Below are 57671 nucleotides of genomic sequence, written 5' to 3'. Positions count from 1 at the left end.
AAATACAAAAATGACAAAGAAAAAGACAAGTACAAACACAAATAATTTTAGTAAATATATCAAATGGTTTTGGAGCATTCTATTAGGTGGCTTTTGTATTATTTGCCTATTGTTTTTATTAGCTTCTTGGGGAATATTTGGAGAATTACCTTCCTTTGAAGAATTAGAAAATCCTAAAAGTGATTTAGCAACAGAAGTGATTTCGTCAGATGGAAAAACACTAGGTAAATACTATGTAAAAGCTAATAGAACACCAATTAAGTACAACGACTTACCAAAAAATTTAATAAAAGCATTAGTAGCTACCGAAGACGAACGTTTTTATGAACATTCAGGTATCGATTTTAGAGGTTTAGCTAGGGCTCTTTCTAAATTAGGAACAGAAGGAGGAGCAAGTACAATAACACAACAGTTAGCAAAAAATCTTTTTAATAAAGGAGGTTCAAGCAATAAAATTAAAAGACTTACCCAAAAACTAAAAGAATGGGTAGTTGCAGTTAAATTAGAGCGTCAATATACTAAAGAAGAAATAGCAACGATGTATTTAAATACACAAGGTTTTCTTTTTAATGCAACTGGTATTCGTTCTGCCGCACGTATCTATTTTGGTAAAGAACCTAAAGAATTAGATATGCAAGAATCGGCTATTTTAGTAGCAATGTTAAAAAACCCGAGACAATACAACCCATATAGAGAACGATCTAAAAAAAAATCATTACAGCGTAGAAATGTGGTATTTGCTCAAATGGCAAAAAACGATATTATAACACAAAAAGAAAAAGATTCGTTACAAAAACTACCTTTAAAAATTAGCTTTACACCAGAGAGTCACAGTGATGGATTAGCAACATATTTTAGAGAAAATTTAAAACAACGGTTAAAAAAATGGGCAAAAGAAAACCCAAAGGATAACGGAGAATTTTATAATATTTATAAAGATGGATTAAAAATTCATGTTACTATTGATTCTCGTATGCAAAGGTATGCTGAAGAAGCAAGTAGAGAACATATGGCAAATCTTCAATCTTTTTTCTTTAAAGAACAAAAGAGAAATAAGAATGCTCCTTTTTATGATATAGATAAAAGATCAATTACGGGAATTATGAAACGAGGAAAACGAAACTCAGATCGTTATAAACGTTTAAAATCGGCAGGGAAAAGTGAAGCAGAAATTGAAAAATCGTTTAATACAGATGTAGACATGCGTGTTTTTTCTTGGAAAGGAGAAATAGATACCGTTATGACACCTTACGATTCTATACGTTATTATAAACATTTTTTACGATCAGGTTTAGTTTCTATAGAGCCGCAAACAGGTCATATTAAAGCATGGGTGGGAGGTATTAGTCATAAATATTTTAAATATGATGCGGTAGAACAGCAAAAACGTCAAGTAGGTTCTACTTTTAAGCCTTTTGTATACGCAACAGCAATTAATCAGTTAAAAATGTCACCTTGTGATAAGTTGCCGAATGTTTTATATACAATTCCGAAAGAAAAATATGGAATGCCAAAAGATTGGACCCCTAAAAATGCAGATAATAAATACGGTAAAGAATTAACCTTAAAAGCAGCATTAGCAAATTCGGTAAATGTTATAACTGCACAATTAATAGATAAAGTATCGCCAATAAATGTAGCACGTTTAGCTAGATCTGCAGGGATCAAATCAACAATTGAAGCAAATCCTTCTATTGCTTTAGGTGCGGTAGATTTATCGTTAATAGAAATGGCAAGTGCTTATTCAACTTTTGCAAACAAAGGGTTACGTGTTAGTCCGATGATGATTACTCGAATAGAAGATAAAAACGGAACTGTTTTAGAAGAATTTGTACCTGAGACAAAAGAAGTGGTAAGTGAAGAGTCGGCTTATGTAGTATTAGATTTATTAAAAGGAGTAACAACTGGTGGTTCTGGAGTACGTTTACGTACACAATGGAAAAAAGCTGATTATATTACTGGGCATCCTTATAAATTTACGAACCCTATTGCAGGAAAAACAGGAACAACACAAAATCAATCAGACGGTTGGTTTATGGGAATTGTACCTAATTTAGCAACAGGAGTTTGGACAGGAGGTGAAGATAGAGCAACGCATTTTGCAGGAATAGGAAAAGGGCAAGGAGCATCAATGTCATTACCAACATGGGCATTGTTTATGCAAAAATGTTATGCAGATGAAAGCTTAAATATAAGTAAGAAAGACTTTGAAAAACCTTCAGGGAAACTTTCTATAAAAATTAACTGTAACGAAGTTGAAAAAACTGAAGATGGTGGAGAAGGAGATACAGATTTTTAAGTAATTTTTTTAAACAAACAACTACAATGATAAATAAAAAAGTAAATAACGTACAAGAAGCAGTTGCTGGTGTAAAAGACGGCATGACATTGATGTTAGGTGGTTTCGGTTTGTGTGGAATACCAGAGAATGCTATTGCTGAATTAGTAAAAATAGAGGTAAAGGAAGTTACTTGTATCTCTAATAACGCAGGAGTAGATGATTTTGGCTTAGGTTTATTATTACAAAATCGTCAAATTAAAAAAATGATTTCTTCTTACGTCGGGGAAAACGATGAATTTGAGCGTCAAATGCTTTCTGGAGAATTAGAGGTAGAATTAACTCCACAAGGTACTTTAGCTGAAAAGTGTAGAGCAGCACAAGCAGGTTTTCCTGCATTTTATACACCAGCTGGTTACGGAACAGAAGTTGCAGAAGGTAAAGAAACACGTGAGTTTGATGGGAAAATGTATGTGTTAGAACCAGCTTTTAAAGCAGATTATTCATTTGTAAAAGCATGGAAAGGAGATACGGCAGGAAACTTAATATTTAAAGGAACTGCACGTAATTTTAATCCAAATATGTGTGGAGCGGCAACCATTACAGTAGCAGAAGTTGAAGAATTAGTCCCAGCAGGAACATTAGATCCAAATCAAATACACATTCCAGGTATTTTTGTTCAACGTATTTTTCAAGGAGACAAATATGAGAAAAGAATTGAGCAACGAACTGTAACACCTAAATTGTAATAAAATGGCATTAACAAAACAACAAATAGCACAAAGAATAGCTAAAGAATTACAAGATAAATGGTATGTTAATTTAGGAATTGGAATACCAACTTTAGTAGCAAATTACATTCCTGAAGGAATTGAAGTAGAATTTCAATCAGAAAACGGGTTATTAGGTATGGGACCATTTCCTGTAGAAGGAACTGAAGATGCAGATTTAATAAATGCAGGAAAACAAACAGTTACTGTTTTAGATGGAGGATCTATTTTTGATTCTGCGACAAGTTTTTCTATGATACGCGGTAAACACGTTCAATTAACAGTTTTAGGAGCAATGGAAGTTGCACAAAACGGTGATATTGCTAACTGGAAAATTCCAGGAAAAATGGTAAAAGGAATGGGAGGAGCGATGGATTTAGTAGCATCTGCCGATAATATTATTGTTGCAATGATGCATACTAATAAACGTGGTGAATCTAAAATACTAAAAGAATGTTCTTTGCCATTAACAGGTGTTGGTTGTGTAACTAAAGTAGTTACTAATTTAGCCGTGTTAGAAGTAAAAGATAGTGCTTTTCATTTATTAGAAAGAGCTCCAGGTGTTTCTGTTGAAGAAATTCAAGCAGCAACCGAAGGTACTTTAATTGTAAATGGAGAAATTCCTGAAATGAACATTTAAGATAGATTTTTTTAGATTAAATGATACAATTAATAAAAAAGATACATAGAATTATTTATCCTATTTTAACAGTGTTTTTCTTGTTAATTCTAGATCGAGTATTCCATGTAGAACCAGATTGGGTTCGAATAGCAGTAGCAATTGCTTTAGGATATTTTTTATCACCAAGAAAAAAAATAATTCAAACAGAATTAGGAGAAAAGAAACAATTAACGTGGATTTTTCTTAAAAAACCAATATTTCTAGATTAATGAAAATAATCTCATATAACGTAAACGGAATTAGAGCCGCTTTAAAAAAAGGATTTATAGATTGGTTAAAATCTGCTAATCCAGATGTGATTTGTATTCAAGAAACCAAAGCACATAAAGAACAGTTAGATGTAACGGAGTTTGAAGATGCAGGTTATCCTTACCATTATTGGTTTTCAGCACAAAAAAAGGGGTACTCATCAGTAGCTGTTTTTTGTAAAGAAGAACCAAAACATATTGAATATGGAACAAGTATTGAATCGATGGATTTTGAAGGTAGAAACCTTCGTGTAGATTTTGATGAAGTCTCTGTAATGAGTATGTACTTACCATCAGGTACAAACGCTGCTAGGTTAGATTATAAGTTCAATTATATGGATGAGATCTTGGCATATGCAACTGAGTTAAAAAAAACGATTCCGAATTTAGTTATTTGTGGAGATTATAATATTTGTCATGAAGCGATAGATATTCATAACCCAAAAATGAAAGGAGTATCTGGTTTTTTACCAGAAGAACGAGAATGGCTTACTAAGTTTATTGACAGCGGATTTACAGATAGTTTTCGATTTTTAAACCCAGAAAGACAAGAATATTCTTGGTGGAGTTATCGTGCAAACTCTAGAGCAAATAATAAAGGGTGGCGTTTAGATTACGCAATGGTTTCTGAGCCATTACAACGTAAAATTGCGAGAGCATATATTTTAACCGAAGCAAAACATTCAGATCATTGCCCGATTGTTGTTGAATTAGATTTATAAAAAAAACATGAGATACTTACTATTACTACTTTTTACTACTTCTTTTTTCGCTCAGCAAACAACAGATAGTACTTCTGTAAAGAAAGAAAATACAACAATAGTTATCGACTCGATTTTGGTCGTAAAAGATTCTATTAAACCAAAACAAACCGTTGGGTTATTTTCTGATACTGATTTAAAAATTATTGATAGTTTATTAATTGAAGAGAAATTTAATTCATCATTATTTGATAGTATTCAATATGTAATTAATGATAAAGATATTATTGGTAATACAACAACAATACTTTCTACAGATTTATTAAAAAAACGATTAAATGAGTTAAACTTAAAAACACCGTTTCATTTAGCGTACAACCCAGCATTAGAAAAAGTAATAAATAGTTATCTTAAGTACCGTAAAAAATATTACCCTGCTTTAATGGCAAGAGCACAGTATTATTTTCCGATGTTTGAACAGTATTTAGATCAATTTGATGTTCCGTTAGAAATGAAATATTTAGCGATTGTAGAGTCTGCTTTACGACCAGCAGCTAAATCGAGAGTAGGAGCAACTGGACTATGGCAATTTATGTATGGTACAGGAATTCAATTTGATTTAAAAGTCAATTCGTATGTTGATGAAAGACAAAACCCTGTAAAAGCAACAATAGCCGCTTGTAAATATTTGAGTAGACTATATAAGATTTTTGGAGATTGGGATTTAGCTTTGGCAGCCTATAATTCAGGACCAGGAAATGTTTCAAAAGCAATAAAACGATCAGGAGGTTACCGAAATTACTGGAATATTAGACCATATTTACCTCGTGAAACAGCAGGATATGTACCAGCATTTTATGCAACAATGTATATTTTTGAGCATGCAGAAGAACATGGAATTTACCCTAAATCACCAGATATTTTCCATTTTGAAACTGATACTGTTCAAATAAAGAGAACAATTAGTTTCGATCAAATATCAGAAAAAACGAAAATTGACGCTGAATTAATTTCATTCTTAAATCCATCGTATAAGCTAGATGTCATTCCGTATGTAAAAGATAAAAATTACGCAGTTAGATTGCCTCGAAGAAGCATGATAGATTTTCTTGATAAAGAGAAGGATATCTATTTATTAGCTAATGAAGATGATAACAAAAGAGAGAAACCATTACCAAAGTATTTTGAGATGGATAGGCGTACACGCTACAAAGTACGTAGTGGTGATTATTTAGGTAAGATAGCTAATAAATTTGGAGTAAGAGTTAGCGATATAAAACGTTGGAACGGTATGAGAAGTCACCGTTTAAAAATAGGACAACGTTTAAGTATTTATCCTAAAAGAATGGTTAAGACAAAGAAAGCGCTTAAAAAGAAATACAAACTTCCAACAGGAAAGCATGAGGTTTATGTTGTGCAAAATGGAGATTCGTTATGGACAATATCTAAGAAATACCCGTCAGTTTCTATAGAGCAAATAAAAAAATGGAACAATATTTGGAGTGTAAAAAGTCTAAAGCCAGGAATGAAGCTTAAAATTTTTAAAGGTTAAAAATACTACTAAACATTATAAAAAATAAAAATCATGAGGAAAATAGCAACCATACTTGTTTTGGTATTCTTTGTAATATCATGTAAAACAGGTGATGGAAAAGATAGTTATACTTTACCTACGTCTAATGGTAATACCAATAGAATAATGGTGGTAACCAAAGGAGCAGATTGGGATGGTAAAATAGGAGATGCAATACGTACTGTATTTGGTGAGCACCAAGTTGGTTTGCCGCAACCAGAAACTTTATTATCCGTAAGCCAGGTAGATCCGGTTGGTTTTAGTAGTTTTATGCGACATGGAAAAGCTGTTTTAATTCTTAAAAGAGGCGCTAATGAAGGGATTACTGTAGAGAAAAACAGGTATGCAATACCTCAAATTATTGTGCATGCTACAGCTAAAGATGGAGTTGGGTTGTTAAATATTTTAAACAAAAGAGGAAAAGAAATTATTAAATTATTTAAAGATGAGGATATTAGATTTACACAACGTCTCTTTAAAAAAGATCGTATAGACGAAACTAAATTTAAAACAATTAAAAGGATAGGATTAACATTAGATATTCCAAAAAGATATAAATTAGTTGAAGATACAGGTGATTTTATTTGGTTTCGTCAGCATTTAAAAAGCGGTATTGCTAGAGGAGATGGTACTAATAATATTTTAATATATAGTATGCCTTTAGAAGATGAAAATAAAATTGCTGATAACATTACAGCTGTACGTGATACGATTGGTAAAAAACACATACCTGGTAGTAAAGAAGGAATGTATATGATTACAGAACAGGCATATACACCATTTACTTTTGATGCAGAAATTGATGGTAAAAAGGCTTATGAAACAAGAGGTAAATGGGAAGTTAAAAACGATTTTATGGCAGGTCCTTTTATCAATTATACTATAATCGATAAAAAGAATAATCGACTAGTAATTTTTGAAGGATTTACATACGCACCATCTGTAAATAAACGTGACTTTCTTTTTGAATTAGAAGCCATTGCAAAATCAATGAAAATAAATTAATTGTAACCTTAATTATCGGTTTACTTATAAGCATCAACTCTTTAGTTGATGCTTTTTCGTTATATTTGAGTAGATTAACTATAAACTTTTTATAATGGAAACAAACTATTTAGCACTTTTAGGTGCAGCTTTTATTCCTATGATTATGGGATTTCTTTGGTATGGCCCTATGTTATTTCAAGATAGGTGGATGAAAGAAATGAATTTTACTAAAAAAGATTTAGAAGGAGGTAATATGTTATTAATCTTTGGACTTAGTTTTGTGTTTAGTTTATTAATTGCTTTTTTTATGCAGTTTTTAGTGATACATCAATTTGGAGTTTATCAAACCTTAGCAGGTGAGCCAGAATTTATGAACGGATCTGGAAAAGGATTTACATATTTTCAAGAGTTTATGAGTAATTTTGGTGACCGTTTTAGAACTTTTAAACACGGAGCATTACATGGTGTTATAACAGGTTTGTTTTTTGTATTACCAATTATAGGAACAAAATCTTTATTTGAAAGAAAAAGCTTTAAATATGTTGCAATCAATGTAGGATATTGGGTTGTAACGCTAGCTTTAATGGGAGGAATTATTTGTCAATGGGTGTAAGTAATTAATGAATATATAATATGTAAAAGCATCAATTTTAAAAATTGATGCTTTTTTTATGTAACAAATAGTTAATGAAATGTACTTATAAACAATCAATTAATAACTAACCAAATGATTACACACTTTTTTAATTTAGAATGGAAACAATATTTCCGATCTTCTTATTGGCAAAAAAGCATTGGAATTAAAATTATTTTAGGTTTTTTTGGATTAATTATGTTAGCATACATGTTACTTATCGGATTCTTTTTATTTAAAGGAGTTCAGAAGATATTTCCAGATCAAGACCCTTTTTTAATAGTAAATAGTTTTTTATTCTTTTGGATTTTAGGAGATTTAATAATGCGTTTTTTTCTTCAAAAATTACCAATTATAACAGTAAAACCACTATTGACATTACCTATTAAAAGAAGTAAAATTGTAAATTATGTTTTAGGTAAATCAGCAATATCTTTTTTTAATTTTTTACCGCTTTTTGCTATTATCCCTTTTGGTGTCACTTTAGTATCAGAAAGCTATGATATTACAGAAACAGTTGTTTGGGTAATTTCATTAATAATAATTGTATTAATAGTAAATTTTTTAAACTTTATTATTGAAAATTTGACAGCAAAAACTGATTTGTCGTTTTTACCCTTAATAGCTATTTCAGGAAGTATTTTTGCATTAGATTATTTTCAACTGGTTTCTTTTTCAGAGTTAGTATCTAATGGAATTTTAGCAATTACTAAAAACCCAGTATTAATACTTGTACTAATAGCAATTCTAATAATTCTATATTATTACAATTATATTATTTTAAAAAGTAAATTATATGTTGATAGTGCTGTAGATACAAAAATAGAAGAAGCAAAGCCTACAGATTTGGCTTGGACAAATAGGTTTGGTGATATTGCACCATTTATGCAGTTAGATTTAAAGTTATTAATGAGAAATAAACGATCAAAATCAACCTTGCCAATTTTAGTGATAGGTCTTCTATATGGTTTATTCTTTTATCCTCAGCCAGAATATGCAGATAAAGAATTCTTTTTTGCGTTTATAGGTATATTTTCAACAGGTGCATTCTTAATTAATTTCGGTCAATTTATTCCAGCTTGGGATAGTGGTTATTACAAAATGCTAATGAGTCAGAATTTTAAATATGAACGTTATTTAAAATCTAAGTTTACATTAATGGCAATTAGTGTTGTAATCTTGTTTGTTTTAGGAATACCTTACGTGTATTTCGGATGGAAAATTTTAGTAGCACATTTTGCAGCAGCAATTTACAATGTTGGTGTAAACTCACATGTAATTATGTATGGAGGTTCGTTTAATCGAAAAAAAATAAATTTAGATCAAAAAGCAGCTTTTAATTATCAAGGAACAGGAGCAGTTCAGTGGTTAATAGGTATTCCACTAATGGTACTTCCTATGGCATTATTTGCATTGGTAAATTGGTTGGTAAATTTTGAAGTAGCAATTACAGTTTTAATCATTTTAGGATTAACAGGTATTGTACTTCATAAAAAACTAATGAAAGCAATTACAAAAACTTATGTAGCAAAAAAATATGCTATGATTCACGCATTTGATCAAGAAAATTAATAAAAGAAATTATGATACAAACAATAAATCTTACAAAAAAATACGGAGCGTCTCAAGTTTTAAACATTGAAAGTTTAGAAATTCCAAAAGGACAAAGCTTTGGTTTAGTAGGGAATAATGGAGCAGGTAAAACAACATATTTTAATATTTTATTAGACTTAATTCGTCCAACTACTGGTGAAATAGTAAATAATAAAATTGTAGTAAATAAAAGTGAAGATTGGAAAACTTTTACAGGCTCTTTTATTGATGAATCTTTTTTAATAGGGTATTTAACACCTCAAGAATATTTTGAATTTATTGGTGATTTACGTGGGATGAATAAAGCCGATGTAAAAGCATTTGTAAGTCAGTTTAAAGAGTTTTTTAATGATGAGATTTTAGGAAAGAAAAAGTATTTACGAGATTTAAGTAAAGGGAATCAAAAAAAAGCAGGAATTGTAGCTGCAATGATGGGAAACCCACAAGTAATAATTTTAGATGAACCTTTTGCTAATTTAGATCCAACAACTCAAATTAGATTAAAAAAAATGTTGAAATCTTTAACCAATAATAAAGAAGTTACAATATTAATCTCTAGTCACGATTTAAGTCACGTAACTGATGTTTGTGAACGAATAGTTGTATTAGATAAAGGTAATTTGGTAAAAGATATTAATACCTCACCAGAAACTTTAAAAGAATTAGAAAGTTATTTTTCTGTTTAAATCAAATAAATTATGCGAGCTAAAAAAAATTAAAGGGAAGGATAAAAGTGTTTTTTAATAGCTTAGACGTATTTTAAATCTTACAAGGTGCCTAAAAATTATCTTTTTATTGCTATTTTTACGCTTTTACGTACAATAAACTTATTAATATTACTGTTGTACAGTAAAAGCATAACTATATGAAAAAACTATCTAAATTCTTAGTTTTCAACCTCCTCTTGGCTATTGTGTATTCATGTAGCGTAAAAAAAGATGCTTTTTTAAATCGAAATTTTCATGCACTAACTACAAAGTATAACATACTTTTTAATGGAGAGCAAGCATATTTAAAGGGTTTAGAAGAAGTTGAAAACAAACATAAAGATAACTTTTGGAAGCGTTTACAATTAGAACCAATTACTTTTGATGAAAAAGAGATCGTATTATCTGCAATACAGCCAGGTACTGGTTTTAATAATGAAGAGGAAGAAGAAGTTGAAGTTTTAACGTCGTTTGATAAAGCGGAAGAAAAGGCGGTAAAAGCAATTCAAAAACATTCAATGAATGTGAATGGATATGAAAAAAATCGCCAAATTGACGATGCTTATTTGTTATTAGGGAAATCGAGATATTATACACAGCGTTTCATTCCTGCAATAGAATCTTTTAACTATATCATAGCAAATTATCCGAATGCAAGTTTAATAAATGAAACAAAAATTTGGAGAGCAAAAACAAATATTCGTTTAGATAATGAAAAACTAGCAATAGAATCTTTGAAGTTTTTGTTAGAGGTTGAAGAAAACGAAGAAGAATTACCTGACGTAATAAGAGAACAAGCACACACTGCAATGGCAATGGCGTATCAAAAAACAGATACGATTCAAAAAGTAATAGAACATTTAACAGCAGCGTCAAAAATATTTAAGAATAAAGAACAATCTGCACGTAATATGTTTGTCTTAGGGCAAATTTATAGTGAGTTAAATTACAGAGATTCTGCAAGAATAGTATTTAATAAATTAGCAAGTACTAAAAAAGCGCCATATAAATATCGTATTCGAGCAAATATTGAAATGGCTAAAAATACTGAAAACGATTCAGCATCTATAGTCGTATTAGCTAAGTTAAAAAAACTAATTAGAAATTCGGATAATCGTAAGTTTTTAAACGCTTTATATTATCAAGCAGGAGTTTTAGAAGTAGGAAGAAACAATACAGATAAAGCTATTGGGTATTTTAAGAAATCATTACAAGCGAAAAATAATAATAATTATCAAAAAACATATGCTTATGAACGCTTAGGTAATATTGCATTTGATAAAGAAGCGTACTTATTAGCAGGTTCATATTACGATAGTGTTTTACAAGCTACTTCAAAAGAGTTTGATCAAGAGAAAAGAATTAGAAGAGTTAGAAGAAAAAACAGAGGGTTAACTACTTTAAGAAAGTATGAAGACCTTGTTAAGAATAATGATAGCATTCTTAAATTAGTTGCTATGAGTGTTGATGAACGAACATTGTTTTTTGAAAACTACATAGAGAAAATTAAGAAAGAAGACGAAGAGAAACAACAATTGCTCTTAAATACACAAAACTTTGGAAGTTCTTTTGGAGGTGGAGCATCAGTGGGTAATAAAAGCAATAAAGGTAAATGGTATTTTTATAATACTCAAGCTTTAGGTTTTGGTAAAGCAGCCTTTCAAAAAACATGGGGTACGCGTCCATTAGAAGATAATTGGAGATTGTCAGACAAATCTACAAATGTAAGCAACGATATTGTTGAAGAATCTACAGAGCCTGTTGTAAATAAAAGATATGAGTTAAGTACGTATTTAGATGAGATACCAACAGATAAAAATGTAATAACTGAATTAACTAAAACTCGTAATGACGCTTTGTATCAATTAGGTTTAATTTATAAAGAACAATTTAAAAATACGAGCCTTGCAATTAAAAATTTAGAGCGTTTTCAAAAAGAACAACTAAATACAGATTTAGAATTGTCAATAAGCTATCATTTATATCAAATATATACTGATGTGAATGATGTTGAGAAGTCAAAAAAATATAAGGATGTTATTTTAAATAAGTATCCGAAAACTACTTTTGCTCAAGTAATAATAAATCCTACAAAAAAATTAACAACAGCAAAAAAAGAAGATGTTGTTTTAGATAAATATAAAGAAGTTTATTATTTATATAAAAAAAATAAGTTTGAAGAAGCTGTACGTGAGATAGACAGTTTTTCAATCGCTTCAAGTAATTCGAAATTAATCCCTAAATTTGCACTTTTAAAGGCTTTGTCTATAGGGAAGTACAAGAGTAGAGATCTCTATAAAAAAGCATTAGAATTCGTTGCAATTGGTTATGCAAATAAAGAAGAAGGCGTAAAGGCGAAAGAAATATTAGCACAGTTAAAAAAATAAAAACCCAAATTCCCCTAAATATGTTTAGTAAAGAAAGTAAGAAAACAAATGAAAATAAAGTTTCAGAAAGAAATATAGTAGGTAAAAACACACAGATTTCTGGAGAGATTATTTCAGAAGGTGATTTTAGAATTGACGGAACTTTAGAAGGAACCATTAAAACAAATGGTAGAGTTATTATTGGAGAATCAGGTTTTATTAAAGGTAAGGTAGAGTGTACAAATGCCGATATTGAAGGTAAGTTTTCTGGTGAATTAGTAGTTTCAAATACATTAACTGTAAAAACTTCAGCAAATATTAATGGAGACGTTATTATAGGTAAACTTTCAGTAGAGCCAGGCGCTTCATTTAATGCAACTTGTTCAATGAAAGGAGCTTTAAAAGAAATGAAAAATAATGAGCAAAAAGGCAAAGAAAAAACCGCTTAATAAATACTTTCGGTTTACTAGTATTGCTCTTCAAATGGGTTTAACCATTTATCTTGGTAATTTACTAGGTGAATGGTTAGATGTTAAGTTTCCAAATGATGTAGAGTTGTATTCTAAAATATGTACACTTGCAGCAGTTTTTTTAGCAATGTTTTCTGTAATTCGTCAAGTTTCAAAAATATCCAAGTAATAATGATTAAACGCATTTTGTATTTTATCACAGCTGTAGTTATATTATTCGCAGTGAGTTATACTTCACATAATTTTTTTTTAAGTACAAGAAACATTGTACTACCTTTCTCTTTATTTTATATATACTTATTTCATGTAATAGCAACCAGTTTAATATATATATTACTTGAGTTTCTTGCTAGTAAAATGCCAAATGAAGCAGGTTATGGTTACTTAGCTTTAATGCTTTTAAAAATAGGTTTTTTTGTCTTAATTTTTCAAGACTCTGTATTTGCAGGTGATGAACTTGCAAAATCTCAAAGAGTATCTTTGGTTATTCCATTATTTATTTTTTTAATAACAGAAGCAATCGCTGTTTCAAAGTTGTTGAATAGCAAGTAGTTCACTTTTTTTATTGACTATTTTAGCTTGATGATAAATTATCAAAAAACTAAGGTCAAAAACGGTTTGTAGTTTTAATTACAATATGTACCTTTGCACGGAAATTTACAGACCTTAATCGTATATTCAAATTAAAGATATGATGATAGCAAAAAAATCTATCAAGTTTTTAACATTACTTACAATAGTTTTTACTTCTTTTTCAGTTTTTGCTGATGGGGGAGATCCGATTTCACAAGATGGAGGTCGTATAAACACAAAAGAAGAAATAGATGCTTATAAAAAGCATCACTTAGCAGATTCGCATGATTTCTCTTTGTTTTCATATACAAATGATGCAAACGAGAGAAAACATATCGGTTTTCCTTTGCCAGTGATTGTTTGGACAAGTAAAGGGTTAAAAACTTTTATGTCTTCAGCATTTCATCATAATGATGATGGGCATGTTGTTGTAGATGCTGGAGGTGTTAAGTTAGCTAAAGTACATAGTAAAATTTACGAATTAGAAGAAGGAGCTACTTCAGTTTCTTTTGATGAAGAGCATCACCCTATAAAAGCACATAAGTTATTAGATTTTTCTATAACAAAAAGTGCGTTTGGTATGTTGTTAGTCGGTTTGTTAATGATTCTAGGATTTAGATCATTAGCTAAAGGGTATAAGAAAGGTGCAATTCCAACAGGTTTTGCAAGAGTATTGGAGCCTTTGGTTTTGTATGTTAGAGATGAGATTGCAAGACCAAATATAGGAGAGAAGCATTATCGTAAATTCATGAGTTTTTTACTTACTGTTTTCTTTTTTATCTGGGTGTCAAACTTATTAGGGTTAACTCCATTAGGGTTTAATATTACAGGACAGTTAGCCGTAACAGTGTGTTTAGCATTGTTTACTTTTATAATAGTTCAGTTTTCGGCTAATAAAGATTATTGGAAACATATCTTTTGGATGCCAGGTGTACCAGTACCGATGAAGATTATTTTAGCACCTATTGAAGTATTAGGTTTGCTAACAAAACCATTTTCGTTATTTGTTCGTTTGTTTGCAAACATTACAGCAGGACATGCAGTAGTTATGGGTATTGCAGCTTTAATGTTACTGTTAAAAGAAAAGTTTGGAACAGCAGGTGCAACAGGTATCTCTTTGTTTTTAACATTGTTTTTAACATTGATTGAAGTTTTAGTAGCGTTCTTACAAGCTTATATATTTACAATGTTATCTTCATTGTTTATTGGTATGGCTGTTGAAGAGCACGAACATCATTAGAAAGTAGAATAAAATTTTGTTTAATTTAATATAAATCAAGTAGTATGTACAATTTAATAGGAGCAGGTTTAATCGTAATCGGAGGTGGATTAGGTTTAGGAAAAATTGGTGGTAGCGCAATGGATGCTATTGCTCGTCAACCTGAAGCAGCTGGAAAAATCCAAACTGCAATGATTATTATCGGGGCATTATTAGAAGGTTTAGCATTTGGTGCTTTACTTTTAGGAAAATAATCCGAAAAATTAAAAGAAACACTTTCTGCAACGGTTGGTTGCAGAAGTGTTTTATTAAACAATAAAAAATACAAAATTAAGTAGTATGGAAATTTTTAATGATTTTTCAATAGGGTTGTTTGTAATGCAAGCAGTTATCTTGTTGATTTTGATTTTTTTAATGATGAAATTTGCTTGGAAGCCTATTTTATCATCATTAAACGATAGAGAAGAAGGAATTCAAAATGCATTAGATCAAGCTGAAAATGCTCGTAAAGAAATGCAAAATTTACAAGCTGATAACGATAGATTGTTAAAAGAAGCTCGTGAAGAGAGAGATGCAATGATGAAGGATGCTCGCGATATTAAAGAAAATATTCTTGCTGAAGCAAAAGAAGAAGCACAAGAGCAAACTACTCTTATGATTGAAAATGCTAAAGCAACAATAAAGCAAGAGCAACAAGCAGCAATTGCTGAGTTAAAGAAAAACGTAGCAGATTTATCAATAGATATAGCACAACAATTAGTAAGAAAAGAATTAGCATCTAGTGATGAGCAATTAAAGCTTGTTGAAGGAATGTTAAAAGAAGTTACTTTAAACTAATTAAGTAGATGAAAGGAGCAAGACCAGCATTACGTTACGCAAAAGCAATATTAAACCTAGCTAAAGAAACTAAAACTGATTCTTTAGTAAACGATAACATGAAGTTTATTGCAGGTACTATTGCAGGAAGTAGTGATTTAAAAAGAATGCTTAAAAGTCCTGTAGTTAAAGCAGCAGATAAACGTAAAGTTTTAACTGCTCTTTTTGGAGAAAAAGTAGATGCTATCACAAAAGGTTTATTTAACTTGTTAGAAGAAAATAAACGTATGATGATGTTAGAAGTTATTGCTAAGCAATACGCTATAATCTATGATTACGATAAAAATATACAGGTGGCTAAAGTTACTACAGCAGTAGCTTTAACGAAAGAACTAGAAGATAAAATACAAGCTAAGATTGTAGAAATTACAGGAAATAGCGCAGGTATAGAAAATATAGTAAATCCAACTATTTTAGGAGGATTTATTTTACGTGTTGGAGATGTGCAATATGATGCAAGTATTTCTAATCAATTGAGTCAACTAAGAAGAGAATTTGACAATAGTCATTATATTTCTCAAATTTAATTATACATCAAAAGAAATAAGATGGCAGCAATTAAACCAGCTGAAGTTTCAGCAATTTTAAAGGAACAATTAACAAATTTCGAAGCGAAAGCAACGTTAAACGAAGTAGGTACTGTATTACAAGTAGGTGATGGTATTGCTCGTGTTTATGGTTTGTCTAATGTAGAGTACGGTGAATTAGTAGAATTCGATAACGGATTAGAAGGTATCGTATTAAACTTAGAAGATGATAATGCAGGTGTTGTATTATTAGGAGCTTCAACAAGTGTAAAAGAAGGATCTACTGTAAAACGTACAGAAAGAATTGCTTCTTTAAGAGCTGGAGAAGGTATTGTTGGACGTGTTGTTAACACTTTAGGTCAACCAATCGATGGTAAAGGACCTATTGAAGGTACAACTTACGAAATGCCTTTAGAGCGTAGAGCTCCAGGTGTAATTTATCGTGAGCCTGTAACTGAGCCAATGCAAACTGGTATTAAATCTATTGATGCAATGATTCCTGTAGGTCGTGGTCAACGTGAGTTGATTATTGGTGACCGTCAAACTGGTAAATCAACAGTTGCTATTGATACCATTTTAAATCAAAAAGAATTTTATGATGCTGGACAACCAGTATATTGTATATATGTTGCAATTGGTCAAAAAGCATCTACTGTAGCGGCTATCGCTAACATGTTAGAAGATAGAGGCGCAATGGCTTATACTACAATTGTAGCAGCAAATGCATCTGATCCTGCAGCAATGCAAGTATATGCACCGTTTGCTGGAGCAGCAATTGGAGAGTTTTTTAGAGATACTGGTAGACCAGCTTTAATTGTATTTGATGATTTATCAAAACAAGCAGTTGCATACCGTGAGATTTCTTTATTATTAAGAAGACCACCAGGACGTGAGGCATATCCTGGAGATGTATTTTACTTACACTCAAGATTATTAGAACGTGCTGCAAAATTAATCAATGATGATAAAATTGCTAGTGAAATGAACGATTTACCAGATTCTTTAAAAGGAATTGTAAAAGGTGGAGGTTCTTTAACTGCATTACCAATTATTGAAACACAAGCAGGAGACGTTTCAGCATATATTCCAACAAACGTAATTTCGATTACAGATGGACAAATTTTCTTAGACGGAGATTTATTTAACTCTGGTGTTCGTCCAGCAATTAACGTAGGTATTTCTGTATCACGTGTTGGAGGTAATGCTCAGATTAAAGCAATGAAAAAAGTATCAGGTACTTTAAAATTAGATCAAGCACAGTTCCGTGAATTAGAAGCGTTTGCTAAGTTTGGTTCAGATTTAGATGCTGCTACAATGAATGTGATATCTAAAGGTCAACGTAATGTTGAAATTTTAAAGCAAGCACAAAACGATCCTTATACAGTAGAAGATCAGATTTCAATCATTTATGCAGGTTCTAAGAACTTGTTAAAAGATGTTCCTGTAGAAAAGGTAAAAGAATTTGAAAGAGATTATATAGATTATTTAAATGCTAAGCATAGAGATACTCTAAATACTTTAAAAGCAGGTAAATTAACTGAAGAAGTAACAGATACTTTAACAGCAGCTGCAAAAGAAATTTCAGCTAAATTTTCAGCTTAACAATAGACTTTAATATTAAGTATTGAAAATAATTTTCAATACTTAATATTTAATAATCAATCCAATTCGTATGGCGAACTTAAAAGAAATACGTAACAGAATTACTTCTATAAAATCTACAATGCAGATTACCTCTGCCATGAAAATGGTATCGGCTGCAAAGTTGAAGAAAGCTCAAGATGCAATTACAGCAATGCGTCCGTATTCATCTAAGCTTACTGAATTATTACAAAGCTTAAGCGCAACTTTAGATAGTGATGCTAGTGGAGAATATTCAACACAAAGAGAAGTAAAAAAGGTATTATTGGTTACAATTACTTCTAACAGAGGTTTATGTGGTGGTTTTAACTCTTCTATTGTTAAAAGAACAATAAAAGCTATCGATGAGAAATACAATGGAGTTACTGTTGATTTGTTTACGATAGGTAAAAAAGGAGATGATGTTTTATCAAAAGAACATAATGTTATCGAAAATAGAAATGATATTTTTGATGATTTAACTTTTGATAACGTAGCAGAAATTGCTGAGAATTTAATGAATTTATATGTAACAGGTGCTTACGATAAGATAGAACTTGTTTACAATCAATTCAAAAATGCAGCAACGCAATTACCTCAATTAGAACAATTTTTACCAATTGAGCCAATTGAAAGTAATGAAAGTGTTAGTTCAGATTATGTTTTTGAACCTTCAAAAGAAGAAATTGTTTTAGCGTTAATACCTAAATCATTAAAAACACAATTATACAAAGCAATTCGTGATTCTTTTGCTTCAGAACATGGTGCTCGTATGACTGCAATGCATAAGGCAACTGATAATGCAACTGAACTACGTGACGAGTTATTATTAACATATAACAAAGCACGTCAGGCAGCAATTACAAATGAAATTCTAGAAATTGTTGGAGGTGCAGAAGCCTTGAATAATTAATAAAATATTTTATATTATAAAGAAAGCGAATCAGTAATGATTCGCTTTTTTTTTGACTTAAAAACTTATATTTACTTCATAAAATTAAAAAACTATGAAAAAAATATTATTGTTAGTATTATTGGTATTTAACATATCAATACATGCACAAGAAGACACTATTATTGAGGAGACCATTATTGAAGAAGTTAAACCAGCAAGTTCAGAAGAGTTGTTAGCGGTACCTTTTAGAATTATAGAAGAAGTGCCCATATATCCGTTATGTGAAGATCGTATAACTAGGGAAGAAAAGAAAAAATGTCTTAATATAAGTATACAAAAACATATTCAACGGCATTTTAATTTGGGAATCCTTGATTGTTTAAATAAAATTATGGTAATTAACGAGGTAACAGGCCAAAAGGAATTAAAGTGCATTACAGGGCTTAGTCCTGGTAAAAAAAGAATTTATGTTCAATTCAAAATAGGAAAAACTGGTGAGATTGAAGATATTAATGTTAGAGCACCACACCCTAAATTAAAAGAAGAAGCATATAGAATTGCGAAGTTACTACCAAAAATGATACCTGGTAAAGAAAAAGGTAAACCTGTAAGAGTTGGTTACACTATACCTATAACATTTAATGTAGAGTAAATCATAATTCACATCAAAAAAAAGCGAACTGTTTATAGTTCGCTTTTTTATTAATATATACTACTAAAGTATACTTTAAGCTATAACTGTTATAGGTTTTCCTATATTTCTTTTTGATATATACATGAAAACTAATAAAGGAATAAGTCCGTGTGGCAATCTAAAAATTACTAAATACATGTATTGATGTAAAATACTAAATGATACATCATAACTTAATCCACTTACAATCCTAGCAAAAGCAGTTATAAACCCCCAAAAACTTGCATATATTAAAGCAATTTTGGAAACTTTAGGTAAAAAAAGTGCTATCGCAATTATAAAATCTAAGATTCCTGCTATAAATAAGAGGCTTTTAGCTGTTGTTTCTGTTACAGGAAGTATATTTAGTGTCATAGTTACAAAGTTACCAGGCAAGGGATAAAAAACAGCAATGGCATACATTCCATGACAAATGAAAGCTAAGGCAATAAAAATTTTTACATTAAAAATTAGAAGAGCAGTGTTTTCATTTTTTAAGTAATATAATAATACAATGGGAACACCAAACTGAATTGTATGTTCAAAAAACATAATTAAGTGATAGAACTTTTCTTTAGTAATAATTAAAGCTAATAATATCATACTTACTGCTCCAATCTTTAATACAAGATACTCCCATTTTTTTGAATGTTTATTTATTGTAAGAGAAATTATGGCGCATAAAGTATACAATACACCAATACTTTTGGTTAGAAATTGAATAGCATGGTCAGTATTTAAATTGGTTGCGTATTCATGCCAAGAAGTATTAAAAAAAAAATTAACCATGGGTTCTAAGAGCTGTTGATCCCAAAATAAACTCCTATAAGGAGCATCCCAAAATAAATGTTGGTACGCTCTACCAAAGAAGATAAAAAAAGAACTAATTTTTAAAAAGTTGAGAAGGGTAATTCGATTCATACAAAAGATTTTAACAAATATAAATAAGAGACTTTTATTGTTATTAAACGTAGGTTAAATAATAATATATTTATAGTTAACATATTGTTTTGTAGTTTATTATAATAATAATGTTTTTTTTTAGTTATATACTGTTTACAAAACAAAATACATTTGTATTTAAAATTTTAACAAACAATTAAAGTCCCTCAAAAATGAAAATTTATTTTTTAAAACTGCTACTTTTTGTAGCTCTTACTACTTATGCTTCTAATGATAAGTATCGACTAATAATTACAGATAACCCAGCTACAACTATAACGATTGGTTGGAATCAAATTTCAGGATCAAGTCCAATAGTATATTATGGAACAACAGACTTTGGAACTACTTGGTCAAGTTATCCAAGTTCAAAAAATGTAGATCGTTCAGTTTCTTATAAAGGAATGAATAATAGATTTACTAAACTTACTGGTTTAACACCAAACACAAGTTATTACTTTGTTATTAAAGATAGCGAAGGTACGAGTAATCGTTATTGGTTTAAGACGGCTCCAAGTGTTAATGAAAAGATGTCGTTTATTGCAGGTGGAGATTCTAGAAACAATCGATCAACAAGAAATAACGCAAATTCATTAGTTGCTAAATTAAAACCTACAGCTGTTTTTTTTGGAGGTGATATGACAAATGGAGATTCAAATTCTGAATGGAAAAATTGGTTTAACGATTGGCAGAATACAATTGCAACTGACGGAAGAATGTTTCCAATAGTTCCTGCAAGGGGAAATCATGAAAGATCAAACAATAGTATTTATAATTTATTTAATGTTCCATCAACAAATGTTTATTATGATGTTACGTTTGGGAATAACTTATATACTATTTACACGTTAAACTCTGAGATTTCAGCAGGAGGTAATCAATACTCTTGGTTAAATCAAAAATTAAATTCAGATACATCTATATGGAAATCTGCTCAATATCATAAACCTATGCGACCTCACGTATCTTCAAAATCTGAAGGAAATGATGAATACTCAAATTGGTCTCAATTATTTTATAATAAAGGGGTGAATTTAGTTTTTGAATCAGATTCGCATACGGTAAAAACAACATGGCCAGTAAAACCTTGTTCAAGTGGTAGTGGTTGTGATGAAGGTTTTACAAGGGATGATGCTAACGGTACTATTTATGTAGGAGAAGGCTGTTGGGGTGCTCCTTTACGCTCTTCAAATGACGGTAAAAATTGGACAAGGAATAATAGTACTTTTAATCAGTTTAAATGGGTCTTTGTTGAAGAGTCGAAAGTTGAAATTAGAACAATTAAAGTTGATAATGCTAATAGCGTAGGAGCTGTTTCTAATAATAACCCTTTTACGATTCCTTCTAACTTAGATATCTGGAATCCATCTAACGGTAGTGTGGTAACTATTACGAGTACCAATGTAAGTTATCCAGAGGTTGCAATTACTGCTCCAACAAATGGATCTAGTCATTCTGTTAATACACCAATGACTATAACTGCTGCAGCAACAGATAGTGATGGAACTATAACGGATGTGAAATTTTATGTAAATAATGCTTTAGTTAATACAGATACAAGTTTACCTTATTCTACAAATTGGACGCCTAGTAATAATAATCAATCTTATATTTTAAAGGCAGTAGCAATAGATAATGAAGGAAATGAAAAGACTTCAGAAGAGGTATCAGTTTTTGTAGGAGCAATTTCAAAAACAATAACATCAATAATTAGTAGTGGTAATGATGATGCTGAACAATACGAGTCTACAGGTCAAATGTACATGAATAGTACCGACTTAGAGTTAGTATATGACGGTTCTAGCAAGGGAAATCAACATATTGGTTTATTGTTTAGAAATTTAAATATTCCTAAAAGTGCTACTATAACTAATGCTCATATTCAGTTTACTGCTGATGAAAGAAACTCTGGTAGTACCTCACTTGCAATAAAAGTAGAAGACTCATCAAATGCCCAAAATATAACAACTCAAAGTTCTAATATTACTTCAAGAAGTTATTATAATCAATCAGTTAGTTGGTCTCCAAGTTCATGGAATACAATAGGTGCTTCAGGAGCAGGGGAAAGAACACCAGATTTAAAAACATTGGTACAACATGTTGTTAACAAGTCCAGTTGGAATACTAATAATTCAATGATGTTTTATATCTCAGGAACAGGAGAACGTACAGCAGAATCATATGAAGGTAGTAGTACTAAAGCTCCTAAATTAGTTATTTCTTACACAACTGCTGACTCTGGTGGTGGTGGAACTTGTGAAGATGTAACTGTAACTATTGTATTTGATAAATATTCAAAAGAGACTTCATGGTCGTTAAAAAATAGCACTGGAGATATTGTATTAAGTGGAAATAATTATACACAAGCTGAAGGAAAGTCTATTTCAGTATCAAAGTGTTTACCTGAAGGGTGTTATGATTTTACGATTAATGATACTTATGGAGATGGAATTTGTTGTAGCTACGGAAATGGTTCTTATAAGGTAGTTAAAAGTGATAACACAGTATTGGCATCAGGAGGTAATTTTACAAATTTAGAGACAAAACAAATTTGCTTGAACAATACACCTGTTCTAAAAAAAGAAATCTCTTTAGAGTCTGATATCAGTATTTATCCAAACCCTGCATCTGATATTTTATTTGTTAATGGAATAAAAGATAATACCGCTTTATGGACAGCAAAAATATTGGATCTGTCAGGTAATATTATACTTGAAGCGTCTATTTTTAATAAATCAATAAATATTTCTGAATTACCAGAAAATTCAATTCATATTATTAGAATATATAATAATTTGGGAGAAATGAAATTATCTAAAAAGATAATTAAGGAATAATTTTAATAAAAGAGAAAGATTAAAAAAACGGGTTACTTAATTAGTAATCCGTTTTTATCTTAATAATTTTATCTAAAATACTTTGCGTGTCAATTCCGCATTGAAATTGCAGTTCTTTAACAGTTCCGTGATGAATAAAGTTATCAGGAACTCCTAAAAGATTAATAGTCCCTTTATAATTCTTTTCTGCTGCATATTCTAAAATAGCAGCTCCAAAACCACCGATTACTGTTCCGTCTTCTATTGTAATTATTTTATCAAAAGAATTGAAAATTATATTTAATAGCTGCTTATCTAAAGGTTTTACAAAGCGCATATCATAATGAGCAACATCGGTATTATTTTTAAGGTTGTTTATGGCATCTATTACATTATTAGCAATTGTTCCAATAGATAATATTGCTATTTGAGTACCTTTCTTTAAACACGTTCCTTTACCAATTTTTATTTCTTTAAAAGGAAGCTGCCAATTTTCTAATTTACCTTTTCCTCTTGGATAACGAATAGCTATTGGTTTTTTTAAACCTAACTGAGCAGTATACATAATATTACGTAACTCTATTTCGTTACGTGGAGCAAAAACAATTAAATTGGGTATGCAACGTAAGTATGCTAAATCGAATACTCCATGATGTGTAGCACCATCTTCACCAACCAAACCAGCTCTGTCTAAACAAAAGATAACGGGTAAATTTTGTAAAGCAACATCGTGTATTATTTGATCGAAAGAACGCTGTAAAAATGTAGAGTAAATGTTACAAAAAGGAATAATTTCTTGTGTAGCCATACCAGCAGCTAATGTAACAGCATGTTGTTCGGCAATACCTACATCAAAAGTACGCTCAGGAAATTCATCTAGCATTAATTTTAAAGAACTACCAGTTAGCATTGCAGGTGTAATACCTACTATTTTATTGTTTTTTTGAGCTAGTTCAACAATAGTTTTACCAAAGACATCCTGAAATTTGGTAAATTTACTCACTGCTTTTGGTAATACATCTCCAGATATTTTATCAAATTTACCTGGAGCATGATACTTTACTTGATCTTGTTCTGCTTGCCTTAATCCTTTGCCTTTAGTTGTAATTACATGTAAAAATTTAGGGCCATTAACTTGTTTTAAACGTTCTAATTCTGATAAAAGTTCTTCAAAATTATGCCCATCTATTGGACCAGAATAATCAAAGTTTAAACCTTCAAAAATATTATGTTGTTCAATATCTGATCGTATTGATTTAATTCTTGTTAAGTAATCTTTTAAAGCACCAACTGAAGGATCAATACCTATTGCATTATCATTTAAAATTACTAACAGGTTTGCATTGGTATCACCCGCATGATTTAAAGCTTCAAAAGCCATTCCGCTTGCAATAGAAGCATCACCAATAATTGCAATATGATGTTTATTACTCCCTTGTAATTTAGATGCAATAGCCATTCCTAAGGCAGCAGAAATTGAAGTTGATGAATGTCCAACACCAAAAGTATCGTATTCACTTTCGCTTCGTTTTGGGAAACCTGAAATACCATCTAGTTGTCGATTGGTATGAAAAATATCTTTTCTTCCGGTTAAAATTTTATGTCCATAAGCCTGGTGGCCTACATCCCAAACTAATTGATCATTTGGTGTATCAAATAGATAATGCAAAGCAATAGTAAGTTCTATAACACCTAAACTTGCACCTAAATGACCTTCTTTTGTCGCTATTATATCAATAATAAACTCGCGTAACTCTTTAGCAACTAATGGTAAATTATTAGCAGATAATTTTCTGAGATCAGAAGGTAGGTTAATATTTTTTAACAGCTTTTTTGGCATAGCGCAAATGTACTAAAACTTTGTTGTAGCTTTGCTGTATGAGTAAATTGTATTTGGTACCTACACCTATTGGAAATTTAGAAGATATTACTTTAAGAGCACTTAGAATCTTAAAAGAGGTTGATTTTATTTTAGCAGAAGATACGCGTACAAGCGGAAAATTATTAAAACATTTTGAAATTAGTACACAAATGTACAGTCATCATATGCATAACGAGCATAAATCTGTAGAAGGTGTTTTAAATAGATTAAAAAATGGTGAAACTTGTGCGTTAATATCAGATGCTGGTACACCTGCAATTTCTGACCCAGGTTTTTTATTAACTCGTGCTTGTGTGCAACAGAATATCGATGTTGAGTGTTTACCTGGGGCAACAGCTTTTGTGCCTGCATTGGTAAACTCAGGTCTACCAAACGATAAATTTGTTTTCGAAGGGTTTTTACCTGTTAAAAAAGGAAGACAAACGCGTTTAATTTTTTTAGCAGAAGAAACGCGTACTATGATTTTTTACGAAAGTCCACATAAGTTATTAAAAACACTGACTCACTTTGGAGAGTATTTTGGGGCAGACAGACAAATATCAGTTTCTAGAGAATTGACAAAATTATTTGAAGAAACCAAACGAGGAACAGTAATAGAAGTCTTATCATATTATACAGAGAAACCTGCCAAAGGCGAAATTGTTATTATTGTTGATGGTAAAAAGTAGTAAAATAAATTTTAGAGTAAATTACCCCATTAAAAATGAATATCTCTCTTTTTCTTGTTGATGCTTTTTGTAGAATCGTCTAGAATAATAAGCCGATACAATTATATAAAGTAAAATACTTATGTTAAAAAAATCACTAATAGAAGAGTCTATGATAACTATAGGTATTAGAGTAAAATTTAAAGTTTGTGTTTTTATAATGAAACTATAGACTGTTTTTTCTTTTGATTTCCATATTTTAAAAGTATAAAATAATGAAACAAGCAGAAATGTTATTATAAATGAAAAAGTAAGATATCCTATTGTTTCATTAATTATTATTTTTTTCTTAAGAAGAGCGGGTATGAATGTTATTAGAAAAGGTAAAAAAGAAATAATAAAATAGGGAGTAAATACTTTTTTAGCTTTTTTAATTACAATTTTAGGTGCAGTATATGTAAGGCCTAATAACCAACTACTTGTTTCATCTAATTGTTTATTCCATTGATTGGTTACTTGATGAAAAATAGTTTTAAAATCAGCATTATCTATTGCTAATTGTTGTTCAATTTGAGAGATAATATGGTCAAATATCTCAATCCTAAAATCGATAAATTTTACACCTTTTTTATCTAAATATTTTTCTACTCTTTGTATTTGTTCTTTTGTTAATTCCATACTACTCTAAACTAAATTTAGGATTTACTAATTGTTGCATTGTTTTTAAAAACTCTTGCATTTCGGCTAACTTATTAGCAGTTTCTTTCGTGCCGTTTTCGGTTAACTTGTAATACTTACGTAAACGATTACCAACTTTAGCAACCTCTACATCTAATAAACCTTCAGCTTCTAGTTTATGTAGGGCAGGATACAAAGCACCTTCGGTAATTTTTAATTCTCCTTTGGTTAATTCTTTTACTTTTTGAGTAATTTCATAACCATACATTTTATCATTTTGAGCTAATAACTTTAAAATGATAGTTTGTAAAGAACCTTTATATAATTTTTGATTTCCCATGTTTTATAATGTTGAATCTTAATAATTGTTTTCCTTTTGAGTTAATTGTGTTTGCAACACGCAACAAATATACATAATTTTCTTATGCATAATAATCTTATGTATTATTTTATGCTTACTGTAACAAATGGTTCCCTTATGATTTCTTATTTTTGTAGTTCTAAACTTAATAAATGTCTACATTTCATAAATTAAATATTGAAAAAATAATAAAGGAAACTGCTGATGCTGTTTCTATATTGTTTACAGTTCCTGCAGAATTAAAAAAAGTTTATACTTTTATAGCAGGACAGTACATTACTATTAAAACAACTATAAACGATAAAGAAATTAGAAGAGCGTATTCTATATGTGCTTCACCAAATAGTAATCAAATTAAAGTTGCAGTTAAAGCTGTTGAAAAGGGTGTGTTTTCAACATACGCAACAACTAAACTACAAGAAAACACTGTTTTAGAAGTTTCTGAACCAGAGGGAAAGTTTGTACTTGAACCGTTAGAAAATAAAAATTATATAGCATTTGCTGCAGGTAGTGGAATTACACCTGTTTTATCAATGATAAAAGCTGTATTAGAAAACGAGTCATCATCAACTTTTACATTAGTTTTTGGTAATAAAAAAGCAGAAAGCACCATCTTTTATGATGAATTAAACGCTTTAGTAGCGAAATACCCTACCCAATTTAATTTACATTATATTTTTAGTAAAGAGGTTAGGAGTGATAGTAAACTAGGAAGAATAGATGAAAATCACGTTAATTACTTTATGAAAAAAGTTCATAAAGATATTTCTTTTGATAAAGCATATTTATGTGGACCAGAAGAAATGATTAATTTGGTATCTGAAACTTTACAAGAAAACGGAATAGTTAAAGAGAATGTTCACTTTGAGTTGTTTACAGCAAGTTCTACTGAAGCTGAAATTCCAGTAAACTATCCTGATGGAAAATCGGAAATTACTGTTTTACTAGATGATGAAGAAACGACTTTTTCAATGGAAAAAACAGATACACTTCTATCTGCTTCTTTACGCAATAAATTAGATGCACCATATTCTTGTCAAGGAGGAGTTTGTAGTAGTTGTATCGCAAAAGTGACTGAAGGTAAAGCTGTAATGTCTAAGAATTCTATCTTATCAGATGAAGAAATAGAAGAAGGCTTTATTTTAACCTGTATGGCACATCCAACAACACCAAAAGTAGCACTTGATTTCGATGATGTTTAGTAGTTAAAAATATACTTTATTAAATAATGGATTTTTACGATTTAAAGGATGCTTTTTTTATAGGCTTTGTTATGTCTTTTATGATAGGGCCTGTGTTTTTTATGCTTATTAAAACAAGTATATTAAAAGGTGCACGAGCAGCGATTGCTTTTGATATAGGTGTAATTTTAGGAGATATTTCTTTTATGTTAATAGCTTATTACGGAAGTAGAAGTTTATTAGAGAAAATTAAAGATGACCCTCGATTATTTTTGGTAGGAGGGCTTATTCTTATAATATATGGTTTAATAACTTATTTAGATAAGAATAACAAAAAAGAAGGAGAGGCTGTTCCTGAAATTAAAATCATAGAAAGTAATAACTATTTGAAATTATTGCTAAAAGGTTTTGCACTAAATTTTATTAATGTAGGTGTTTTAGCAACTTGGTTAGGCGTAATTATAGTTATTGGCCCAACGTTAGATATGAATCCTACTTCTATATTTTGGTATTTTGCAACGATTCTTTTTGGGTATGCACTTACTGATTTAGGTAAAATACTATTAGCAAAACAATTAAAAAGTAAATTGACACCTTTAGTTATTTACAGAATAAAACGAGGAATGGGGGTTTTATTAATTGTTTTTGGAGCATTAATAATGCTAAAGAGTTTTATACCTAAAGAAGATATAGATAACTTATTAGATAAGGTTAAAATTGAGCAAAATAATTAAAAGCCAATAATCACTTTAGCAATCCAAAAGTAAATAAGAATACCAAAAATATCATTACTTGTAGTTATGAAAGGTCCTGTTGCAATTGCAGGATCTATACCTCTTTTATCTAAAAACAAAGGAATAAAAGTACCTATTAAACCAGCAACAATAATTACGACAAAAAGGGATATTGAAATCGCACTTGCTACATGTACGTCTTGTTCAGCTATAAAAACATAGAAAAAAAGTAGTATAGATAAAGCAAGCCCATTAATCATTGCTAAAGACACTTCTTTTAACAATCTATCAGTTATACTACCTTTTACATCATCATTGGCTAAACCTTGTACAATAATCGCAGATGATTGTACTCCCACATTACCAGCCATTGCAGCAATTAAAGGTGTAAACATAAAAAGAATTGCATTTTCAGCAATAGCATCATCAAAGAAACCCATAATTCTTGCAGCACCAACTCCACCAATTAATCCTAGGAATAACCAAGGTAATCGTGCACGTGTTAATTCCCAAATAGTATCATCAGCCTCAACATCTTGTGTAATACCAGCTGCTAATTGATAATCTTTATCAGCTTCTTCTTTAATTACGTCAACAATATCATCAATAGTAATTCTACCTACTAAAACGCCTAATTCATCAACAACCGGAATTGCTTCTAAATCGTATTTACGCATAATATTAGCAACATCTTCAGCTTCATCAGTAACATTTACAAAATCTACCTTTGGTATATATACTTCGGCAATTGTTGCTTTTGTAGATGCCATTAATAAATCTTTTAATGATAAACGACCTTTTAATTTTCCATTATTATCAATTACGTATATAGAATGTACTCGTGTAACTTCTTCAGCTTGAGTACGCATTTCTTTAACACAACGCGGAATAGACCAGTTTTCATTAACTTTAACCAGTTCTTTAGCCATTAAACCACCAGCTGAATTTTCGTCGTAACGTAACAGTTCTACAATTTCTTTGGCATGTTCATCATCTTCAATCTCTTGCATTACTGCTTTTTTCCGTTTTTCAGGAAGTTCAGCAATTACATCGGCAGCATCATCGGTATCAAGCTCATCAATTTCTTCAGCAATTTCTTTTGCAGTTAATTGATTTAATATCTTTTCACGAACATCATCATCAACATCCATCAGTACTTCTGATGTAGTTTCACTATCTAATAAACGAATAATATATACTGATTCATCAAACGATAATTCGTCTAACACTTCAGCAATATCGGCATGATGCATTTCGTTAAATAACTCATTAAGAGCTTTATCATTTTTAGCACCAATATATTGGATTACTTTATCAAGAAGTTCTTGGGTGATTTCAAATGCCATCTTTTGCAATTTTACTCGATAATAGAAACTTAATTTTTTATAATGATTAATTTAAAGATATTAAATTAATCATTAAGTATTGTCTTGCGCTATTTTTGTTGTCAACTCAATAAACTTTTGTACTGATAATTGTTCTGGACGCATTGCAAAGATAGGGTCTTCTCTTAAAGAATCAGAAAGATTAAAAGATTTTAAACTAGAACGTAACATTTTTCTTCGTTGATTAAATGAAGTTTTTACGACTCTAAAAAATAATTTTTCATCAACAGGTAAAGAATAGTCTTTTTTTCTGATTAATCTAATAACACCCGAATCTACTTTTGGAGGTGGATTAAAGACAGTAGGAGGTACGGTAAATAAATACTCTACATCATAAAAAGCTTGAGTTAAAACAGACATAATTCCGTATACTTTACTTCCTTCTTTTTCTGCAATTCTTTTTGCTACTTCTTTTTGAAACATTCCAGAAAATTCAGGTACAAATTCTCTGTTTTCAATAGCTTTAAAAACTATTTGAGTAGAAATATTATAAGGAAAGTTACCAATAATAGCTACTTGTTTTTCTTTAAAAACATCGGTTAAGTTTTTCTTTAGAAAATCACCTTCAATAATTTCAAAATTTTTAGAAGTAGTATCTAAGGTAATATGTTCTAGTGGAAAAGTATCTTTTAAATAAGCAACCGAATCATAGTCGATTTCCATTACCGTAACTTTAGTCTTTTTTTCTAATAAATACTTTGTTAGAACTCCCATTCCAGGACCTATTTCTAATACATTATCGTATCCTTCCTCAGTTAATGAATCCGCTATTTTCTTAGCAATATTTTCATCAGTTAAAAAATGTTGTCCTAAATGTTTTTTTGCTCTTACGGTCATTTTTTTTCAGATAGAGTTTATTAAAAACAAGAATTAATAAAGTTATCTTGTGTTTAATAAATTAAGTTGTTTTATTCTAGTTGCTAGCTACAGTAGGAAAAAATTCATTTACAATTCGTAATTCTGTACGAAAAGCTAACATTTTATCGCCAAATTTTTTTAAACCATCAGTACGAAGCTTATCAGCATCATATTTGTAATAGTCATCTAAATCTTCACGCGTTTTAGCTGTGTATTGAATAGAATAGGTTGCTCCTCCCATTTCTTCTTCAACTAAAACTTGTGTTAATTTTGCACTTAAAAAACGACCAGTTGCTAAAACATCAGGAACATGATTCTTTATCCAAGTTAACCATTCTTCATGAATGCTGTCATCAATATTTATTGTTATATTGTAAATATACATTGCTAATTTTCTTAATTATATTGTATCTCCTCTTAGTTTCCTATACTTCTTACGGGCATCAACTAAGTAGATGCTAGAAGCGTGGTCAAAAATAATCTTTTGATAGTATTCTTTTGCCTTTTCTGGATTATTTAATTTTGTGTTATATAACTCTGCTAATTGGTAGTACACATCATCAATATATATTCCTTTTTTATCTAAAGCTATTATTTTATTATAGGCAGAAACTGCATTGTCATATTTTTCTTGTTTTACAAAAAGCTTTGCTTGTTTAAATAGTGCTTCATCTTCAATAGGCTGGCCTTTGTATTTTTTAATAACACTTGTTAAAAGAGCAAGTGCTTTTTCATTTTTATTTTGAAAAGCTAGTAAATCTGCTTTAGCATATTCTTTTAGTCCAGACGAAATGCTATCTTTTGGTTCATTATCTGATATTGTTAAAAACAAGTTTGCTGCATCGTTAGCAATTAATTGTGTTGCAGATCCTTTTAGTATTTTTAATTGTGCTTTAGCCCATTTAAAATCATTTTTAAAATAAGATGTTTGTGCCACTTTGAAACGAGCTTCTTGCCCAAAAAAATGGTTTTTAAATTTGGTTTGTACCTGTGAAAAATAAATTAGAGCTTTGTTAAAATTACCTGTATATACTAATACTTCGCCAAGTTTAAGCTTTACCATTGCTTTTGTGTATCTTGAATTAGCATAAGTCATTGCCTTTTCTAGAATTAAGACAGCTTTTTCAGGATTGTTTTTAGTGAAAGTTAAATAATTAGCATATTCGATTTGAGTGTGGAAAGTATTTTTATTTATTCCGTATTTATCAAAAAATTCTTTAAATTGATTATCTATATCATCTTGTTTAGTTGCAATAGCTATTTTTAAGTTATTATTAATAGCCTTAAATTTATCACTTGGGTAATTTGTTTTTTTGATAACTAAATCAAAACACTCTTTAGCTATTGTATAGTCTTCATTTTCCAAAGCAATTTTACCTAGCTCATTAATTTCTCCTAATTTATCAGGATCTCTGGCTAATAATGCTTTGCGTTGAATTAGTGCTTTTGAATATTGTTTTTGCTTAATAAATAACCATGAAAGTAAGTTGTTCCAAATATTTTTTGGATTACTTATTGCCTTTCGTAATAATGCTTTTTTAAATAAAATATTATTTTCGTTTTCAGCATCATCATTAATGTATTTACTGGTATAACGTTTTACATTATTAAGATAGTTTATGTCTTTATCAACTAAATTAACGTACGACTCAAACATTTTAGGAAAATCACCTTTCTCACCATGAATTTGTGCGAGTTGAAATCCGTAATTAGCTTTCGGATTATTAACCATTATTTTTGTGTAAGCATCAATTGCAAAATCTAATTTATTGTAATTTTTAAAAAGACGTGCTATAACGTTTCCGTAACTATTTTTTTCTTCTATTGATTTTAATGCAATATTATAGTACTTGTTAGCTTCAATATTATTTTCTTGACGTTCAAAATTAAAACCTCTCATAACATTTAGATAAGTTAAGTTAGGTTTCTCTTTTATTTTTTTTGATAAAAGATTATCAACAGTCAAAAACTGTTCAGTTTCTTGATAACAGGTTATTAATTTTTTTAAATAAGTATTGTTATACGGACTTTTATCGTGCAGTTTTTTATAAAGTTGTATTGCTTTTTCGTACTGATTATTTTTAAAATAACTTTCAGCTAAAAGAAATTTATTTTGTTGTGAATAACAAAAAAAACTAAAAATCAGTAAATTAAAAAGAATAATATTTTTTTTCATCAATCAAAAATACTGAACAAAATTGTTAAAGCAGTGTTAAAAGGACTCCTTTTTTTGAAAACCTTGTAACATTTTGGCACGAATTTTGTCTTACTAATAACAAGACTAAACAATTTATACTATGAAGAACTTTAATAAACAATACCAAACAGCAAAGATAAATGCAAATGAGTTTATGAAAAGAGGACAGATAACTCAATATTTTGAAGCATTATTAGAAATGAACAAATATAAAAGATTAATGGTTGCAGTAGTTGCAAACTAAAAGATAAAATTAGTCCGTTTTTGAAGGGGGATTAAATCAAAAACCCCAAGTTTTTTAATTAAAACTTGGGGTTTTATATTTTTATATAGCGTAATTATTTTATCATATCGAACCCACAATAAGGAACTAATGCATCAGGAATTTTAATTCCATCTGCAGTTTGGTAGTTTTCTAAGATTCCAGCTAATACTCTCGGTAAAGCTAAAGAACTCCCATTTAAGGTGTGTACTAATTGACTTTTACCATCTTTGTTTTTAAAACGTAATTTTAAGCGATTGGCTTGATATGTTTCAAAATTTGAAGCAGAACTAATTTCTAACCAACGTTCTTGTGCTGTAGAGTATAATTCAAAATCAAAAGTTAGCGCAGAGGTAAACCCTGTGTCTCCACCACATAAACGTAAAATGCGATAAGGCAATTTTAAATCACGTAAAATATCTTTAATATGTTCTACCATCCCACTTAAAGCATGGTAAGAATTATCAGGATGCTCAATACGAACAATTTCTACTTTGTCAAATTGATGTAAACGATTTAATCCACGAACATGTGCACCATAACTACCAGCCTCTCTCCTAAAACAAGGAGTATAGCCAGTATATTTAATTGGTAAATCACTTTCTTTTACTAAATCATTTCTATGAATATTGGTAATTGGTACTTCTCCAGTTGGAATTAAATATAAATCATCAACAGTAGCATGGTACATTTGACCTTCTTTATCAGGAAGTTGCCCTGTTGCAATTCCTGAGGCTTCATTTACTAAATGAGGAACTTGTACCTCTTTATAGCCAGCATCTGTGTTTTTATCTAAAAAATAATTAATTAAAGCACGTTGTAAACGAGCACCTTTTCCTTTATAAACAGGGAAACCAGCACCAGTAATTTTAACACCTAATTCAAAATCTATAAGATCATATTTTTTAGCCAATTCCCAGTGAGGCAATGCGTTTTCGCCTAGGTCAGGAATTGTACCTTCGCTAAATATTTTCTCGTTATCTTCTTCACTTTTCCCCGCTTTTACAGAAGCGTGAGGTATGTTAGGTATTTGGTATAATAAACTCTGTAATTTACTAGATAAATCGTTTAATTTTTCGGTTAATTCTTTGTCTTGAGCTTTTAACTGACCTGTTTTTTCTTTTAATAAATTAGCTTTTTGAATTTCACCAGATTTAAAAAGGCCGCCAATTTCTTTGGATATTGTATTAGATTCAGCTTTAATAGTATCTAAAGAAGCTTGTGTAGCTCTTCGAGCTTCATCAGAAGCTAATACTTCATTAATAATTGTTTCAGCATCGGCAAAATTACGTTTTGCTAATCCCTCTAAAACAGTTTGCTTGTTGTCTCTAATAAACTGAACCTGTAACATTTTTTTAATTTTTTAATAAACGCAAAGATAGAAGAAGCAATACACTTAAACAATGTATTATTAGTACTAGTATTAAATTTGTTCAAGTCTAATAAAAAAATCTAACATAGTTATATTAAAATAATCACATATTTTCTGAAGTGTAAATACGGTAACATTTGTTTTTCCTTGCTCTATTCTTGCTAAATGAATACCTGTGTCAATGTAAAAATCATTTAAAGTAATGTTGTATTCACCTCGTAATACTTTTAGACAAAGGGCTATTTTTTTTAGAGTTATTTCATACTTAGATAGACTCATTTTTTTTCACGACAAATTCTTAAAAACATATTAAAACATAATGACAAATAGGTAATTATGAGTAAAATAAAAAAATTAACTTTGGCATCGATAAGTTACAACTGAAAGTAATTTTAAAAGATTTATTTATGTCCGGGGGGAGTTAACTAAACTTTTAATTAAGCTTTTATGTGATTGTAATTTATCAATAAATAGATGAGTTACAGCCAAAAGCCATTTTAAGGTATTTACTAATATCTGGGGGGAGTTAACTAAATTTTTAATTAGGCTTTGGTGTAACTTTTCAAGAATTCGATAGAAGTTTCTTTGTCCTTTTTTAGTTGGGTAATTAAATCGTTTACAGAATTAAACTTTTGCTCATCTCTTAAAAAGTAAAGTAATTCTATAGTAATATTTTGATTATATAAGTTGGAATTAAAATTAAAGAAATGAACCTCAATAGTTTGATTAATTCCATTAACAGTAGGTCGATTTCCTATGTTCATCATTCCAAAAATCGTAGTATTATCAATACAAGATTTTATGATATAAGCACCAGTTTTAGGAGTTAATTTATAATCTTCTTTAATATTAATATTTGCTGTAGGGAACCCAATCTTGCTACCTAGTTGTTCTCCTTTAACCACTTTCCCTGTTAACGAGAAATTATAACCTAAATAATCATTAGCTGTTTTTAATTTTCCGTCAGCAAGTTTTTTTCTAATTTTAGTTGAACTTACAGAAACATCATCAATATCTTGTGCAGGAATTTCTTCTACAGTAAAGTCGTATAAATGTGAGTACTCAGTTAATTGCTCTATATTCCCTTCTCTATTTTTACCGAAATGATGATCATAACCAATAATTAATTTAAAAGTATTTAGCTGATTAACCAAAATGTTTCTAACAAAATCTAAAGCAGTAAGTCTTGAAAATTCTTTGCTAAAGGGATGTATAATTAAATAATCTAGCCCTAAATTATTAAGGTGTTTTGCGCGCTCATCTATTGTGTTTATTAGTTTTATAGAAGTATCTTTCTGTAAAACCATTCTAGGGTGAGGAAAGAAAGTTAATAAAACAGATTTTTTATTTGAAGATTTAGCTTCCTCAATTAATTCTTTAATAATTTTTTGATGTCCAATATGTACGCCATCAAAAGTACCAATAGTTACTATTGTTTTTTGAGTAGGGTTAAAATCGAAAATAGAATTAAAGATTTTCAAGATGAAAAAAATTTTGGCAAAAATACAATTTGTAATAGATGATAAATAATGTTTGTTAAATAAAGTTACAAAAAGATTAATTTAATAAAAAGAAGCAGTTCTTAGTGCGATTATGATAAAATATAAATTTTTACAACTAAAAAAAAATCGTATTTTGCGATACAGTTAACAACTTATTTATAGATTATGATGAAAAAACTATTACTTATTGCGCTTGTACTGTTTGGTACATTCACTATGGTTGCTCAGACGACCATATCGGGTACAGTCAACGACGCATCTCTAGGAGGGCCACTTCCAGGAGCAAACATTAAGGTTTTAAGAAAAGCAGTAGGAACATCTACTGATTTTGATGGAAAATTTACAATGAAAGTAACTGATACACCGCCTTTCACAATAGAGGTTTCTTCTTTAGGGTATCAGTCAAAGAACATTGAGATAACTAAAAATAATCAAGTTATTAAAGTAGCTTTAACTGAAAATGCAACGTCATTAGATGAGGTAGTAATTTCAGCATCAAGAACTCCAGAGCGTGTAATGGAATCACCTGTTACAATTGAACGTTTTGATTCAAGAGCTATTAAGAATACAGCTTCTGCATCGTATTACGATGGATTAGAAAATTTAAAAGGTGTAGATATTAATTCGGGAGGGTTAACTTTTAAAACAGTAAACACCCGTGGTTTTGCAACTTTTGGTAACGAACGTTTTGTTCAGTTAGTAGATGGTATGGATAATGCATCACCAGCTTTAAACTTTGCTATTGGTAATTTATTAGGAATTTCAGAGTCAGATGTAAAAAGTGTTGAAATTCTTCCTGGTGCAGCATCAGCTTTATATGGTGCCAATGCATTTAATGGTATTATGTTAATGCGTAGTAAAAATCCATTTGATAGCCAGGGAATTAGTGTTGGTTTAAAAGGAGGTGTTACTAGTCAAGAAGCAGCAGGAAACAACAACTATTACGATGCTAATATTAGAATGGCACATGTTTTTGATGATAAATTTGCTGTAAAAGCAACTTTTTCTTATTTAAAAGGTGAAGAATGGCACGCTACTGATTATAGAAATACTAAAGGTATTGGAGAGGCATATACTGCTGGATTTAGAGAAACTAATGATGTTCTTAATCCAGATGGTAGTGTTACTGTTGTAGGAAAAGATGATAATAGTTCAGATCCAAACTATGATGGAGCAAATGTTTATGGAGATGAGGTTTCAGTAAACTTAGGTGGAGCTATTGGTAATGTTAGTAGAACAGGTTATACTGACCAAGAGTTAATGACTAACGAAGCAAAGAGTGTTAAATTTAATGGATCAATTCACTACCGTCCATTAGGAAACGATAGAGTTGAAATTATCTGGAACTCTAAATATGGTACAGGTAATACGATTTATCAAGGTCAAAACCGTTATAATTTAGCAAACTTCTATATGGAGCAGCATAAATTAGAGGTTAAAGGTAAAAATTTCTTCGTAAGAGGATATTATGCAGGTGAAGATGCGGGAGATTCTTATGATACTCGTTTTGCAGCTATTGGGATTAATAGTAAATGGAAATCTAATACAGATTGGTTTGGACAATATGCCGCAGCTTACTTAGGGGCATTTCCTAATGTGCCAGCATCAAACCATGCAGCAGCAAGAGCTGCAGCAGATAGCGGTAGAGCAGTGCCTGGAACAGCAGCTTTTACTTCATTATTTAATGAAGTAACGAATGATCCAGATTTATTAACAGGATCAAAATTTAAAGATCAAACTAGTTATTACCATGCAGATGCTAATTTAAACTTGCGTGATTATATTGATTGGGCTGAAGTACAAGTAGGAGGTTCTTACAGACAATATAAGTTAAACTCTTTTGGAACAATTTATACAGATGCTAGTGGACCAATTGAATATGGAGAGTATGGAATTTATACACAGCTTCAAAAGAAAATGTTAGATGATCGTTTAAAATTTACAGGTTCTGTACGTTATGATAAGTCAGATAATTTTAAAGGTAACTTTACACCAAGGTTATCTCTTGCATATGCTGCTGGAGAAACTAAAAATCATAACTTTAGAGCATCTTTTCAAACTGGGTTTAGAAATCCAACTACTCAAGACCAATATATTGGTTTAGCTACGGGAGCTGGGTTTATTATGGGAACTGCACCTGATAATATCAGTCGTTTTTCTGCACCAGCTGTAACAACTACAGGGACTTTTACTTTAACAGGAAATGATGTGCTTAATAGAGGGTATTCTAAGAGTTCAATAGGTTTAGGAACACCAACATTAGTTAAAACTGCATTGGTTAAGCCAGAGGAGGTTATGTCTGTTGAGGTAGGGTATCGTGGAGCATTGCCTTTAGGAGAAAATAAATTAACAGTTGATTTTAGTACATACTATAATATGTATTCTAACTTCATTTCTAATAAAGATGTAGTAGTTTTAGTTGATCCTAATACCCCTGTAAGTGTAGGTAATTTAACAAATAGAGATTTAGTAAGAACATTTAGTGTAAAAACAAATTCTTCTGTTGATGTTGATTCTTATGGTGTTGGTTTAGGATTAAGTACAAAAATATTCAAAGGATATAATTTAGGATTAAATTATACATGGTCTAAATTTGATTTTGATCAAGCTTCTGATCTTGATTTTGAAGCTGGGTTTAATACACCAGAGCACAAAGTGAAAATGCAATTTGGTCATTCTAACTTATTTAAAAACTTTGGTTTTAACGTAAGTGCTCGTTGGCAAACAGAATTTTACTGGCAATCTACCTTCTTAGAAGGAAATGTTGATGAAAGAACTGTTTTAGATGCGCAATTAAATTATAGTGTACCTTCTATAAAGTCAGTATTTAAGTTAGGAGGATCTAATTTAACAGGAAAAGAATATTTAAGTGCACCAGGTGTAGGAGCAATTGGTTCTATGTATTATTTATCATGGACAATCAACAACTAAAAAAAACAAAAATGAGAAATACATTAAAATATACATTTTTATCTGCAGTATTTTTAGGTTTTGTAGCCTGTGATGTAGATAATACTTTACCGAAAATTGAAGGAGAAGCTGAAAATACTATTGCTTTAGAGGCGGGGAGTGCAGATTTTTCTAAATATGTTGCTGTAGGAGCTTCTTTTACAGCAGGTTTTACAGATGGAGCTTTGTTTAAGGTTGCTCAAGAGAACTCTTTCCCAAATACGTTGGCTAAGAAATTTGCAATGGTAAATGGAGGTACTTTTGTACAGCCTTTAATGAATGATAATATTGGTGGTTTTACAATCGGAGGAGTTGTAAAAGGAGACCCTAGGTTTTACTTCAATGGTTCAGGGCCTACAAGATTATCAGCTATACCAACTACAGAAATAAGTAGTATTCAAACAGGGGTTTTTAATAATATGGGAATTCCTGGTTTAAAAAGTTATCATTTAGGAGTAAAAGGTTATGGGGCATTAGCTGGGCTTCCAAATGCTAATCCTTACTTTATTAGAATGGCTTCGTCTCCAATGGCTAGTGTTTTAGAAGATGTGATGGCACAGGCGCCAACATTCTTTTCTTTATCTGAAATAGGAGGGAATGATGTTTTGACTTACTCTGCTGCTGGAGGTGTTGGAGCTGATCAAACAGGAAATGTTGATCCAACTACCTATGGCCCTGCAGATATAACCGACCCTAATGTTTTTGCTGCGGCTTTTTCAGGAACAGTAGATGCTTTAACAGCAGGTGGAGCTAAAGGTGTTATTGCTAATTTACCATATATAACATCACTTCCTTATTTTACAACAGTACCTCATGCGCCATTAGATCCGTCTGATCCAGCTTTTGGAGCACAAATACCTACTTTAAACAGTGTATTTGGGGCAATTAATGGTGTGTTTGCAGCTATTGGAGTACCAGAACGTGTAATTGTTTTTGTTACTGATGCAGCGAATCCAGTAATTATTAAAGATGAAGCTTTAGATGATAAAACAGCGCAAATAGTTGGGGCATTGTTAGCAAGTCCTACTTTTCCTCCTTTTGTTGCGAATTTTGGTTTGCCTACAGACGCTACTACTTTACAAAAAGTAGCAGGATTATTAGGTTCTTATTATGGGCAAGCAAGACAAGCTACAGCAAAAGATTTATTGGTTTTACCGAGTAGTAGTATTATAGGTAAGGTAAATACAGCATCAGTACAGTCTTTAATGGCACAAGGATTGCCTCAGCAATTAGCAGGAATGTTTTCTGCTGAAGGAGTTTCTTTACCATTAGAAGATAAATGGGTGTTAACAGAAGATGAATCTACTAAGGTTAAAATAGCAACAGATGCTTACAATGTTACGATTAAAAATGTTGCAGATGCTAAAGGTTTAGCTTTTGTAGATTTTAATGCTATTTTACAAGAAGCATCAACAACTGGTCTTAATTATGATACTTATAATTTAACAACTAGTTTAGTTACTGGTGGTTTAGTTGGTTTAGATGGAATTCATTTAACTGGTAGAGGATATGCTTTAATGGCTAACAAAATGCTAGAAGCTATTGATAAAACGTATGGGGCTAATTTTGTAGAAGCTAAAGATGGTTTAGCGAAAGCAAATGATTACCCAACAAATTATTCACCTACTTTACAGTAAAAAATAAATATTTTTAATAAAAAAAGGCTTCATTATTTAATGAAGCTTTTTTTTTATTCTTTACTATTATCAATCCAATCTTTTATTTTTTTATCATTGATAATATATTTTTTATACTTATTATCCTTATACCTATAATAAATAAAGATAGGCATTAATATAAATGCCATAAATAAAACGCCTAGTCCCATTACTATTTGAGCATTAGGGTGTTTTATATTCAAAAAATATATTCCAATAATCATCCATACTATAAAGATGATAAATAATATTTTTAGTATTGTTTTCATTAGTTTGTAATTAATAGTGCAAAAGTAAAAAATCCTATCATGTATATAATGATAGGATTCTTACTTTTTGTAAAAAATATTGTGTTTACATTTTTTGTAACCAAGTTTTTACATCTACTTCTTGTTTTATAATAGTATTTAATTCAGAAATTAAAACACGTTTTTGTTCCATTGTATCTCTATGACGAATAGTAACTGAGTTGTCATTTAATGTATCATGATCAACAGTAATACAAAATGGAGTTCCTGCTGCGTCTTGACGTCTGTAACGTTTACCAACGGCATCTTTTTCGTCGTAAAAGACATTAAAATCCCACTTTAAATCATCCATGATTTTACGGGCAACTTCAGGTAAACCATCTTTTTTAACTAATGGTAGAACTGCAGCTTTAAAAGGAGCTAAAACAGCAGGTAATTTTAAAACAGTTCTTGTTGTTCCGTTTTCTAATTCTTCTTCTTGTAAAGAGTTTGAAAATACAGCTAAGAACATTCTATCTAAACCAATTGAAGTTTCAACTACATAAGGTGTGTAGCTTTTATTTTCTTCATGATCGAAATACTTTAATTTCTTTCCAGAGTGTTCTTCATGTGCTTTTAAATCAAAATCAGTACGTGAATGTATTCCTTCTAATTCTTTAAATCCGAAAGGAAACTTAAATTCAATATCAGCAGCAGCATCAGCATAATGTGCTAATTTTTCATGATCATGAAAACGATAGTTATCAGCACCCATACCTAATGATAAATGCCATTTTAAACGAGTTTCTTTCCATTGATCGTACCATTCTTTTTGAGTTCCAGGTTTTACAAAAAATTGCATTTCCATCTGCTCAAATTCACGCATTCTAAAAATAAATTGACGCGCAACAATTTCGTTACGAAAAGCTTTACCAGTTTGTGCAATTCCAAAAGGAATTTTCATTCTACCAGTTTTTTGAACGTTTAAGAAATTTACAAAAATTCCTTGTGCTGTTTCTGGACGTAAATAAACTTGAGTAGAATTTTCTGCTGATGCACCAATTTGTGTACCAAACATTAAGTTAAATTGTTTTACTTCTGTCCAATTTTTAGAGCCAGAAACGGGGCAGACAATTCCTAAATCTATAATTAATTGCCTGAAACCTTCTAAATCACTTTCTTCTTGAACTCTTGTTAGTTCAAGAGTAATTTCATTCATTTGTTTCTGACGACGTAACACATTAGGGTTTGTAGCCGTAAACTCATCTTCATTAAAAGAATCTCCAAAACGTTTTTTTGCTTTGGTAACATCTTTTTTAATCTTATCTAAAATTTTCTCTCTAAAATCTTCTACTAAAACATCAGCTCGATATCTCTTTTTAGAGTCTTTATTGTCAATTAAAGGATCATTAAAGGCATCTACATGGCCAGAAGCTTTCCAGGTTGTTGGATGCATTAAAATAGATGCATCTATTCCAACAATGTTCTCGTGCATTTGCACCATTGCTTTCCACCAATAATCTCTAATATTTTTCTTTAACTCAACTCCGTTTTGAGCATAGTCGTATACCGCACTTAATCCGTCATAAATTTCAGATGATTGAAACACATAACCATATTCTTTTGCGTGTGATAGTACTTTTTTAAAGTGATCTTCTTGTTTTGCCATGATGCAAAAATAAAATAAGGATTTAAACTAATACTATTCTAAAAGAAAAAAAGTGAAAAATTTGTTTAATTTTTCACTTCTTTACAAAAAACATTGAATATTGATTACTTTAACTTTACTGTAGTCGCTCCAGAGTATACACCATCTACAAAAGCACTTATGGTATATTTACCTTTATTAATATCATCTCTATTTACTAGAATAAGAGAAACAAGACTAAGTTTATTATTATTATAGTTTACTTCTATTGAATCGGTATATTGAATTTTACCTCCGTCTTTTAATTTTGTAACGCCTTTTGGAGCAATAACTTTTTTGTTTTCATCTATAATTTGGATGTAAACTGATTTCTCTCCTGCATTAGCAACTAGGTTTTGTAATAAATCAAAGTTTATTTTAAAAGCATCGGTTCTGTTTGATCTAGATGTTGAAGTTAATTTACCACTACTACGCTCTTTCATAGCTACTACTCTAACAGGGCTTGTTTTAATAATACCACCAATAGCAACTTTAGTTTCAAGAGTTTTTTGAATTTCTTCTAGTTTTTTATTTTTTTCAGTTAAAGAAGTATTAATTGTTTCTTTTTGAAGTAAGATTTCGTTTGTGATTATGTTTTCTTGGGCTAATACTTGATTGGCAGTATTAAGTGAATCTACTCTGATAAACAACTTCCTATTTTCACGCTCTAAACTGGTGATTTTTTTTCTGTATTTTCTAATTAAGTTATAATTACCAGCAGGTAGGCTTTTAATTGAGTCACGAAGGTTGTTCATTTTAACAAGTTCGGTTCTTAATCTTTTAGAAAGACGCTTCTTTCTGACAATAACATCCGTGTAATCTTTAATGATTTCATCTAATTCTTGCTCTAAATCAGCTTTTTCTTCTTGAAATACTTTTTGAAGATCATCATACTGATTGGATTTTTGAAACGAGTATAATGATAAGAATAATGTTAATACTAAGAGGGTTATAACTAGTAAATTTTTTCTTTTTTTAGAATTCATAATTATGGGGGGTTAATTGAAGTTTGTAATGTAGTCTTTTAATTCATTATTTAAGTTCTATAATAGTATTGCTAATATAATGACCTTCAACAAAAATATTGATTTTATAAGAACCTTTATTTATAATGTCTCGATTTACGTCAATAAATGAGATTACAGATAGAGATTTGTTATTATAATTTGCTTTCATTATATCATTACAAAGTATTCTTTCTTTGTTTTTTAATTTAACTTTTTTTGCAGGTTTAAGTACTTTGTTATTGTTAACGATTTGAATATAAATAGATTTAAACCCTGAGCTAACAATATTATTTTCTAATAAATCAAATTCTATTTTAAAGGCATCTGTTCTACTAGATCTTGAAGTAGAGGTATGTTTACCATTTCTTCTTTTTTTCATTGCTTTTACTTTTATTGCAGAAATTTCAATAATCTCAGCAATAGCAATTTTCTCTTTTAACTTTATATTTTGTGATTCTTTTTGAACTAAAACCTTTTTTACACTATCATTTTTTGTTAAAAGTTGATTGTTAACAGTTTTTAAAGAATCGATATGGTTAAAAAGAGCCTTATTTTGTTTAGATAAATGTGAAATTCGTTTTCTGTAAAAACGAAACAAACCATAATCAGTATCCGTTAAGTCGTTAATGGTGTCCTTAAGTTTTATTATTTCTTGAAGTTTGTCTCTTATTTTTAATGAAAGATTATCATTACTATAGGTAGCGTCCTCATAATTCTTAATAACAATATTAAGCTCAGACTCTAGTTCTTTTTTTTCTAGCTCAAATACACCTTTTAATTGATGGTAATCACGAGCATTCTGATAAGATAATATCCCAACGACTATTATTAATACAAGTAAAAAGGCAATAAAACTATTGTTTTTTAATTCTCTGATTGTAATCATATTGGGGTTATGATGAACAGTTTGGTTTACTTGGGGCTAATATACTATTTTTTATACAGTTGTAAATAAAGGCTGGAGGAAAGTTAAGAGGTTCAAAACTTAACTTTATATCTTTTCCAAAAAACTCTTTTAATTTTTTGTAATAAGTTAAACTATATTGATATTGGATAAATAAGCCTTCGCTTTTAAGTATTTTATAACTTTCAGATAAGATATTATGAGATACTTCTTTAGGAATAATAGTTAAAGGTAAGCTAGAAACGATATAGCTAACTTCACTATATCCTAATTTCTTAATTTCCTTAAGCATGGTTTCGGCAGATGCTTTTAAAACAATTAATTGAGGATGTTTTATTTTTTTTAATTCTTTATAAAAAGCATCGTTAATTTCAAAACAAATAAGAATTGTATCTGGTTGAATTTTATTTAAAATACTATGAGTTATTGCTCCATTTCCAGGACCTAATTCCACAATAACTTTTGCGTCTAAAAAATTAATTTCTCTAAGCATTTTATTAGCTAAGAATTTAGAGCTAGGAGCAACAGTACCAGATGTTTTGTAGTTTTTTATAGCTTCTTTAAAAAAATTAAATTTTTTACTCAAAATAATATTTATTTATGTTTTTTGTATATTTCTGATTAAAAAGGCGTGTAAAGATGCAATATTTAAAAGATATATTCTATTTATTTTACCCAAATTTATGTGTAAATTGTAATGTTTCATTATTACAAAGCGAAAATTATCTATGCACATTTTGTTGTAATGAGTTACCTATTATTGACGACAATGAATACATAAATGTTACATTAATGTCTGCTTTTTATGGAAAAGTTTTAGTAGAAAATCTACGGTCTTTTTTGTATTATCAAAAACACAGTATAACTCAAAAAATAATTCATGAATTAAAATATAAAAATCAAGAAAAAATAGGTGATTTTTTAGGAAGATGGTTTGGAGAGAAATTAAAAGAGTCTGGTGTTTTTAACGATGTAGATTATATAGTTCCGGTACCATTGCATAAAAATAAATTAAAAAAGAGAGGGTATAACCAACTTACGAAATTTGGAGAAACATTAAGTACTATCTTAAATATTGAATACAAGCCTGAAGTTTTAATAAAATCAACTATAGTTAAAACACAAACGTTTAAGCGTCGTTTTGATCGGTTTTCAGATAATAAAACAACATTTAATTTAATTGATTTAGAGGTGTTTGAGAATAAGCATGTTTTGTTAATTGATGATGTAATAACCACTGGAGCAACTTTAGTTGCCTGTTGTACAGAATTATTAAAAACAAAAAACATTACCATAAGTATTGCTACGATTGCATATACTAACAAAGGATGATTTTTGTTGATGTTATTTTATTACTTTTGGTATTCGATTTAAACAATCAATTTGTGAAAAATAAGTTATTATTTTTAGTAGTTTTAGTGTCTGTAATTATTGTAAGTTGTGCTCGAAAAGGAAGACCTGATGGAGGACCTAAAGATGAGGATGCACCAATTATGATGGTAGCAAAACCACCATATGAAACAATTCATTTTGATAAAAAAAATATTAAAATTGAATTTGACGAATATATTGTTTTAAAAGATTTAACAAAACAATTAGTAGTTTCTCCACCGTTAAAATACCCACCAATAATAACGCCTCAAGGTACGCCGAGTAAGTATATTAATATAGAGATTGTAGATACTTTAAAAACAAATACGACCTATACATTTAATTTTGGAAATGCAGTACAAGATAATAATGAGAATAATAAATTAGAGAGTTTTAAATACGTTTTTTCAACAGGGAGCTATATTGATTCTTTAAAGATAAAAGGTTCGGTTGCAAACGCATTTAAGAAAGAAAAATTAAAAAGCATAGGAGTTTTATTGTATCGATTAGATAGTACTTATAATGATTCTATTATTTACAAGCAGAAACCTAATTATGTTACAAGTACTCTAGATTCTACTAATTTTGAATTTACGAATTTACGTGAAGGTAAATATTTGTTGTTGGCTCTAAAAGAAGAGTCAAAGAATTACCTTTTTAATAGTAAATCAGATAAATTGGGTTTTATAACGGACACTATTTATTTGCCAAAAGATACATTGGTGCTAAATCCAATTCGTCTTTTTAAAGAACTACAGTCTTATAAATTTAAAAGAGGAAAAGAGGTTGTAAAAGGAAAGATTCAGTTTGGTTTTGAGGGAGAGAAAGAAAACATGAAGGTTCAGTTGTTATCTGAAGTGCCTAAGAATTTCAAGTCATTTTATGAATTTGAAAAAGAAAAGGATACGCTTAATTATTGGCATTCTCCTGTAGAAAAAGATTCTTTACGCTTCATTGTAACGAACACTAACTTTGTAGATACAGTTACGGTTCGTTTACGAAAAAAGAAAATAGACTCTTTAGTTGTGTCTTCGAGCGTAAGTAGAATGTTACATTTAAACGATACCTTATTTTTAGAAGGTAATAATCCGATTGTTTCAATTGATACTTCTAAATTCTCTTTAGTTGATAAAGATACATTAGCGATTGATTTCAAGGTAGAAAAACAATCTATAAAAAAAATAGCTGTTTTGTTTAAGAAAACACCTAAGATGAATTATAAATTTGATGTTCTTCCAAAAGGAATTAATGATTTATATGAAACTACAAACGATACTTTAGTATATCAATTTAAAACACTAACAATTGAAGATTACGGTAGTATTATTTTAGATGTAAAGAAAGAAACAAAGCATCCTGTTATAGTTGAACTTTTAGATAAAGATAAAGTTGTTAAAACTAAATACATTTCATCATCTGGTAAAATAGAGTTTGATTTATTAGAGCCAAAAGAATACACTGTTAGGGCAATTATTGATGAAAATAACAATCATACTTGGGACACTGGAAGTTTTCTATTAAGAAAACAACCAGAGCAAGTAATTTATTTTGAGAAAAAATTTGAATTAAGAGCTAATTGGGAGATGAATGAACCATTTATTATTAAATAAGTTTTTTATTCTTCATAACTAGTAGCACTAGGGCAAAACAATAACTCAGTAGGATTATCAATGTCATATAAATATTGGTAGCTTCTAGAGTCTTTATTGCAATAAGGTTCTATAAGTTTTAACATATTTGTAAATCCATCTAAAGTAAGAATACAGAAAAAAGTTTTATTATCTTTCGTTAATATTCCTTCATCAGATTTAAACAATCCAAAAATTAAATTACAATTACGTGCCTCAATAAAATCAATTTCAGCTAAATCTAATTTTTGTTTTTTTTCAACGATTGTTTCTTTAATTAAATCCCTAAATTTAACAGCTTCAGTTTTGTCGAAATTGTATAATCTCACTACATTTTCATCAAAACCATTTACATTTTCTATATAATCTAATTCCATTTTTTCTTATTAATGTGCTTCTAGCCAGTTTTGTCCAATACCCATTTCTACATCTAACGGAACAGTCATTTTAAAAGCATTTTCCATTTCTTGTTTAATAATTGGCTTAATAATTTCTAGTTCGTCTTTGTGAGCATCAAAAACCAATTCATCATGTACTTGCAATAGCATTTTTGATTTAAACCCTTCTTTTTCAAATCGATTATAAATATTAATCATTGCTAACTTTATAATATCAGCAGCACTACCCTGAATTGGTGCATTTACGGCATTTCTCTCAGCAGCACCACGAACAATTGCGTTTTGTGAATTGATGTTTTTTAAATACCTACGTCTGTTTAAAACAGTTTCTACATAACCGTTTTCACGAGCAAAATCTACTTGAGCTGCCATGTAATTACGTAACTTTGGGTACGTTTCATAATAGGTGTCAATTAGGGCTTTGGCTTCTTTACGAGATAAATCTGTTTGATTGCTTAAGCCAAAGGCAGAAACACCATAAACAATACCGAAATTTACTGTTTTTGCATTACTACGTTGTTCGCGAGTGACTTCATTTAAAGGAACGTCGAAAACTTTTGCTGCGGTAGAGGCGTGAATGTCTTCACCGTTTTTAAAAGCCTCAATCATTGTTTCTTCATTACTTAGTGCTGCAATAATTCGCAATTCTATTTGAGAATAATCAGCAGCCAACAATACGTGATTTTCATCACGAGGAATAAACGCTTTTCTAACTTCCTGACCTCGTTTTGTACGAATAGGAATATTCTGTAAATTAGGATTGTTAGAACTTAATCTTCCTGTAGCGGCAACAGCTTGTGCGTATGCGGTGTGAACTCGACCTGTTTTAACATTTACTTCATTTGGTAATGCATCTACATAGGTACTTTGTAGTTTTTTATATTGACGATATTCTTGAATATCTCTAATAATTTGATGATCTTTTGCTAAGAAAGAAAGCACATCTTCGGCAGTTGAGTATTGCCCAGTTTTCGTTTTCTTAGGTTTTTCAACCAATTTCATGTTTTCAAATAAAACAATACCTAATTGTTTTGGAGAGGCAATATTAAATTCTTCACCAGCTTGTTCGTATATATTTTTCTCTAAACGCTCAATATCACTAGCTAAATCAATAGAGAGTTCTTTTAAGAAAGGAACATTTAAATTAATTCCTTCAATTTCCATAGCGGTTAAAACAGCTACTAACGGTGTTTCAATTTTATCAAATAAATCTGTTACATTTCCGCTTTCTAGCTCTTTTGAAAAATGCTCTTTTAATTGTAACGTAATATCAGCATCTTCAACAGCGTATTCAGTTTGTTTCGAAATCTCAACATTTCTCATAGAAAGTTGATTTTTACCTTTCTTGCCAATCAATTCAGTTATTGGAACTGGTTGGTAATTTAAGTAAGTCTCAGCTAAAACATCCATTCCGTGACGCATATCTGGGTTTATCAAATAATGTGCAATCATGGTATCAAATAACTTACCTTTTACAGGTATGTTGTAATTTGATAAAACTTTAATGTCGTATTTTAAGTTGTGACCAATTTTTTCAATTGTTGTAGTTTCAAAAAACTCACGAAATTCTTCTAAAAGAGTTTTTGTTTCTTCTTGGTCTTCAGGAAAAGAAACATAGTATCCTTTACCTATTTCCCAAGAAAAAGAAATCCCAATTAATTCAACTTCTAAAGCTTTTAAACCTGTAGTTTCAGTATCAAAACAAACAGCAGTTTGCTGCATTAATTTTTTTAATAAAAGTTTTCTTGATAAAGGTGAATCTATATGTTGATAAAAATGGTCGGTATTTTCCGTGGTTTTAAATCCTGAAATAATCTCTTTTTCAGTAATAGTTCCCGTTCCTGGAGCTGCAAATAAATCAAACTGTCCCGCAGTACTTGTGTCTGAAACAGGTTTCGATTTAGTCATTGTTTTTTTTGAGGTATTAGAAGCGTCACTTTTTTCAGTTTTTACTTCAGTAGTAGCACCAAATGTTTTTAAGAAATTGTCAATTAATCGACGAAATTCCAATTCTGCAAAAATCTCTTTGGTCGCTTCAATGTTTGGTTGACACATTTCAAAGTCTTCTTGATGAAATTCAACAGGCACATCAAGCATAATGGTAGCTAACTCTTTTGATAAAATTCCAAGTTCAGCATTTGCTTCTACTTTTTCTTTCATTTTACCTTTTAGATCTGCAGTGTTTGCTAGCAGATTTTCCATAGAACCGTATTGAGCTAAAAATTTCTTAGCAGTTTTTTCACCTACACCAGGTAAACCAGGTATATTATCAACTGAATCTCCCATCATACCCAGAAAATCAATAACCTGTTCAGGTCTTTCTACGCCAAATTTTTCTTGTACTTCGGGTATTCCCCATGTTTCGTATCCACCTCCAAAGCGTGGTCTGTACATAAAAATATTTTCAGAAACTAGTTGAGCAAAATCCTTATCAGGAGTTACCATAAAAGTTTTATACCCTTCCTTTTCAGCTTTTTTAGCTAAAGTTCCAATAATATCATCAGCTTCGTATCCTGTTTTTATAATGGCAGGAATATTCATTGCTTTTAAAATTTCTTCGATATACGGAACTGCAATTTTAATAGCTTCTGGCGTTTCTTGCCTGTTAGCTTTATACTCAGGAAAAGCATTTTTTCTGGCAACAGATCCACCTCTGTCAAAACAAACAGCTAAATGATCTGGTCGTTCACGTTTTATAACATCTAATAGTGAATTTGTGAAACCTAGTATTGCGGAAACATCCATTCCTTTTGAATTAATTCTTGGGTTTTTTATAAAAGCGTAATACCCTCTAAAAATTAAAGCGAAAGCATCGAGTAAGAAAAGTCGTTTTTGATCTGCCATTTTATATGTTAATCTTTTTGAAATAAGTTAATTATAGCTGTTTTTTTTTAAAGAAGTTAATCGATAAAAAAACTACGGTTAACTTGCCTGTAAAGCTACAAAACTTTAACAAGATGTTAAAAATTGATTTTTAATAATCGCCCTATCTTTGTTTGACTTAAAAAAAAGATATAGATGTCTCGTTGGTTGCTAACAATTATAATTATTTCGTTGCTTATTATTACATTCGAAGCGTATGCTTTTCAGGCAATTAAAACTGTAACAAAGAATAAAATCATCCGCTACTGTTGGTTGGCTGTTGGTTTTTTAGCCTATGTTAATTTTTTTTATGTGGTGTTTTCTTCAGATAGAAGTTCGGGTCAAACAAAAGAGTTTCAATGGGCGCTCGGAATGCTTTTACTAGTGTTGCTTCCAAAGTTATTTATTTTATTGATTATGTTAGGGGAAGATGTGGTAAGATGGTTGCAAAAAGGTTTTTCTTTTTTGTTATCAACTGAAACAAAACCTTTGGCGGGTAGGAGGTCTTTTGTTGCTAAATTAGCTTTGGGTATTGCGGCAATTCCTTTTGCAAGTTTATTGTATGGTATTTTTAAAGGGAAGTATAATTATAAGGTAATAAAATACCAGTTATCTTTTAAAGATTTACCAGAAGCTTTTGATGGATTTACAATAACACAAGTTACCGATATTCATTCTGGAAGTTTTACAAGTAAAGAAGAGATAACTTATGGAGTTGACTTGATAAATGAACAAAAATCAGATATGATTTTATTTACGGGTGATCTTGTGAATAATTTTGCACATGAGATGGATGATTGGATTGATGTGTTTAAGAGATTGGATGCTCCAGTTGGAAAGTATTCTATTTTAGGTAATCATGATTATGGAGATTATTCAAAATGGAAGAATGAGGAAGATAAAGTAGCTAATTTTAAGGCAATAAAAGAATTGCACCCGAAAATTGGCTTTGATTTATTATTAAATGAAAATAGATATATTGAAAAAGAGGGGGAGAGGATCGCTTTAATTGGAGTCGAAAATTGGGGAAAGGGTTTTAATAAAGCTGGAGATTTAAAAAAAGCATCAGATGGGATTGTTAAAGATGATTTTAAAATTTTAATGACTCATGATCCAAGTCATTGGGAATATAAAGTTAAAAAGGATGATTTTAATTATCAATTAACCTTAAGTGGTCATACGCATGGGTTGCAATTTGGAATTGAAATACCAGGATGGATTAAATGGAGTCCATCAAAATATGTTTATAAACAATGGGCAGGCTTGTATGAAGAGTTTGGTAGATATATTAATGTTAACAGGGGGTTTGGTTATCATGCGTTTCCTGGTAGGGTAGGTATTTGGCCAGAGATTACTGTAATCGAGTTAAAAAAGGCTTGATTTTCAATGTTAAACGAATGTTAATATCTATTTGAAAAAAAAATAGTATTTTTGGGAAGTTTTATATATAGAAAACCACATAAGTATGACGAAGTTTGGTGAAATAATAAGTGTAAATAAACCTGTTCTAATTGATTTTTATTCAGATTGGAGCGAGTTTGAGCCTAGTTTAGATACACTACGTGATGTTGCAGCTGCTTTAGGAGATAAAGCGAAAGTAATTAAGATAGATATTAAAAAGAATGAGATTTTAGCTAGTGCTTTACGCGTTAAAGGAAATCCAACGTTTATCATTTATAAAGGTGGTGAGATGAAATGGCGCCAAACTGGAGAGCAAGATGCTAATACCTTAATTGGTTTAGTGCAGCAGTATGTTTAAAAGCATTGTTTTAGGTTTTACCTTTTAGTTATTTGGTATGCTGTTTTTTTGATTGATCTCTAAAGATAATCATATCCAAAGACTCTTTGGTTTTTATTTGATGGATTATTTTGCTTCATCTATTGTGTAATATATGAAGAAACCCACATGAGTTCTAGTATTTGTTACTGAAACTTCATGTGGGTTTTTTAATTAAGTTTTATATAGCTTAAGGTTTAATAGTGTCTAAGAGTTGAGGTAATTGCTCTTCTTCTTGAGTTTCTCTAATAAAAAGCCTTTTGTATTTTAAGTACTCTTTGTACGTTTTTTCACCATATTCGATGTTTTTGTCGTAGCCAACTATTTGTCTAATAATATTTTCATACATATAAATCTGAGTCTCAACATTATCTTTAATTAATTCTATATCTTCATATTTAAAAGTGCTATAGTACTTTAGTTTTTGTTGAAAAATATCTATTAGTGTTTCTGCAGTTTCATGTGCTTTATCAATATCACCCATGCGATAATATAACTCTGGGTAGCCTAAAGAAATACTATAATGATCAAAGTCTTTAATAGGCATTTTGTAAAGAGATAAATCTAAAACATCTTTTGCGTTTACAGAATCTCCTTCCTTTAAAAATTCTTCAGATAATCGCATTAAATTATTACGAATAGATATAGCGTTACGTTTACTTTGTTCATCTAGGTAAATTTTACCATTGTTTATGGTTTTCCAATCCCATTTTTTAACATTGTCGTACATCTTTTTAGTGTCAATACGTCCCATGTCAAACATCGATTTTCCTTTGTTTGAAGTTTTAATAGGTACTAGTTTATAAGACATTCCGTCTAATTGTAAATAGTCTTTTAGCCAAATATATTCTTCGTCAGCATTGGCACCTCCAGTAAAATATATAGGACGTTTCCATTCAAAGTTGTTTAAAATATCGAGCATTAGAATTCTGTTTTTGGCCAAGCCTTGTTGGTCAACAGTAATGTCTATATAATCTAAAATTTTATCTGCATCTTTCTGTGCCACTAATCCTGTTTTTAAAACATTTTTCTTGTTGACAGGAATTCGAATTCTGTTTGTTGGGTAGAATTTTTCTCTTACATCATTTTCTTCATCAATGTAATAGGTCGCATCGTTACTGCTTTCAATCCATCTCATAAAATTTTTAATAGAGATAATAGAATCTTTAAATCTTGGATGAGGAATATGATATGCTAAATCTAGTGTTCCGTATTTATATTGATCATGTGTTAATTGTGATGGAATAGGATCTGCTTCATATGTTTTCTTTTTCATTTGGTCAATGTACCAATCAGTTTGAAAAAGACTAGTGTTTACAATCTTAATATCTCTTCGTACACCTTCTACTTGTTGCATGTACCAAAGCGGAAAAGTGTCATTATCTCCAATGGTAAAAATTATAGCATTTGGGTCGCAACTTTCTAAATAAGTTTGTGCATTTAATTGAGAAATATAGCGATCATCTCTATCGTGATCATCCCAATTCTGAACACCCATTAATACAGGTACAGCTATTAATGAAACTACTGACACGGCAATAGCTACAGTTCTTTTGTTTGCGTAGTTTTTCAGATAATCATATAATGCGAATACTCCAAAACCTATCCAAATTGCAAATACATAAAAAGAGCCAACAACTGCATAATCACGCTCCCTAGGTTCAAAAGGTTTAGGGTTTGTGTAAAAAATGATAGCGAAACCAGTAAAAGCAAAGAATAACGCAAGTGTGTATAGGTTTTTTCTGTCTTTTTTAGATTGATAGAATAAACCGATTAATCCTAAAATTAAAGGTAAAAAGAAATATTTATTACGCCCTTTATTGTTCTTAATGTCATCTGGCAAGCTTTGTTGGGAGCCTAAGCGTATTTCATCAATAAAATTAATTCCACTTAGCCAATTACCATTTTCAATATCTAAATGGCCTTGTATGTCGTTTTGACGACCAACAAAGTTCCACATAAAATAACGACCATACATGTATCCGAATTGATAATCAATCATGAATTTCATGTTCTCTAAAAATGTTGGTCTTCTTTGGCTACGAGCAGGAATCCCTGCAATACTTTTGTAGTGTTGTTCAGAAGCAGGGTTTACCATACGAGGAATAAAACCTTTATGCTTACTAGAGTAGTTTGGTATTATGTTTTTGTATTTATTTACGATAATATATTTTCCATCTTTCTTTTCGTATTTAGGTTTGTCGTCCTTAAATGGTTGGCTAGCATCTTGTTCTCTGTCATAAGAAACTGAATAGTATTTGTCATAAAATACATTAGCATCACCATATTGCTCACGATTGTAGTAAGCTAATAATTCACGTGCGCTTGATGGGTTGTTTTCGTTTATAACAGTATCGGCATTTGCACGAATAGGTAACATTAGCCAAGAAGAGAAACCAATCATAATAAATAATACTGACAAAACGAGTGTGTTTGCCATTACTAAGTTTTTTTTACGAGTGTAATTTAATCCGAAATAGAATAAGGTTATCAGTACTAAACCAGCAATTATAGTTCCTGTGTTATATGGCAAACCTATTTGGTTAATAAAAAACAATTCTGAAACACTAAAGAATTTAAGTGTAAAAGGAAATAAAAATTTAAAAACAAAAGCTAACACAAATATTGAAATTAAGGTTGCAATTGCAGTAGTTTTTAAAGTTATGTTTTTATAGGTCTTAAAAAAATATAATAATACGATAGATGGTATAACTAATAAAGATAGTATGTGTACACCAAATGAAAGGCCTACAACAAAGCTAATTAATACTAGCCATTTGTTACCTCTAGGAGATGTGATTTCACTTTCCCATCTTAATCCTAGCCAAAATAACAAAGCCATTAAAAAAGAAGACATTGCGTATACTTCACCCTCTACGGCACTAAACCAAAAACTATCAGAAAAAGTATATGCTAAAGCACCAACTAAACCACTACCTAAAACTGCAATAGCTTCATTCTTACTGAATTTTCCATTTTTAATGGCCATTTTTTTAGCTAAATTGGTAATGGTCCAAAACATAAATAAAATGGTGAAAGCACTGGCTAATCCAGACATGAAGTTTACCATTTTTGCCCATTGACTTGGGTCGTTGCTGAACATTGCGAAGAAGGCACCAAGCATTTGAAAAAGAGGGGCACCAGGTGGGTGACCAACTTCTAATTTTACAGCAGTAGATATGTATTCTCCACAGTCCCAAGAACTAACAGTTGGTTCTAGAGTTAAAGTGTAGGTGATTAATGCCACGGCAAATGAAAACCATCCTAAAATTGTATTCCATTTTTTGTAGTTAAATTCGTTCATAGTTTTTTATAAAGTTGTTGCGAATGTACTAATAACTAGTGTGTTTTTAAGAAAGCAAAAATATAAATTTGAGTTATTTAACTAACTAATAGATGGTGTAAATTTGTGTTAAATGAAAAAAGGTATAAAAAATTTGTCAAAATAAAACTTTATATTATATTTGCACCCGCAATAAGTTATTGGCCTATGGTGTAATTGGTAACACACCGGTTTTTGGTACCGACATTCAAGGTTCGAGTCCTTGTAGGCCAACTTAATCATTACAAAAAAACGTAAGGATTTCTATAAAAGCAGAATTAGATGTTTTTGTAAATTTAATAACTTATTGGCCTATGGTGTAATTGGTAACACACCGGTTTTTGGTACCGACATTCAAGGTTCGAGTCCTTGTAGGCCAACAAAAAGCTTCTTAATCGTTAGATTTTGAAGCTTTTTTTTTGATAAAACTTAAAAAACCTTGATGTGAGTTAAGGGTCTGCAATTTTAAGATGTTGTGAAAGTGTCTAATATATTTAGGTAGAAGGGGTCGGTGTTTTTAATTATTTAAAACACTTGTGTTTTGCTTCGTGAATTTTTTCTTATTGTATTTGTTAAGGTGCAATTCTTGTTAGCTATATTAACTTTTTTCTTATTTGTTTTTTTATATAATGATACGTTTGTGTTGGTTATTTTAACTTCGAGAGAAATCAAGATTAATTTATGTTAATCATCAAAGGTTTGTAAAAGGAAATAGATAGCCTTGTTTTTTTTGAGGTCATATTATATAAATAATACTGTTCTTGTTTCTCTACCTTATAAAAGGTTGCTTTAATTATTCATTATCTAAATTAATTTAATTGTTTTTTTTAAAACTATTATTTTCTTAGCTCTATCATGTTTTTAAAGTGTGTGAGCTGAGTGTTTTTTGGGATAGTAAACATCTGGTGCTATATTTTGAGAATAGATACTTGTTGTTGACCTAGTTTTTGTATTAGTTATGTTTAGTGTTTTATGACGCTAGTGGTTGTTTATTGTAGGTAAGGGGTGAAGTGTTCGTGTAAACGATCTCAAAAAAGTATTTAATAGTTGGAGTTGAGGTTGTGTTAATGTGTAAAGTGTATTTTATGGTTGTCGAACTTTAAAATGTAGGAATATAATCTAAGATCTAATTAAGTATAGTAGATGGTTTGTTTTTTGTTCCAGATAGGAGGGCTGTTGATTTTGGTTAGTTATGTGTTTTTTAGATTTGGTAATGTGAGAAAGGGTATAAGAATGTGTAATAGTTTATTTTGATGGTTGCTAGTGTTGTAAAAGATGTTTTACAGGGTGTACTCATACAGAACTAATTAGGTAAATATAAAAAAGTATAATTTTGGGAGGGGGAGAAAACAGGTGTGGAAGCGTACAAGACATATTGGAAAGCTTAGGGAGTGAGGTGTTTATGAGTAGTGATAAAAAAGAGTTAAATTGTCTTATAGGTCATTTTTAAAATATAAAGCTTTTCTTGTTTGTTTTTAACTTTTTCAAGTTAAAAATGAGCTCCGGTAGTAGGTGAAATTCTCCAAGCAAAGTAAGAGTGAAATGATTCACTAGTTAAAAGCTTGAAAAACAACAGGAATTAAAATACTTCAAAAAAAAGATAAAATAAAGCATTGCTATGTTAGAAAAGGAATCTATATTTGCACCCGCTAAGGGAAAAACATAGGTTTAA

The 57671-nt window shown here is 30.2% G+C and carries 52 protein-coding genes and 2 tRNA genes (1 of these 54 running past the window's edge); 35 read left to right on the top strand and 19 right to left on the bottom strand.

Annotated elements, in window-relative coordinates; all coding sequences use genetic code 11:
* From H518_RS0106400 to H518_RS19380, 22 genes are all read left to right on the top strand, one after another.
* Nucleotides 1–14, top strand: partial view of a gliding motility lipoprotein GldH gene (locus tag H518_RS0106400; protein WP_081411158.1) — the 3' portion only. 478 nt of this gene lie to the left of the window's left edge; only the last 14 of its 492 coding nucleotides appear in the window; the start codon falls outside the window, past its left edge; the stop codon is at nucleotides 12–14.
* A complete protein-coding gene (locus tag H518_RS0106395) occupies nucleotides 11–2299 on the top strand; it encodes a transglycosylase domain-containing protein (protein ID WP_028888290.1) in 2289 nt (762 codons plus the stop codon). The genes H518_RS0106400 and H518_RS0106395 overlap by 4 nt, the downstream gene beginning before the upstream one ends.
* Before the next feature lie 26 nt (nucleotides 2300–2325).
* The gene (locus tag H518_RS0106390; protein WP_028888289.1) at nucleotides 2326–3027 is read left to right on the top strand and encodes a CoA transferase subunit A; all 702 of its coding nucleotides are present in this window, start codon (nucleotides 2326–2328) and stop codon (nucleotides 3025–3027) included.
* Between the two features lie 4 nt (nucleotides 3028–3031).
* Complete coding sequence (locus H518_RS0106385; protein ID WP_028888288.1) at nucleotides 3032–3688, top strand: CoA transferase subunit B; 657 nt, start codon at nucleotides 3032–3034, stop codon at nucleotides 3686–3688.
* A gap of 20 nt (nucleotides 3689–3708) precedes the next feature.
* Nucleotides 3709–3939 carry a hypothetical protein gene (locus H518_RS0106380; RefSeq protein ID WP_028888287.1) on the top strand — a complete coding sequence of 77 codons (231 nt, stop codon included), beginning with the start codon at nucleotides 3709–3711 and terminating at the stop codon, nucleotides 3937–3939.
* On the top strand, nucleotides 3939–4700 hold the full coding sequence (locus tag H518_RS0106375) for an exodeoxyribonuclease III (protein WP_028888286.1): 762 nt from the start codon (nucleotides 3939–3941) through the stop codon (nucleotides 4698–4700). Before H518_RS0106380 ends, H518_RS0106375 begins: the two co-directional genes overlap by 1 nt.
* Before the next feature lie 7 nt (nucleotides 4701–4707).
* Entirely contained in the window at nucleotides 4708–6231 is a 1524-nt protein-coding gene (locus tag H518_RS19385; RefSeq protein WP_028888285.1) for a lytic transglycosylase domain-containing protein, read from the top strand.
* A gap of 33 nt (nucleotides 6232–6264) precedes the next feature.
* Complete coding sequence (locus tag H518_RS0106365) at nucleotides 6265–7257, top strand: DUF4837 family protein (RefSeq protein ID WP_028888284.1); 993 nt, start codon at nucleotides 6265–6267, stop codon at nucleotides 7255–7257.
* Between the two features lie 94 nt (nucleotides 7258–7351).
* Nucleotides 7352–7852: a DUF1761 domain-containing protein gene (locus H518_RS0106360; protein ID WP_028888283.1), complete on the top strand. Its 501-nt coding sequence runs from the start codon at nucleotides 7352–7354 to the stop codon at nucleotides 7850–7852.
* Between the two features lie 114 nt (nucleotides 7853–7966).
* A complete protein-coding gene (locus H518_RS0106355) occupies nucleotides 7967–9445 on the top strand; it encodes a DUF5687 family protein (RefSeq protein WP_028888282.1) in 1479 nt (492 codons plus the stop codon).
* A gap of 11 nt (nucleotides 9446–9456) precedes the next feature.
* Complete coding sequence (locus H518_RS0106350; RefSeq protein WP_028888281.1) at nucleotides 9457–10152, top strand: ABC transporter ATP-binding protein; 696 nt, start codon at nucleotides 9457–9459, stop codon at nucleotides 10150–10152.
* A gap of 179 nt (nucleotides 10153–10331) precedes the next feature.
* Complete coding sequence (porW, locus tag H518_RS0106345; RefSeq protein WP_028888280.1) at nucleotides 10332–12560, top strand: type IX secretion system periplasmic lipoprotein PorW/SprE; 2229 nt, start codon at nucleotides 10332–10334, stop codon at nucleotides 12558–12560.
* Between the two features lie 20 nt (nucleotides 12561–12580).
* Nucleotides 12581–12988, top strand: a complete 408-nt coding sequence (locus H518_RS0106340) for a bactofilin family protein (RefSeq protein WP_028888279.1) — start codon at nucleotides 12581–12583, stop codon at nucleotides 12986–12988.
* Nucleotides 12957–13178 carry an AtpZ/AtpI family protein gene (locus tag H518_RS20785; protein WP_028888278.1) on the top strand — a complete coding sequence of 74 codons (222 nt, stop codon included), beginning with the start codon at nucleotides 12957–12959 and terminating at the stop codon, nucleotides 13176–13178. Before H518_RS0106340 ends, H518_RS20785 begins: the two co-directional genes overlap by 32 nt.
* Nucleotides 13109–13561, top strand: a complete 453-nt coding sequence (locus H518_RS21405; protein ID WP_316929591.1) for a DUF6168 family protein — start codon at nucleotides 13109–13111, stop codon at nucleotides 13559–13561. The genes H518_RS20785 and H518_RS21405 overlap by 70 nt, the downstream gene beginning before the upstream one ends.
* Before the next feature lie 139 nt (nucleotides 13562–13700).
* Nucleotides 13701–14822, top strand: a complete 1122-nt coding sequence (gene atpB, locus H518_RS0106325) for a F0F1 ATP synthase subunit A (protein ID WP_028888276.1) — start codon at nucleotides 13701–13703, stop codon at nucleotides 14820–14822.
* A 44-nt stretch (nucleotides 14823–14866) separates the two neighbouring features.
* Nucleotides 14867–15055 carry an ATP synthase subunit C gene (locus tag H518_RS0106320; protein WP_028888275.1) on the top strand — a complete coding sequence of 63 codons (189 nt, stop codon included), beginning with the start codon at nucleotides 14867–14869 and terminating at the stop codon, nucleotides 15053–15055.
* An 85-nt stretch (nucleotides 15056–15140) separates the two neighbouring features.
* Nucleotides 15141–15638, top strand: a complete 498-nt coding sequence (locus H518_RS0106315) for a F0F1 ATP synthase subunit B (RefSeq protein WP_028888274.1) — start codon at nucleotides 15141–15143, stop codon at nucleotides 15636–15638.
* Between the two features lie 8 nt (nucleotides 15639–15646).
* Entirely contained in the window at nucleotides 15647–16204 is a 558-nt protein-coding gene (gene atpH / locus H518_RS0106310) for an ATP synthase F1 subunit delta (protein WP_028888273.1), read from the top strand.
* Nucleotides 16205–16225: 21 nt separating this feature from the next.
* Nucleotides 16226–17806 carry a F0F1 ATP synthase subunit alpha gene (gene atpA, locus H518_RS0106305; protein WP_028888272.1) on the top strand — a complete coding sequence of 527 codons (1581 nt, stop codon included), beginning with the start codon at nucleotides 16226–16228 and terminating at the stop codon, nucleotides 17804–17806.
* A gap of 70 nt (nucleotides 17807–17876) precedes the next feature.
* Nucleotides 17877–18737, top strand: a complete 861-nt coding sequence (gene atpG / locus H518_RS0106300; protein WP_028888271.1) for an ATP synthase F1 subunit gamma — start codon at nucleotides 17877–17879, stop codon at nucleotides 18735–18737.
* Nucleotides 18738–18831: 94 nt separating this feature from the next.
* Nucleotides 18832–19371: an energy transducer TonB gene (locus tag H518_RS19380; protein ID WP_051263688.1), complete on the top strand. Its 540-nt coding sequence runs from the start codon at nucleotides 18832–18834 to the stop codon at nucleotides 19369–19371.
* A gap of 75 nt (nucleotides 19372–19446) precedes the next feature.
* Here H518_RS19380 and H518_RS0106290 read toward each other — a convergent pair whose 3' ends face one another.
* Nucleotides 19447–20313, bottom strand: coding sequence for a hypothetical protein (locus H518_RS0106290; RefSeq protein ID WP_028888270.1), 867 nt, complete (start codon nucleotides 20311–20313; stop codon nucleotides 19447–19449).
* A 194-nt stretch (nucleotides 20314–20507) separates the two neighbouring features.
* Between H518_RS0106290 and H518_RS20425 the strand changes: the two genes are divergently transcribed.
* Nucleotides 20508–23171, top strand: a complete 2664-nt coding sequence (locus H518_RS20425; protein WP_051263687.1) for an Ig-like domain-containing protein — start codon at nucleotides 20508–20510, stop codon at nucleotides 23169–23171.
* A gap of 40 nt (nucleotides 23172–23211) precedes the next feature.
* Here the strand turns inward: H518_RS20425 and dxs are convergent, their stop codons facing one another.
* The gene (dxs, locus tag H518_RS0106280; protein ID WP_028888269.1) at nucleotides 23212–24990 is read right to left on the bottom strand and encodes a 1-deoxy-D-xylulose-5-phosphate synthase; all 1779 of its coding nucleotides are present in this window, start codon (nucleotides 24988–24990) and stop codon (nucleotides 23212–23214) included.
* Between the two features lie 38 nt (nucleotides 24991–25028).
* Between dxs and rsmI the strand changes: the two genes are divergently transcribed.
* A complete protein-coding gene (gene rsmI, locus H518_RS0106275) occupies nucleotides 25029–25700 on the top strand; it encodes a 16S rRNA (cytidine(1402)-2'-O)-methyltransferase (protein ID WP_028888268.1) in 672 nt (223 codons plus the stop codon).
* A gap of 21 nt (nucleotides 25701–25721) precedes the next feature.
* On the opposite strand, the gene H518_RS19370 is transcribed toward rsmI, so the two are convergent.
* On the bottom strand, nucleotides 25722–26357 hold the full coding sequence (locus H518_RS19370; RefSeq protein WP_051263686.1) for a hypothetical protein: 636 nt from the start codon (nucleotides 26355–26357) through the stop codon (nucleotides 25722–25724).
* A gap of 1 nt (nucleotide 26358) precedes the next feature.
* Entirely contained in the window at nucleotides 26359–26697 is a 339-nt protein-coding gene (locus H518_RS0106265; protein ID WP_028888267.1) for a PadR family transcriptional regulator, read from the bottom strand.
* A gap of 173 nt (nucleotides 26698–26870) precedes the next feature.
* On the opposite strand from H518_RS0106265, the gene H518_RS0106260 reads away from it, so the two are divergent.
* On the top strand, nucleotides 26871–27920 hold the full coding sequence (locus tag H518_RS0106260; RefSeq protein ID WP_028888266.1) for a ferredoxin--NADP reductase: 1050 nt from the start codon (nucleotides 26871–26873) through the stop codon (nucleotides 27918–27920).
* Nucleotides 27921–27946: 26 nt separating this feature from the next.
* The gene (locus tag H518_RS0106255) at nucleotides 27947–28633 is read left to right on the top strand and encodes a LysE family translocator (protein WP_028888265.1); all 687 of its coding nucleotides are present in this window, start codon (nucleotides 27947–27949) and stop codon (nucleotides 28631–28633) included.
* On the opposite strand, the gene mgtE is transcribed toward H518_RS0106255, so the two are convergent.
* The 4 genes from mgtE to H518_RS0106235 all read right to left on the bottom strand — a co-directional run bounded on the left by mgtE (nucleotide 28630) and on the right by H518_RS0106235 (nucleotide 33052).
* Entirely contained in the window at nucleotides 28630–29979 is a 1350-nt protein-coding gene (gene mgtE, locus H518_RS0106250) for a magnesium transporter (protein WP_028888264.1), read from the bottom strand. The two genes, H518_RS0106255 and mgtE, sit on opposite strands and share 4 nt — an antisense overlap.
* A gap of 72 nt (nucleotides 29980–30051) precedes the next feature.
* Entirely contained in the window at nucleotides 30052–30855 is an 804-nt protein-coding gene (gene rsmA / locus H518_RS0106245) for a 16S rRNA (adenine(1518)-N(6)/adenine(1519)-N(6))-dimethyltransferase RsmA (protein WP_028888263.1), read from the bottom strand.
* 76 nt (nucleotides 30856–30931) lie between these two features.
* Entirely contained in the window at nucleotides 30932–31261 is a 330-nt protein-coding gene (locus H518_RS0106240; RefSeq protein WP_028888262.1) for a DUF4286 family protein, read from the bottom strand.
* A 15-nt stretch (nucleotides 31262–31276) separates the two neighbouring features.
* The gene (locus H518_RS0106235; protein ID WP_028888261.1) at nucleotides 31277–33052 is read right to left on the bottom strand and encodes a tetratricopeptide repeat protein; all 1776 of its coding nucleotides are present in this window, start codon (nucleotides 33050–33052) and stop codon (nucleotides 31277–31279) included.
* Nucleotides 33053–33173: 121 nt separating this feature from the next.
* Between H518_RS0106235 and H518_RS21280 the strand changes: the two genes are divergently transcribed.
* A complete protein-coding gene (locus H518_RS21280) occupies nucleotides 33174–33317 on the top strand; it encodes a hypothetical protein (RefSeq protein WP_169720515.1) in 144 nt (47 codons plus the stop codon).
* 94 nt (nucleotides 33318–33411) lie between these two features.
* Here the strand turns inward: H518_RS21280 and serS are convergent, their stop codons facing one another.
* The 3 genes from serS to H518_RS0106215 form a co-directional block, all read right to left on the bottom strand.
* Nucleotides 33412–34686 carry a serine--tRNA ligase gene (gene serS / locus H518_RS0106225; RefSeq protein WP_028888260.1) on the bottom strand — a complete coding sequence of 425 codons (1275 nt, stop codon included), beginning with the start codon at nucleotides 34684–34686 and terminating at the stop codon, nucleotides 33412–33414.
* Between the two features lie 72 nt (nucleotides 34687–34758).
* Nucleotides 34759–34986, bottom strand: a complete 228-nt coding sequence (locus H518_RS0106220) for a helix-turn-helix domain-containing protein (RefSeq protein ID WP_028888259.1) — start codon at nucleotides 34984–34986, stop codon at nucleotides 34759–34761.
* A gap of 263 nt (nucleotides 34987–35249) precedes the next feature.
* Nucleotides 35250–36188 (bottom strand): bifunctional riboflavin kinase/FAD synthetase, encoded by a 939-nt coding sequence (locus H518_RS0106215; RefSeq protein WP_028888258.1) that lies wholly within the window; start codon nucleotides 36186–36188, stop codon nucleotides 35250–35252.
* A 186-nt stretch (nucleotides 36189–36374) separates the two neighbouring features.
* On the opposite strand from H518_RS0106215, the gene H518_RS0106210 reads away from it, so the two are divergent.
* Complete coding sequence (locus tag H518_RS0106210; RefSeq protein WP_028888257.1) at nucleotides 36375–39140, top strand: TonB-dependent receptor; 2766 nt, start codon at nucleotides 36375–36377, stop codon at nucleotides 39138–39140.
* 11 nt (nucleotides 39141–39151) lie between these two features.
* Nucleotides 39152–40795, top strand: coding sequence for an SGNH/GDSL hydrolase family protein (locus tag H518_RS0106205; protein ID WP_043706645.1), 1644 nt, complete (start codon nucleotides 39152–39154; stop codon nucleotides 40793–40795).
* Nucleotides 40796–40848: 53 nt separating this feature from the next.
* Here the strand turns inward: H518_RS0106205 and H518_RS0106200 are convergent, their stop codons facing one another.
* The 5 genes from H518_RS0106200 to H518_RS19365 form a co-directional block, all read right to left on the bottom strand.
* Nucleotides 40849–41085, bottom strand: a complete 237-nt coding sequence (locus tag H518_RS0106200) for a hypothetical protein (protein ID WP_028888255.1) — start codon at nucleotides 41083–41085, stop codon at nucleotides 40849–40851.
* Nucleotides 41086–41170: 85 nt separating this feature from the next.
* Entirely contained in the window at nucleotides 41171–42712 is a 1542-nt protein-coding gene (locus H518_RS0106195; protein WP_028888254.1) for a glycine--tRNA ligase, read from the bottom strand.
* 104 nt (nucleotides 42713–42816) lie between these two features.
* A complete protein-coding gene (locus H518_RS0106190; RefSeq protein WP_028888253.1) occupies nucleotides 42817–43716 on the bottom strand; it encodes a kinetochore Spc7 family protein in 900 nt (299 codons plus the stop codon).
* 46 nt (nucleotides 43717–43762) lie between these two features.
* Nucleotides 43763–44623 (bottom strand): hypothetical protein, encoded by an 861-nt coding sequence (locus tag H518_RS0106185; protein WP_028888252.1) that lies wholly within the window; start codon nucleotides 44621–44623, stop codon nucleotides 43763–43765.
* A gap of 7 nt (nucleotides 44624–44630) precedes the next feature.
* The gene (locus H518_RS19365) at nucleotides 44631–45227 is read right to left on the bottom strand and encodes a class I SAM-dependent methyltransferase (protein WP_043706630.1); all 597 of its coding nucleotides are present in this window, start codon (nucleotides 45225–45227) and stop codon (nucleotides 44631–44633) included.
* 53 nt (nucleotides 45228–45280) lie between these two features.
* On the opposite strand from H518_RS19365, the gene H518_RS0106175 reads away from it, so the two are divergent.
* Both H518_RS0106175 and H518_RS0106170 read left to right on the top strand, forming a co-directional pair.
* The gene (locus H518_RS0106175) at nucleotides 45281–45973 is read left to right on the top strand and encodes a ComF family protein (protein ID WP_028888251.1); all 693 of its coding nucleotides are present in this window, start codon (nucleotides 45281–45283) and stop codon (nucleotides 45971–45973) included.
* A gap of 53 nt (nucleotides 45974–46026) precedes the next feature.
* Entirely contained in the window at nucleotides 46027–47622 is a 1596-nt protein-coding gene (locus H518_RS0106170) for an Ig-like domain-containing protein (protein WP_028888250.1), read from the top strand.
* Between the two features lie 5 nt (nucleotides 47623–47627).
* Here the strand turns inward: H518_RS0106170 and H518_RS0106165 are convergent, their stop codons facing one another.
* Both H518_RS0106165 and polA read right to left on the bottom strand, forming a co-directional pair.
* Nucleotides 47628–48017 (bottom strand): hypothetical protein, encoded by a 390-nt coding sequence (locus tag H518_RS0106165; protein ID WP_028888249.1) that lies wholly within the window; start codon nucleotides 48015–48017, stop codon nucleotides 47628–47630.
* Nucleotides 48018–48026: 9 nt separating this feature from the next.
* Nucleotides 48027–50882, bottom strand: a complete 2856-nt coding sequence (polA, locus tag H518_RS0106160; protein WP_028888248.1) for a DNA polymerase I — start codon at nucleotides 50880–50882, stop codon at nucleotides 48027–48029.
* 174 nt (nucleotides 50883–51056) lie between these two features.
* Between polA and H518_RS0106155 the strand changes: the two genes are divergently transcribed.
* The gene (locus H518_RS0106155) at nucleotides 51057–52280 is read left to right on the top strand and encodes a metallophosphoesterase (RefSeq protein ID WP_028888247.1); all 1224 of its coding nucleotides are present in this window, start codon (nucleotides 51057–51059) and stop codon (nucleotides 52278–52280) included.
* 85 nt (nucleotides 52281–52365) lie between these two features.
* The gene (locus H518_RS0106150) at nucleotides 52366–52659 is read left to right on the top strand and encodes a thioredoxin family protein (protein ID WP_028888246.1); all 294 of its coding nucleotides are present in this window, start codon (nucleotides 52366–52368) and stop codon (nucleotides 52657–52659) included.
* Nucleotides 52660–52867: 208 nt separating this feature from the next.
* On the opposite strand, the gene H518_RS19360 is transcribed toward H518_RS0106150, so the two are convergent.
* The gene (locus H518_RS19360) at nucleotides 52868–55981 is read right to left on the bottom strand and encodes a glycosyltransferase family 117 protein (protein ID WP_051263684.1); all 3114 of its coding nucleotides are present in this window, start codon (nucleotides 55979–55981) and stop codon (nucleotides 52868–52870) included.
* Nucleotides 55982–56161: 180 nt separating this feature from the next.
* On the opposite strand from H518_RS19360, the gene H518_RS0106140 reads away from it, so the two are divergent.
* Together H518_RS0106140 and H518_RS0106135 are read left to right on the top strand one after the other, a co-directional pair.
* Nucleotides 56162–56233: transfer RNA gene (locus H518_RS0106140), tRNA-Gln, on the top strand.
* Between the two features lie 74 nt (nucleotides 56234–56307).
* Nucleotides 56308–56379: transfer RNA gene (locus tag H518_RS0106135), tRNA-Gln, on the top strand.
* Nucleotides 56380–57671: the final 1292 nt, after the last annotated feature.

The organism is Tenacibaculum ovolyticum DSM 18103 (genome assembly GCF_000430545.1).
GTDB classification, from domain to species: Bacteria; Bacteroidota; Bacteroidia; order Flavobacteriales; family Flavobacteriaceae; genus Polaribacter; species Polaribacter ovolyticus.
This window is presented reverse-complemented; position numbering and strand designations above follow the sequence as displayed.

Excerpts from the sequence above, each read along its gene's own strand:
- H518_RS20425 (WP_051263687.1), top strand. The coding sequence starts at position 20,508 with ATGAAAATTTATTTTTTAAAACTGCTACTTTTTGTAGCTCTTACTACT.
- H518_RS0106355 (WP_028888282.1), top strand. The coding sequence starts at position 7,967 with ATGATTACACACTTTTTTAATTTAGAATGGAAACAATATTTCCGATCT.
- H518_RS0106195 (WP_028888254.1), bottom strand. The coding sequence starts at position 42,712 with ATGGCAAAACAAGAAGATCACTTTAAAAAAGTACTATCACACGCAAAA.
- atpH (WP_028888273.1), top strand. The coding sequence starts at position 15,647 with ATGAAAGGAGCAAGACCAGCATTACGTTACGCAAAAGCAATATTAAAC.
- H518_RS0106380 (WP_028888287.1), top strand. The coding sequence starts at position 3,709 with ATGATACAATTAATAAAAAAGATACATAGAATTATTTATCCTATTTTA.
- serS (WP_028888260.1), bottom strand. The coding sequence starts at position 34,686 with ATGTTACAGGTTCAGTTTATTAGAGACAACAAGCAAACTGTTTTAGAG.
- H518_RS19385 (WP_028888285.1), top strand. The coding sequence starts at position 4,708 with ATGAGATACTTACTATTACTACTTTTTACTACTTCTTTTTTCGCTCAG.
- atpB (WP_028888276.1), top strand. The coding sequence starts at position 13,701 with ATGATGATAGCAAAAAAATCTATCAAGTTTTTAACATTACTTACAATA.
- H518_RS0106205 (WP_043706645.1), top strand. The coding sequence starts at position 39,152 with ATGAGAAATACATTAAAATATACATTTTTATCTGCAGTATTTTTAGGT.
- H518_RS0106390 (WP_028888289.1), top strand. The coding sequence starts at position 2,326 with ATGATAAATAAAAAAGTAAATAACGTACAAGAAGCAGTTGCTGGTGTA.
- H518_RS0106320 (WP_028888275.1), top strand. The coding sequence starts at position 14,867 with ATGTACAATTTAATAGGAGCAGGTTTAATCGTAATCGGAGGTGGATTA.
- H518_RS0106190 (WP_028888253.1), bottom strand. The coding sequence starts at position 43,716 with ATGAATTCTAAAAAAAGAAAAAATTTACTAGTTATAACCCTCTTAGTA.
- H518_RS0106340 (WP_028888279.1), top strand. The coding sequence starts at position 12,581 with ATGTTTAGTAAAGAAAGTAAGAAAACAAATGAAAATAAAGTTTCAGAA.
- H518_RS0106365 (WP_028888284.1), top strand. The coding sequence starts at position 6,265 with ATGAGGAAAATAGCAACCATACTTGTTTTGGTATTCTTTGTAATATCA.
- H518_RS0106375 (WP_028888286.1), top strand. The coding sequence starts at position 3,939 with ATGAAAATAATCTCATATAACGTAAACGGAATTAGAGCCGCTTTAAAA.
- atpA (WP_028888272.1), top strand. The coding sequence starts at position 16,226 with ATGGCAGCAATTAAACCAGCTGAAGTTTCAGCAATTTTAAAGGAACAA.
- H518_RS0106185 (WP_028888252.1), bottom strand. The coding sequence starts at position 44,623 with ATGATTACAATCAGAGAATTAAAAAACAATAGTTTTATTGCCTTTTTA.
- dxs (WP_028888269.1), bottom strand. The coding sequence starts at position 24,990 with ATGCCAAAAAAGCTGTTAAAAAATATTAACCTACCTTCTGATCTCAGA.
- H518_RS0106260 (WP_028888266.1), top strand. The coding sequence starts at position 26,871 with ATGTCTACATTTCATAAATTAAATATTGAAAAAATAATAAAGGAAACT.
- H518_RS0106165 (WP_028888249.1), bottom strand. The coding sequence starts at position 48,017 with ATGGAATTAGATTATATAGAAAATGTAAATGGTTTTGATGAAAATGTA.
- H518_RS0106240 (WP_028888262.1), bottom strand. The coding sequence starts at position 31,261 with ATGTATATTTACAATATAACAATAAATATTGATGACAGCATTCATGAA.
- H518_RS0106220 (WP_028888259.1), bottom strand. The coding sequence starts at position 34,986 with ATGAGTCTATCTAAGTATGAAATAACTCTAAAAAAAATAGCCCTTTGT.
- H518_RS19360 (WP_051263684.1), bottom strand. The coding sequence starts at position 55,981 with ATGAACGAATTTAACTACAAAAAATGGAATACAATTTTAGGATGGTTT.
- H518_RS0106290 (WP_028888270.1), bottom strand. The coding sequence starts at position 20,313 with ATGAATCGAATTACCCTTCTCAACTTTTTAAAAATTAGTTCTTTTTTT.
- mgtE (WP_028888264.1), bottom strand. The coding sequence starts at position 29,979 with ATGGCATTTGAAATCACCCAAGAACTTCTTGATAAAGTAATCCAATAT.
- H518_RS21405 (WP_316929591.1), top strand. The coding sequence starts at position 13,109 with ATGTACACTTGCAGCAGTTTTTTTAGCAATGTTTTCTGTAATTCGTCA.
- H518_RS0106255 (WP_028888265.1), top strand. The coding sequence starts at position 27,947 with ATGGATTTTTACGATTTAAAGGATGCTTTTTTTATAGGCTTTGTTATG.
- H518_RS0106210 (WP_028888257.1), top strand. The coding sequence starts at position 36,375 with ATGATGAAAAAACTATTACTTATTGCGCTTGTACTGTTTGGTACATTC.
- H518_RS0106235 (WP_028888261.1), bottom strand. The coding sequence starts at position 33,052 with ATGAAAAAAAATATTATTCTTTTTAATTTACTGATTTTTAGTTTTTTT.
- H518_RS0106385 (WP_028888288.1), top strand. The coding sequence starts at position 3,032 with ATGGCATTAACAAAACAACAAATAGCACAAAGAATAGCTAAAGAATTA.
- H518_RS0106265 (WP_028888267.1), bottom strand. The coding sequence starts at position 26,697 with ATGGGAAATCAAAAATTATATAAAGGTTCTTTACAAACTATCATTTTA.
- polA (WP_028888248.1), bottom strand. The coding sequence starts at position 50,882 with ATGGCAGATCAAAAACGACTTTTCTTACTCGATGCTTTCGCTTTAATT.
- H518_RS0106150 (WP_028888246.1), top strand. The coding sequence starts at position 52,366 with ATGACGAAGTTTGGTGAAATAATAAGTGTAAATAAACCTGTTCTAATT.
- H518_RS20785 (WP_028888278.1), top strand. The coding sequence starts at position 12,957 with ATGAGCAAAAAGGCAAAGAAAAAACCGCTTAATAAATACTTTCGGTTT.
- H518_RS0106315 (WP_028888274.1), top strand. The coding sequence starts at position 15,141 with ATGGAAATTTTTAATGATTTTTCAATAGGGTTGTTTGTAATGCAAGCA.
- atpG (WP_028888271.1), top strand. The coding sequence starts at position 17,877 with ATGGCGAACTTAAAAGAAATACGTAACAGAATTACTTCTATAAAATCT.
- H518_RS0106350 (WP_028888281.1), top strand. The coding sequence starts at position 9,457 with ATGATACAAACAATAAATCTTACAAAAAAATACGGAGCGTCTCAAGTT.
- rsmI (WP_028888268.1), top strand. The coding sequence starts at position 25,029 with ATGAGTAAATTGTATTTGGTACCTACACCTATTGGAAATTTAGAAGAT.
- H518_RS19380 (WP_051263688.1), top strand. The coding sequence starts at position 18,832 with ATGAAAAAAATATTATTGTTAGTATTATTGGTATTTAACATATCAATA.
- H518_RS19370 (WP_051263686.1), bottom strand. The coding sequence starts at position 26,357 with ATGGAATTAACAAAAGAACAAATACAAAGAGTAGAAAAATATTTAGAT.
- H518_RS0106155 (WP_028888247.1), top strand. The coding sequence starts at position 51,057 with ATGTCTCGTTGGTTGCTAACAATTATAATTATTTCGTTGCTTATTATT.
- porW (WP_028888280.1), top strand. The coding sequence starts at position 10,332 with ATGAAAAAACTATCTAAATTCTTAGTTTTCAACCTCCTCTTGGCTATT.
- rsmA (WP_028888263.1), bottom strand. The coding sequence starts at position 30,855 with ATGACCGTAAGAGCAAAAAAACATTTAGGACAACATTTTTTAACTGAT.
- H518_RS21280 (WP_169720515.1), top strand. The coding sequence starts at position 33,174 with ATGAAGAACTTTAATAAACAATACCAAACAGCAAAGATAAATGCAAAT.
- H518_RS0106175 (WP_028888251.1), top strand. The coding sequence starts at position 45,281 with ATGCAATATTTAAAAGATATATTCTATTTATTTTACCCAAATTTATGT.
- H518_RS0106395 (WP_028888290.1), top strand. The coding sequence starts at position 11 with ATGACAAAGAAAAAGACAAGTACAAACACAAATAATTTTAGTAAATAT.
- H518_RS0106360 (WP_028888283.1), top strand. The coding sequence starts at position 7,352 with ATGGAAACAAACTATTTAGCACTTTTAGGTGCAGCTTTTATTCCTATG.
- H518_RS0106200 (WP_028888255.1), bottom strand. The coding sequence starts at position 41,085 with ATGAAAACAATACTAAAAATATTATTTATCATCTTTATAGTATGGATG.